Genomic DNA, 57,671 nt, shown 5'->3' with positions numbered 1-57,671 from the left:
ATTAAGTATCCTTTTAAAGGATTAAAAAGAAGTGTAGAAAAAAATGATAATAAATATGTATCTATAGGTCCAATAAAGGAGTGAGGATATGTGTCAAATGAGAGTGCGCTAGATAAAAATATTGCTAGGTATATAAATGAAACAACTATGTTGCACAAACCGTACAATGAATTGTATAAGAAAAATACGATCGTTACAGTAAAGGTAGAAAATGTAGTGAAATATGGTGTTTTTGTACAGATCCAGGATGAAAACAAGGGTAGAGGTTTATTGCATATAAAAAAGTTGCAAAACATGTTTGTTAAACGTATTGAGGATTTTTTGCAAATTGGAGATATAATTGAAGACGTTAAAATAATTGATGTTACTCATGAAAGTCTGTCATTCTCAACCCTACATTTAAAATTAGAACGAAAATACTCAGAAGAAATACACGATAAAACAGATATACAAGAGATTAAAGATAGAATTGCACAAAGAGTTGGTATTATTTCAAAGGATACTGAGAAGAGAATTGAAAACTTTATTAAGGAGCAGGGAATTGTACCATTTGTAATGGCCATGAGTAAGGTTATAGATGATTTTAATTATGACCTATCAATTAAATTGGTTGAGGAAATTGAAAGAAAGGCGCGTGATTACCTTTAACACAAAAATAAAAATAATTATTACGGATCATGCAAGTGATACTTTTAATAATCGTAATGAAGAAGAATGTATAGAAGCTTCTGTTTATAATGCAAAAATCATATTAAAAAACAAGAATCATATTTACATGAAGAATAATTCTTTAAAGTATCCATGTTTGATAGTAGGTCAAGATTTAATTGTTAAGTCGACCATTAAAGAAAATATGAAAATGATACCTTATGTTTTTATAGTCTTGAATATAAGTTTCCCATTATTTTTTTAATAGGTGTCTTTTCATAAAAAAACCTTCACATGTAGTATGTAAGGAGATTATCTCATGGGTTATTTACAAATAGTAGGTGGGGAATATTTGACGCTTAAAAAGCTAGCAAAATGCTAGCTTTTTGTATTTCTAATATTTGTATCATTTTTAATACGACGTGACATAATACCAATTTTTCTCGATTTTTGTGATTTCTTTATATTCGCTATTAAAATCATTTTTGTTTGGTTTTATATCATTTGGTGTGTAAATAAACCCTGAAAAGTTATCTAATATACCACGATAAGTAAAAAAGAAAACTAAGGTACCATTTTTATTATGCTGTATAAGTACATCTCCACCGCCTTTTGAAGTAGCTGCAAATCGTTCAGGTAAATGAATTTGTCTACTATCATGATTAATATTAGGAGTTAACTCTTTGCGATTTATAAGTTCTACAACTTCTTTACGGTTTTCTTTGTAGAATATAAAATCTAGTTTTAGATAGATTAGTGTAAATGGTGTACATAGCCAAATAACTATTATCGTTATTTGAATAATAAAAGGTTTCCAACTTTTATATTTGATAACATGTATAATCGTAAGGATTAACATTACGAAAAACCATCCGTGAATTGCTATCGATAAAAACGGCATAGCAAATGGCGTAAGAAATTCTACTAAATACCATTGAAAAAAATGATAGAGAATAAGAATGAGACCACTTGTTATTGTAATTTTTGTTAAGTTTTTATTCATATTCTGTATGTCCTTTCCATCATGAAAAACATATCATTTTAGTGAAAATGTTCCGAATTGTTGTATTTTTATTATATTATAAATTAAATATGTGACAAAGGATAGATAAGGCATAAATGTTTTTGCCTTATCTATCCTTTTCTTGGTTTTATCCCGCATTAACGGACAGTAACACTCCCACCTCAAAATTCAACGCAAGCAAAGAAGTTAGGTGGGAGATGAACTGTCCGTAAAAGCCCGATTCGTTCAACTAATAATCAGTGGGGGATGAAGAAAACCCCCACTGATTAAAGTTTCACTTTATATAATGTGCAATATGTTAATTTACGAGTCTTTTTTGAAAAGTTTTAAATTCTAAAAATATAAAAGGATAAATTCGATATTTATAGAACTTAAAATAATAACAAAATAAGGAGGGGTAGAATGGAAGTATTGAATTTGACAAGTAGAAAAAGGGAGATATATGACGTTCAAATCAAGTATTCATTACTGTTTGAATGTGTACTCGGGATTGCGGCAATTACTCATAAGAGACTTATTGATACGTTAGAAAAATCTCAAAGTGAGTGGGAGGAGATAAGACAATCATTATCAGCGGAAATGATAGAGCAGTTACATTTCGTGGAGAAACATAACACGTGGAAAGCGTTGTTACAACTATTATACCAAGAAGATTTTACGAATTTACCTGAGTTTATCCAGTATGTAACCACGCTATCAGAAGAAGATTTAAAGTATATATGCATTCCATTTATCGGCTATACATACCAAGAAAAAAGAAAGAAGGCAGCAAATGGGGAGATGAAGGCAGTACAGGAATTAAAAGAGATAACAAGTAGCAATCCATTTTTCCCTGCTTATATTGATTTCATCTGTAAAGCGGATATAAAAATGCTTAAAGAGCATTTCATTGCAGTGATGACAGGCTGGTATGAAGCTATTATTGAACCGGAAGCAGAAAAGCTATCACTTATACTAAAACAAGACTATGAAACGAAATGTAAAATGAACGAAAAGATGAAGGCCGAAGAATTTGTTGAATGGGCAACAGGCGGTGTTACCTATTCTCCAGAGCCAAGTGTACATCATGTCCTTCTTATCCCGCAATACACGTATCGACCTTGGAATATCGAAGCAGATATAGAAGATACAAAAATATTTCATTATCCAATCGCAAATGAAAGTATACATCCAGAAGATCCATATCAGCCAAGTTATTTTTTAGTTCATAAACATAAGGCTTTAGGTGATGAAGCAAGATTGAGAATTGTAAAATTGTTATTTGAAAAAGATCGTACATTGCAGGAGATAACGGAACAATTAAATCTTGGGAAGTCAACAATTCATCATCATTTGAAAATTTTAAGATCTGCGAAGTTAGTTGATATTCAAGATGCAAAGTATATTTTGAAAAAGAAAGCATTAGAGACTATATCGAAAGAGTTGGAATTCTATTTAAATCATTAATTATGAATTTGTACATCCAAAGGTAAAAGATAAAATAATTTTACTTTTATAGAATATGCACAATAGGAGGAGAACTAAAAAGAAAAGTTGGTGCAAAATGGGGAGAAATATTTTAAAAAATCGATCGTTTTTCTTTATGTGGATTGGTAGCGCGATTTCTGAATTAGGCGGTGCATTTGGTACCCTATGTAATTCCATTCTTATTTATCAATTAACGGGCTCGAAAATGGCCTTAGGAAGTATGTGGCTACTTTACTTTATCCCATCGCTTCTTTTACAGCTTGTCATTGGTCCTTTCATTGATAAGTGGAGCCGGAAATGGATTATGATTGTATCTCAGTGGACACGTGGGCTAGCTTTTTTACTCCCTCTATGTATGATAATCATTGGAAATATAGAAACATGGCATATTTTTGTTGTACAAATAATTGTAGGCTTAATCACTCCATTTTACGTACCAGCCAATCAAGCGATTACACCGACAATTGTATCTAAGGAAGAACTACAAACAGCGAATGCTTATATCGATGGAATGGTTCGTCTTATGATGTTTTTAGCCCCTGTATTAGGGGGAATTGTTATTGAGTTTATAGGAGTAAAGCTAACATTGTTTTTCGTTTGTTTATTTCTATTTATAAGTGGTACTTTACTATTATTTATACAGGAACATAGAGTAGCTCAAACAATTCGTAAAAGTTGGCTAAAACAATCTATTGAGGGATTCACCTATTATTTTAAACAACCCATTATCGTTTGGTTAGGTGTTTTTCTCACATTTGTTCAATTTGGAGTCGGTGTGACGATGGTTATTAATCTTCCATATATAATAGATGAACTCTCAGCAAGTTATGCTGATTATGGATATTTTATGGCAGGTTTTCCCCTTGGGTATGTAATTGGCTCTATACTTGTTGGGAAAGTGCAGTACCATAGTCGGCGTCTTCTCATGCTTGGGGCGCTATTGATAGGAGGAATCACATATATTTCACTAAGCCTAAATCATAGCATCATTTTAGCAGTTATGATTGAAGTTGTAGCGGGCGTATGTATGGCATTTTTTAATGTCCATAACACGACAATATGTCAACAAATTGTACCAAATGATAGGATGGGGAAAGTATTTTCGATACGCTTATTTTTAATAAGAGGTGCGATGCCACTAGGTGTTTTAGTTGGAGGAGTATTGAGTGAGATATGGGGAGTGAGGGCGTTATATGTACTAATTGGATCTATCATATGTGTAACTTCTTTAGCTGGAATGCTACTCCCGTATTTTAAATTTCTCGATGAATCTATTCGAGAAAAATCAGCTTAATAGCCTTGTTGTATAATTTAAATGAAATGTTTTAATTGAAAATAATTATCATAATCAATTATAATAAAGGAATACGAGTGTTATTTGCAAATAAAGGGAGTGGGATATATGTTTATCGAAACGAAAACAATTACAGTTAAAGAAGGAACTTCAGATCTTGTTGTTCAGCGTTTTTCTGGGGAAGGTATTATTGAAAAATTTGAAGGGTTTATCGACTTAAGTGTTCTTGTTAAAAAGGTGAGAAGAGGGGACGAAGAAGTCGTTGTAATGATTCGTTGGGAATCTGAAGATGCATGGAAAAACTGGGAGACAAGTGAAGAGCATCTAGCTGGACATAGAGAAAGTCGCGGGAAACCAAAACCAGATCATATTTTGAAATCTGAGCATGCGGTTTATTATGTGAAATCATCAAAATCAGCTTATCAGCAATCTTAATCAAAAAAGGAAATACATTTTGTAAAATATAAGACATGGAAGTGTCATAAAGTTTTTTTATATCAATGTCTTGTTTATAATATATGAAAAAAGTACATCACACGATATGTAGTGGTGTACTTTTTTATTTAATTGGTATGTGTAAATGCTTAAACAAACACGAATAATATTAAACATGTAAACAACATGAGAGAAAGTCCTTTGGAGACTCAATCTTATCTTGCTGGTGATAGGTATCGCCAGTATTTTTGAAAAGTAAGGTTAAGCTAAATAGACATGAAATGATAATTCTATCCACATATAGGGTGAATGTACATATTTCCAAATGATACAACTTGTTGCACGTCAATGGTAGATTCTATACAAGGAATTGGATATGTGAGCACTTGAAAAAGAGAAGCAATTCGTATGTCAAATGTTAAAAGATTGCATACAAGTATCTTGGAATTTCGGTGATAGAACTCTTAAGTATGATTTTTAATAGAAAATGGAACAAAAGAAACTTTTGTCTTGTCTATATAAAGGAGTCAAATATAAAACATGAGGAAAGGTGTTTATGCTTATGCAAATAAGCTTGAGGTGTTGAGATGGAACATAAGGTTATTGAAAATTGCAATCATGATGAAATTGATAATGTTATAAGAGAACATTGGCAAGACGTATGGAATTATTCATTCATTATTACAAAAGATACCCATTTATCAGATGATATAACGCAAGAGGTGTTTATAAAAGTATTTAAAAAATGGAGCTCATTTCGAAATGAGTCCTCTGTTAAAACGTGGTTATTAAAAATTACAAGGAATACAGCTTTAAATTATTTGAAGTCCTCCTATTTTAAGAGGATTTCTTTAGTAAGTTTCTTTCGAAATGATAAGGAATATCCGTCAGCAGAAAAACAATTTTTACAAAAAGAAACTATGAATGAAGTTTGGGACATCGTATTAAATTTGCCCCAAAAACATCGTGAAGTATTAATACTAGATGCAAAATATGAATTATCTTATGATGAAATTGCTGAAACATTAGGCGTGTCTATTGGAACTGTGAAATCTAGGCTACATCGCGCTCGTGCACGAGTTTCAAAAATATTATCGGAGGATGAATTATGAACAATGATAGAAAGCCGGATTGGTATAAAGAATTAAAAGGTGGGCCTATGAAACAGCCTCAAGACGAAGAGGAATTGATTTATAAGATAAAACAATCCATATACCAAAATAGGGAGGAAGGTTCTCCTAAAATTAGAAGGCCATTTCGTATAAAGACATTCACTGTTGCAGCTGTTCTAGTTTTTACGGCTGTGCTGTTTAACTTTCAACAATTCTGGTTTGGAAAAAATGAACCGCCTGTGCAAAGTAGCACTCAAATTGAAGTTAAGATGAAAGATGAATCTAATCAAGATCAATTACTAAAACAATTTATGGATGAATTAAATCAAAACACAAGCTTAAAAAATAAGAACGATTTATATAGAGTATTGGATGAAGAATTTATTTTTAAGGGAGAAAAGTATAGTAAAAATGAATGGAAGTTTGATGATGATATTTTTCATGATTTACAGGTAGCTCTTGCAATGGGGGGAGAATTTGTGAATGATACGAAAACATTATATAAAATACCTAGTGGATTGGCAGAAAGTAACCAAACGAAGCAGGAACGTTATTTATATGCTACTGTTGTTGGGGAAGAAACAAAAATTTTAACTCAACCAAAACCTGATTCACGCGTTTTATATCGGGTATCTAACGAAACTGTAAAAGCATGGATTCCGGAGAAAGTGAATAATGATGGATATATAAAAATAACTACAATGAATGGTTATACCGGTTATGTAAAAGAAGACCATGTCTCAATAGATATCCAGTATTCTTTCATTTTTGAAAAACAAAATGATGGTATGTGGAAAATAAAGAGTATAGATTCTATATGGTAAAAGAAAAAGGTTCACTTTATTGAACCTTTTTCTTTATTTTTTATTCTCTTTTTGAAGAGTATCCCAAGCCTTTAAAATTTCCGCTGCAACAAGAGCTGCACTATTTGTTTCAGAATTACCACCAGGAATAATGACAGAAATAGCAATATGCGGATTTTTAGTCGGAGCATATGAAATAAACAGAGAATGGTTTATAACTTTTTTTTGTTCGTTTGGCGAACCTGTTATTCCAGTTTTACCAGCAACGTCAAAGGGTAAATTTTTAATTTCTTGTATGAGTAGTGTGCACTTCATTTGCGCCCCAAGAAGCATTCAATAAAGCAGAAATCCCACTTTCAAAATTACTAGATGCATGTAACTTATATTGTCCTTTTTCTTCAAAGGGTAAATCAACTCCAGTTTTCGAGCGAAGACCGAATTGTTTTAAATAATTCGTCCACAAGGTTGCTACTTTTTCTAAATTTCCATTATTTTTATTGAATAATGGAATTGCTACTTTTGCTGTCATAAATGTATTTGATGAATTAATGATAGCTTGACTCGGTGTAATTTCACCAGTTGGAGTTCCAGCGGCATTGGTGATGTTATTTTGATTATTATACTGAAGGCGACCCTTATCTAAATACGTATCTTCAGGCTGAAAAAGCTTTTCGTTTAACCCAATTAATATAGTAAGCGGTTTTATAGTTGATGCCATATTTATATAGGAATCACCATACTTTAATTTTTGGATTGTTTTATTTTGAGCAAGTAATTGGATGTTTTCTTTTTCAGACAATGATAAAGGTGTATTGAATACATTTGGATCAAAAACTGGCGAGTTAGCCATAGTTAATATTTCTCCTGTTTTAACATCTATCACTACAGCATAACCAGCAGTAGCATCAGGTGTTTTCAGAATTTGGGACCTAAGTGCTTCTTCTGTTTTTTGTTGAAGTTTATAGTCTAGTGCTAGCTGAATATCTTTTCCTCTTTGAGGACTTTGTATGTTCCATAAGAACTTTTTATTTTTTATTTTAAAAGTGAGAGTTTTTCCTGGTTTTCCTTTTAAATCGTTTTCATATTGAAGTTCAATTCCATTTTTACCAACAGGAACATAATGAGAATCTGAGTTGTGTTTTTCATAGTCAACATACCCAATTACTTGTGAAGCAATTTCATGATGTGGATAAACACGTATCAACTCATTTTTTACTATTACATTTTTGAAGTTATTTTCGTTTATAAATGCGGATTCTTTATMATTTAAGTTTGCATGTAATCGTATTTCATTTTTATCATGATGTTTACAAGATTTTTGTAATTGTGAATGTATGTGATTTACTGAAATTTTATGGTTAAACTTGGATGAAAACTGATTTAGAAAACTTGATATCTTCGCTACTTCTTGATCGGCTGGACAATCAATATTATAGACATAATACAAAGACTTTATTTGTTTATTTGTGGCTAGTATGACTCCGTTTTGGTCAATAATTTTTCCTCTTTCAGCTGMAGAAGTTGYGATAGTAAACGAAATAAACCTTGTTATGAATAAAACCATCAAAACAACTCCTAAAATGAAAAAAATCGTTAAAATTATCCACCTCTTCGATTTTTTATGTAACATAAAATCCTCCCTTATCCAGATTCTATTCTATATTAAAATTTATTATTTTTTTTGTAAATGTGGGAACAACTTTATCATTTGTATTGTCTATTAAGTGTAATAGCGCTTTTAGAGAAGTAAGCTGCTAGGAAAGGAGCAATAATAATGAAAAAGAAACTGATATTAAAAGTAGGTCTATGCGCAAGTATATTAGGGATTAGCCAATTTACCAGTTCAATATTTACAGTACAAGCTGCAGAAAAAGTAGAGCAAATAAAAAATAAAAATCAAGAGAAAGATGTATCCATTTCACAGTTGCGTCCAAAAGTCTGGATGCATACAAGCACTGGCGAGGTAAATGGAACACGTATTTCTGCAAATGGTTTAATTCTTGAAACGTCTAAAGGACTAGTACTGATTGATACACCTTGGAATGATGCTCTTACAGATCAACTACTTCAAATACTAAAAAAGCAATTTCCTACAAAAGAGGTCACAGAAACAATTGTGACACATGCTCATGACGATCGTATAGGAGGAATTAAAACGCTGACTAAAAAAGGTGCCAAGGTACACAGTACGGCTTTAACTGCTGATTTAGCAGAGAAACAAGGTTTTGATAAGCCTCTTGGAGACTTGAAGAAACGCGATAATATGCGATTTGGTGATATAAACGTGGAAACATTTTATCCAGGAAAAGGACATACACAAGATAACATAACAGTATGGTTACCAAAGTATAAAATCCTATTTGGAGGATGTTTAATAAAATCACTAGATACGCAAGAGATTGTACAAACTCCAGGTTCATATGTATCTAATTGGTCAAAGGCAATTAAAAAAGTAGAAAAGAAATACAGCGATATAAATATTATTGTACCAGGACATGGAGATCCCGGAGATAGTCGTTTATTTACTCATACGTTGAACTTGTTAAAAAATAATGAAAATTAATAGGGTATGACGGCCACGTAATATAGAAGAACAGCCTAATTTCTGTTTTAGATATATTAATAAAAAAATGAGGGGAACTGCTTATGATTGAATGCAGTTTCTCTTATTCTTTATCCCGCATTAACGGGTAGTAAGCCTCCACCTTAAGGGTCAGAGAGAAACGAGGAAGAGAGGTGGGGAATAACTGCCCGTAAAAGCCCGGTTGGTGAGGGCTAACTATCAGTAAGGGATGAAGAAAACGCCCACTGATGGAAGTTTCACTTTAAGTAAATAGAGGAACGATTCCATTTTTATCTATTCAATTCATTAATTGAATGAACCGCTACTTTTTAGTTTTCTTTGTATAAAGATTGAATAACACATATGCGTGAATTTGTATATAAAACTGTAATCCGAATGAAATTCATTAAAAAATGGAGGATATATGAAAAAGCAAACAGGAAAGAAGCAGAAGACATCGATATCTATCCGATTAAACATCTTATTTTTCTGCGTATTTATACTATTTTCGGCTATTATTTTTCAGCTAGGAAGAGTACAAATTGTTGATGGAGAGACCTATAAAAATCAAGTGGAAAAAAATGAAAATGCAACAACGAGTATACCAGTTCCCCGTGGGAAAATTTATGATCGAGAAGGGAAACCGGTTGTTGATAATAGAGCACTTCGTACGATTACGTATACAAGATTGAAGGGTGTAAGCTCTGAAGACATTTTAAAAACTGCAGAAGATATTGCAAATATACTTGAAATATCAGAAGAAGAAATAAACAAATTAACGGAAGTAGATAAAAAAGATTTTTGGATGCAATTAAATAAAAAGCGTGCTAAAGAAAAGATCACGAAGCAAGAAGAGGAAAAATTTAGAAAAAAGGGTATAGAAGGGAAAGAGTTAGACAAAAGAATCGAAGAGTTAAGACGAAAACGCATTACAGAAGAAGAATTAGGAGAGCTCACGCCACAAGACTTACAAGTGTTAGTTATTAAAAGTAAAATGAGTTCTGGTTATCAAATGACACCACAAATTATAAAAAAAGACGTGACAGAGCAAGAGTATACGAGGATAAGTGAAAATTTAGCAAAACTCCCAGGGATAGATGCGACAGTTGATTGGGAACGAAACTATGTAAATGGTGATTTATTCCGTTCGGTATTAGGGAATATAACAAGTGCTGAAGAAGGATTGCCAAAAGAACACTTAGATTCTTATTTGGTCCGCGGATATAATCGGAACGATCGCGTGGGGAAAAGTTATATTGAACAACGATATGAAGATGTATTACATGGAACAAAAAAAGAAGTTAAAAATAATATTGATAAAGCAGGAAATGTTATTCAAACGGAAACAGTCTCTAAAGGAAAAAGTGGTAACAATTTAACTTTAACAATTGATATGGAGTTACAAAAAAAGGTAGAAGAAAGTATAGAAAAAAATTTAAAAGCTTTTAAGAGTTCTGAACCATTAATGGATCGTGCTTTTGTTGTCATGATGGATCCGAAAACCGGACAACTATTATCYATGGCTGGTAAGAGATTGGTAGAAAAAGATGGGAAAGCAGAAGTAGAAGATTTTGCATTAGGCAACATGGTAACTTCTTATGAGTTAGGATCAGCTGTAAAAGGTGCTACTTTATTAACTGGATACCAAACCGGAGCTATACAAGCAGGGACTCAATTTTATGACACACCTATGAAGTTTAAAGGTACGAGAGTTAAAAAATCATGGAATGTATCCGGATTTGGAAATATTAATGATTTAAGGGCTTTACAAGTATCATCAAATGTATACATGTTTCATACCGCGTTACAAATAGCTGGAGTGAATTATGTACCAAATAGTTCATTGGATATTAAACAAGCAGCATTTGACACAATGCGTTATTATTTTAAACAATTTGGTTTAGGCGTCCCAACAGGAATTAATTTACCGAATGAAATAACTGGACAAACGAGGCAGAAAGATAGCCAACCGGGATTTTTATTAGATTTTTCTATTGGACAGTATGATACGTATACACCATTACAATTGGCACAATATATTTCAACCATTGCAAATGATGGATACCGAATCCAACCTCAAATTGTCCAAGAGATTCGAGAACAAACAACAAAAAAAGAAGAAATTGGAAAAGTTGTACAATCTATAGAACCTGTTGTGTTAAATCGAGTGGATGTAAAATCGGAATATATTGATCGAGTAAAAGAAGGGTTTAGATGGGTATTTCAAGAAGGCGATGGAACAGGTGTGAAATATTTCCAAAAGGCTCCATATAAACCAGCTGGGAAAACAGGAACAGCTCAGACAGTATATGGAGGAGATAGTAAAATTGGAAGGAATGAGAAGGGAGAACGTATTGAGTGTTACAATTTAACATTAGTTGGATATGCTCCATATGATAATCCAGAAATAGCATTTTCTGTAGTAGTCCCTTGGGTTCACAATGATAAAAGTGGTATTAATTCATTAATTGGAAAGGATATATTAGATATATACTTTGACTTGAAAAAGCAACGTATGAATGGTGAAGCTACTAATATAGTGAATCCTAATCAGTAACAGTAAAATTTAATTCTTTATCGGGAAGGTAATGATTACTAGGATCCAAGTTATCTTGTTTATTGCTATTCGCAGGCAGTAAGACTCTCACCTCAAAATTCGGCGAAAGTAAAGAAGTTAGGTGGGGAGCAACAGCCCGTAAAAACCTGGTTAGTATGGGCTATATAAGAGGCTTTTTGAATAAAAGAATGAAAGCAATTTTGTGGAATAGCAGCTAGTACAGTTGTTATTCTACATGATTTTAATAATAACTTTGTTACCAAGACATAGAACATTATTAAATCTCAGATTCATATAAGTCAGTAGAAAACGAGCGGATGTACACTATTTATAGCAAGTTACTCATGTAAAAAGGATTATAAGAATTATTTAAGCTATTTTGATTTATTTAAAGGAGAAGTTTGAATTGAAAAAAATATGGATACTACTTTTCTTTTGTTTCACATTTATATTGGTAGGATGCAATAAAGGTGAAACTTCAGAACAAGCATTTGAAACATATATAAAATTATGGAATGACAAAAAATTTGCAGATATGTATGATCAACTGTCAAAACACGCAAAAGAATCCATTTCAAAAAAAGAATTTACAGAGAAAAATGAAAAAATTTACGAAGGTATTGGAGTTGAGAATTTAAAAATTAAAAGAGAGAAAGTAAGTAAAGATAAAACGGAAAGTGAGGTCATTCTTTTTACCGTAAGTATGGATACAGCAGGAGGAGAAATTTCTTTTTCACATGAAGCAACACTTGTGCAAGAAAAAGATGGAGATAAGAAATCTTGGAAAATAAATTGGACCCCAGACTTTATCTTTCCAGGGATGAAAAAAAATTATAAAGTCCGTCTGCAGACAGAGCAAGGAAAACGCGGTGAAATATATGATCGAAATGGAAAAGGGCTTGTAGTGAATGGAAAGGCTACTGAGGTTGGAATTATTCCAGAAAAATTAGGAGATACTGCAACACAAACGAAAGAAACAATAGCGCAATTACTTAATATGTCTATCGAAGAAGTTGACCAGAAGCTTACAGCGAAATGGATCAAACCAGATTCCTATGTACCAATTGGTATTTTACCAGAAGGACGAACACAAAGTGATTATATTTCGTTGGAAGGTGTTTCGTCTCGTCCGGTAAAAGTTCGTACATATCCATTAGGAGAAGCGGCAGCACACTTAACGGGATATATAGGAGAAGTAAATGCAGAAGAGTTAAAAGCGATTCAGAAACAAGGATATCAAGCAGATGATTTAGTAGGTAAGACAGGATTAGAAAAAGTCTTAGAAAATAAATTGCGCGGTGAAAAGGGTGGACGCGTATTTATGGAAGATGAGAACGGAAAAGAGATTAAAAACTTAGCAAAAACAGAAGCAAGGGATGGAGAGAATGTTACATTAACAATTAATGCCTCAATTCAAGAAAAAATCTATAATGAAATGAAAAATGAAGCAGGATCTAGTGCAGCGATTAATCCAAAGACGGGTGAAACAATTGCCCTTGTAAGTAGTCCAGCTTATAATCCAAATATAATAGTTAGAGGGGCATCAAAAGCGCAACGTGAAGTATGGAATAATGATTTTAAAAATCCAATGATAAACCGTTTCACACAGGCAGTTGTACCAGGGTCTGTATTTAAAACAATTACAGGAGCAATTGGTCTGGAAGCAAAAGTTATAAATCCAACGGAAGAGTTTAAAATTGAAGGATTAAAGTGGACAAAAGACTCATCTTGGGGGAATTATTATGTAACACGTGTGAAAGATGCTAGTCCAATTGATTTCGATAAGGCAATGAAGTACTCTGACAATATTTATTTTGCACAAAAAGCTTTAAAAATAGGAAAAGATCAGTATGAAAGCATGCTTAAGAAGTTCGGATTTCATGAAAAATTGCCGATTGAATACGAATTTCCTATTTCAATCATTGCAAAAGATGGGATAAAAAACGATATTCAACTGGCAGATACAGGATACGGTCAAGGACAAGTATTAATGACACCTCTTCATTTAGCTTTAACATATGCACCGATTGTAAATGAAGGGAATATTCCGTCTCCACATCTGATACAAAAAGAAGTGAAGAATTGGAAAGAGAATGTGATTTCTAAAGAAAGTCAAAGAATATTAAAAAGTGCGTTAATAAAAGTAATTAATGATTCCGATGGTGCCGGGAAAATTGCTAGGATTGATGACATGACTCTTGCTGGTAAAACAGGTACGGCAGAACTAAAAGAATCAAAAGAAGAAGATGGAAAAGAACTCGGATGGTTTGCAGCTTTCGATGCAAATGCGCCGGATATGATTGTTACAATGATGATTGAAGATGTGAAAGGAAGAGGGGGTAGTAATGTTCCAGGTGAAAAAATAAAACATATTTTTCAGAAGTGATACTTAGATTTTATCATTAAAAAAGAACCCTTTTAATAAAGAGGGTTCTTTTTTTAGTAAAAACACATTATTTAATCAACTAATTTAATTTTTTACTTCATCATACAACTCTAGCCCTTCTTTCACATTCAAGCCATTTTTGACGATGCCATGAATCGCTTGAATCATCGCAGCTGGGTGTTCCGATTGCCAAATATTTCGGCCCATATCAACTCCAATTGCCCCTTCTTGCAATGCTTGGTATGTAATGGTTAAAGCATCTTCAATAGAATCTAATTTTGGTCCACCTGCAATGACGACTGGGGCAGGGCATGTGCTCGTAATTTTTTCAAATCCTTCGCAGTAATACGTTTTAATAATATCGGCACCCATCTCTACACATACACGTGATGCAAGTGCTAAAAAGCGAGCTTCTCGTTTTTGTAGTTCCTTTGCTACGGCTGTAATACCAAGCACGGGTAAGCCGTAATCATGTGCTTCAGAAACAACATTAGCTAGATTGGTAACGGTTTGTGTTTCATATTCTGAACCGACAAAAACAGATACACCAACTCCGGCCACATTTTGCCGCAGTGCTTCTTTGATTGATGTAACAATGGTCTCATTTGCTAAATCTTTACCAACTACAGTTGGACCACCTGAAACACGTAAAACCATTGGTGTTTTGCAGTCTTTAGGAATGCAGGAATTGAGTACACCCCTTGTTAAGAAGAGAGAATCTGTATAGGGAAGTAAATTTTTCACCGTTTCTAAAGGTTGCTCTAATCCATGAATAGGTCCTAAAAAGTAACCGTGATCAATTGCTAACATAACCGCTTTTCCATCAGGTAGAATCGTATTTAATCGATTTTGAAATCCCCAAGTCATTGTCAATCACTCCTTCGTTAAATTTGGATTTTCTGTTTGTACAGTATCTTTTTCTTGTAAATGTGGTGACTTAATAAAAACAGCTTTAAAGATTTGATCTGAGTGGTTAATAAGATAGTGAGATTCATGAGGGCGAACTTGCAAGACGTCACCTTGTTTTACAGGAACTCTTTCATTATCAATATAGAAATCAATTTCGCCTTCTAAGGCATAAAAAATTTCTTCACATATGGTGTGATAATGATTTTGAAATTCCTGCCCAGGTTGAATCACTACAACGCCAAGGTCAATGTTAGGGCCCTTTACTAAATATTTTGGACCATGGTTACCAAAGCGATAGGAAAAATCCTCTTCATTTACTTTGAGCATATTGTTCACTCCTTTATGAATGTGTTACAGTGCCCCCGGTGCAATCCACATATGTGATGTGAAGCCTTCATCCGCTAGAGGGAGTTGTTTTTCATAAACAGATTTCCACGTTTGATAGAAATTTTGATATAATTTATGATTTTCAGCATTCGGTTCATAGGTGCTTTCCCACTTTACAAATTCCTGAGAGATTGTTTCCATAGAGTCATATATTCCGGCACCAACTCCTGCCGCAATTGCTGTTCCTAAGGCGGCCGCTTCTTTTACAACTGGTACTTTAACAGAAATTCCGAGAACATCCGCAACAATTTGTGGCCATAGTTTTCCCTTTGCGGCACCCCCAGCAAATATCACTTCAGAAGGGAACTTTCCTGTTAATGATTCTATTAATTTTAAATTTCCAAGTGCTATAAATGCAGCATTTTCTTCGAGTGCACGGAACAGTTCTTTCTTTCCGCATTTATTAGCATCTAAGCTTAAATTAATGAAAGAAGGTGCGGCATGGCGCCATGAAATGTAGTTCATTACATTTGAAAATATAGGAATAATGCCATATGATCCGACTGGCACATGTTTTGCTTGTTCCTCTAATAATTCATAAGCATCTACACCTAGTTTAGTAGCAAGTTCTTTTTCTTCTTGGCAAAAAGCATCTCGAAACCATCTCATCACAAGCCCGGGGAAAAAAGCGATTGTTTCATATTGCCAAAGTGTAGGGATAGCGTGGCAATTGACGCGAATACGAGCATTTGAATCTGTTTTTGGACTTGTTATATTTACTTCTTGTTGCCAAAAGCTCCCTCCGCAAATAAATGTTTGTTCAGGATGTACGACTCCCGAACCGAGTGAAGCCATCTGGGCATCTCCGCCCCCAGCAACTACTGGTGTTCCTACTTGTAACCCTATCAGCTCTGCACTTTGTTTTGTTACTTGACCGATAACTGTACCAGCCTCATTTACAGTTGGAGAAAATGATAAAGAGAGCCCACATTGCTCAGCAATCAAATTATCCCAAGTTCTATTTTCTAAATCAAAAATACCCGATGTACATCCATTGGAAGGGTCTATTTGTAATACCCCGCACAATTTATATAAAATCCAATCGTTTAACATTGTAAAGGAATGGATTTTATCATATATATCAGGTTGATGTTTTTTAATCCAAAGCAATCTAGGTAATGCACCTAGCGCAAAAGTTTGCCCCGACTTCCCATATAAATCTTTTTCAAGATTTGAACGAATCTGTTTTAATTCACTTACTTCAGAAGAAGCACGGCCATCAACGTTCGCACATGCCCATATTTCTTGCCCACTTTTATCATATAAAACAAATCCTTCGCGCATACTTGTTGCACTAATTCCTTTAATAGAAGAAGGGGATATATTGCTTTTTTGAAGTACATCTTTTGTGCATTCTTGAACGAGTTTCCAATTCTCTATCACATCAAAATTCATAGAACCAGGATAACGAGAGTCGGGCTTATGAACCCACTCTTTTTGACTCACAGCAAGCTGATTTCCTTGTAAATCGAAAAGGACGGCCCTGATACTACCAGTACCTGCGTCGTAAGCTAATAGAGAAGACATTATGATTCACCTTCCTTTCTTAATAGGGAGAGTGCTGTGTCCTCATCGGTAATTAATGTATGAATGAATCTACCTTTTAAAGCCCCGTAAATTGCATCTAATTTTTCTTCACCGCCAGCTACACCGACTACGTGTTTCATCTTTTGAAGAATAGAAAGAGGTGTACCAATTAGGCGATCGTGATGTGGAAGTTCTAGTAATTCTCCATGTGTATTGAAAAATTGCCCTAAAATATCTCCGGCACCATTTTGACTTCGTATATAGGTCATTTCACGAAGCGTTAATTTTTCTTCTTTTACAATCGTTGCATCATGAGATAAACCACCAATACCAACTATTGCTGTATTAGCAAGTGAAGCGACATGTAGCATATCTTTGACTGCTGGTTCTGAGAGAATACTTTGTGCCATTTCGGTTGTGGATGCTAAAAATGGTGTGGGAATGATATGAAGTTCTCCTTGCATGTGATTTAAATAATTTTGCTTTTTAGGAAGATAGTGATTTACACCACCTGTAAGGGTAACAATTGAAAGTTGCATAGATGGTTCAAAATGAATGTTTTCTAGCATTTTTGATATTGTTTCTCCCCAGCCAATACCGAGTAAATCTCCTTGTTGTAAATGAGTTTCTACATATTGCGCTGCAGCTTTCCCTAAAGAATTAGGGCTATTTTCCATCGGAGTAGGAATAACAAAAGAATCTTTCAAGTGAAACCTTTTAATTAGTTCACGTTCAATGCTTAAGCAATGTAAACCCGTACCTTTTACATGAAATGTAACGACACCTTCAGCTCGAGCCTTATCTAATAACCGAACGACCTTATTTCGCGAAATGTGAAGCAAAGAAGCGATTTCCTGCTGCGTTAAATGATCTTTATAGTAATACCAGGCTACTTTTGTTAACAAATTTTCTTCAAAGTTCAACTGTGACATGCTCTTCATCCCTTTCAACAATTGACCGATGCTTAAACATATGTGCTTATTTTTTTGTTTATACCGATAGAAGTAGTAATTGTGTTCAAGAAAAATTTGTTCTAGATATGAAAAAAGGGATATACAATGCTACAAAACAAGTAGAACAAAAAATCATTTTCTCAAAAATTGTTCTGTATAAAGGCAGGTGACAAGATGTGGAGAATGCCCCCTTATTAAAAGTGAGGCAAATGAGTAAATCATTCTCAGAACAAAGGGTACTAAAAGAAGTGAATTTAGAATTAGACTATGGCGATGTTTATGCTTTAGTTGGCGGAAACGGTGCTGGGAAATCAACATTGATGAAAATATTAATAGGTTTATACTCTTATGATGCCGGGGAGATGTATGTAAAGGGAGTAGTGCAAAGTTTTTCTAATCCAGCGGAAGCACATTTAAATGGTATTTATTTAATTCCACAAGAACCGTTAATTTTTCCTCATATGACAATTGAAGAAAATATATGTATTGGAATAAAAGCAAAGAAGAAGGAACTTCGTACAAAGATAAAAGATTTGATAAAAAGTTTAGGGTGGAACATAGAACTGCGTGCAATTGGAAGTTCATTATCAATTGCACAGCAACAATTAGTAGAAATATTAAGAGGATTAATAAGAGAAGCAGAGATTCTTATTTTAGATGAGCCAACATCGACATTAACAACTCATGAAATAAAGAGTCTTTTTGTGCTGATAAAAGACTTAAAAGAAAAGGGAATCGGAATGATTTATATTACGCATCGTTTTCCGGAAATCTTTGAGATTGCAAATAAAGTAGCTATTTTGCGTGATGGAATGATAGTGAGTCAAGGGGATGTATCAGATTATACATACGACATGCTAATGGAGGGATTATTGCCTAAAGATTATAAACAAGAGGAGAAGAAAGAGGCACCTCAAGAAACGATGAAACTTTCTCAACAAGTATTAGAGGTAACAAATCTGTCGAGTTATGCATTTCAGAATATATCACTAAATGTACATGCTGGGGAGATTGTAGGGATTGCTGGTGTTGTTGGATCGGGTAGAACGGAATTAGCAGAAGTGTTATATGGGATAAGGCCCATACTGTCAGGGGATATTTTATTAGAAGGGGAGTCAATTGCAAAGTGTTCTACGAGTAAGCGATTAGATAAAGGGATGGTATATGTTCCGGAGGATAGGGCAGGGAGTGGTATTTTTTCAATTCGGTCTGTTAAAGAAAATATAACGGCAGCTTCTTTACACCGGATGAGCCCATTCTTTTTAAAACACAAAAAAGAAAGCGCTTTAATGGAATTGTATATGAATAAGTTTCGGATAGTTGTTTCCAATGTAGATGAAAAAATGACATCTTTATCAGGTGGAAACCAACAAAAAGTTGTATTAGCAAAATATCTTGCCTGTGAACCTAAATTAATTATTCTCGATGAACCAACGCGCGGGATTGATGCAAAAGCAAGATTAGAAGTATATGAGGCAATTCAAAGTTTAAAACAATCAGGGCTTGCGATTTTATTAATTTCCTCAGATGTAGAAGAAATTGTTCAATTAGCAAACCGGGTATATGTGATGAGGAATGGAAAACTTGTTTCTCATTTAGAGAAAGGAGAAGTTTGTATAGATGAAGTTACACGCCTTGCATATGTGGGAAGGGAAGGTGTAACGGAATGAAACGTTTTTCAAATATAGTTAAAATGCATGAAACATCCATTATTATTTTATTACTTATTTACATAGCCCTCGTAGGAATTATTAATCCTAGTTTTGTTCAGTTTAGTTCGCTTTCTTTAATTGTGAAATCAAGTCTTATTTTAGTCATACTAGCTATTGGTCAATCATTCGTATTATTTACTAAAAATATTGATGTTTCAGTCGGTTCTATTATGGGATTAAGCGCAGCAATTTGTGGGATGTTTTTGACAAATGGTAATAGCATCTTAATTTCAATCATTGTTGCAATCTTGCTTGGAGCTGTGATTGGAATGATAAACGGCGTTGGGGTTACGAAGTTTCGTGTACCGGCAATTATTATGACATTAGGAATGTTAGGGATTATTAGAGGAGCGATGTTGATATATACAGGCGGCAAATGGATTGAAGATATTCCTAAGTCTTATAAACAGATGTCTTCTGTCATGATACTAGGGCTTCCAGTTACAGTATGGATCATTTTGGCTATTTTACTATTATTATATATCTTTTTAACGAAAGCACCTTTTGGAAGATATTTTTATGCTGCCGGAGATAACGAAGACGGAGCACGCCTCATTGGAATACCGGTAGACAAGGTGAAAATATATGCATTTATTATTTCTGGGATGAGCGCAGGGGTTGCAGGATGCATATTTGTTATGAATATCGGCTTTGTGCCAAATCAAACTGGTACAGGAATTGAGTTACAAGTAATTGCTGCCGCTGTTCTCGGCGGAATTCATCTAAAAGGTGGAACAGGTTCTATATTTGGAGCAGCACTGGGAGCGATTTTTTTAGAAGTTATAAGTAGTTCATTAGTCTTTTTAAAAATACCTGCTTTTTGGAATAGTGCTATATCAGGATTCTTACTGTTACTTATTATTATATTAGACAGCATCTTAAAAAAATGGAAGGGAATAAGACAGTTGGAAGAAAGAAGGATGAATCTATGAAGTATGCACGTGGATTTTTAAGATGGGAAGGAGTTCTTATTGTATTACTTATTATAGAGTTCATTCTCTTTGGTTTGTTAAACAGTGATTTTTTAAATATTAGTAATTTACTTTTCAGTATGAATGACTTCGTTTTTATTACGATTGCCGCAATTCCAATGACTTTTGTAATTATAACAGGTGGAATCGATGTATCTGTAGGATCGATTATGGGGCTTACTTCAATTCTTATTGGTGTACTCTGGATGAATGGAATTCCGGTTATTTTAGCTGTAATTATTGCCTTGTTTATCAGTTGTCTAGCGGGTTGTATCAACGGGGTGATTATTAAAACGACAGAGGTAGAACCTCTTGTTGTTACACTTGGAACGATGTTTTTATATGCAGGAATTGCACTTGTTATCTCGGGTGGCTCAAATGCCAGTGGATATGAAGGGATAAGTGGTTTACCGGATTCTTACGTGCAACTTGCAAATGGAAGTTTTATAGGAATTCCTAATTTAGTATGGTTACTTTTCGTTTTGACTGTTTTGTTTACACTCTTACTTCATCGAACAAGGTACGGACGTTATGTCATATTGACAGGTGCGAGTGAAAAGGCAGCTAAATATTCGGGTATTCGAACAAAAAAAATAGTAACTATTGCCTATATTCTTTCTGGGTTAGGAGGTGGATTAGGAGGGGCTTTTTTAACAGCATATTTTGGCTCAGCTCGAGCTGATATTGGAAGCGAGACAATTCTGCCGGTTATTACGGCAGTTGTATTAGGTGGGACACTCATCACTGGGGGAAAAGGAAGTATTCTTGGAACAGTACTAGCAAGTATATTTATTGGAATGATGCAGTACGGTTTACAAATGACAGGTTTAACGAACGAACAGTCAAATGTAGTTATTGGTATTATACTTATCCTCTCTGTTATTATTAGGCATTTCAAGTTACAGCAACTCACTATGTGGAAAAGAAGGAAATTGCATAAGGGGGAAATGTCATGAAAAGAAAACTGGGGATTTTTATCATTACATGTGTTTGTATCATCGGTTTAATCGCATGTTCTAGCAAAACAGCAGACAAGAAAAAAGCAGATGATGTGAAATTTGCTTTCATTCCGAAATTGACAGGGGTTGGCTTCTTTACATCAGGTGGTGAAGGGGCAAAAGAAATGGGAGATAAATTAGGGGTACAAGTGAAATATGATGGGCCGTCAGAGGCTAGTGTATCAGGGCAAGTAAAATATATAAACAATTTTATTAATCAAAACTATGATGCATTGATGGTTTCATCTACATCGGTTGATGGACTTTCACAATCATTACAACGCGCTAAGAAAAAAGGAATGACGGTGTTGACATGGGATTCTGATGTAAATCCGAAAGACCGTTCATTTTATATAAGCCAAGGAACGCCGGAGCAACTGGCAAATTTATTAATTCAAATGACCTCATCACAAATTGGAGATAAAGGAAAAGTAGCATTCTTTTATTCAAGTCCGACTGTAACAGATCAAAATCAGTGGGTAACAAAAGCAAAAGAGATTATAAAAGAAAAATATCCAAATTGGGAAATTGTAACGACGCAGTACGGAGAGAATAATGCACAAAAATCATTATCGGTTGGAGAAAGCATTTTAAAAACGTATCCAGATATTAATGCAGTGATTTGTCCTGATGCAACAGCACTTCCAGCAATGGCACAAGCTGCTGAAAACTTAAAAATGGATAAAAAGGTAGTTGTGACAGGATTTTCAACTCCAAACGTAATGCGTGATTATGTAAAACGTGGAACTGTTCAGCAATTTGGGCTATGGGATGTAAAACAACAAGGCGCACTTGCCACTTATGTTGCAAATGAAATTGTGGTAAAAGGAAAGAAATTAAAAGTTGGCGATAGCTTTGAAGTTCCGAATATAGGTAAAGTAAAGGTGGAACCGAATTCTATTCAAGGTTATGACTATGAAGCAGATGGAAATGGAATCATTGTATTACCAGAAAGAGTTGTATTTACGAAGGATAATATTGATAAGTATAATTTTTAATGTTGAAATGAAAAACGTCCGGTATTTTTATCGGACGTTTTTATTATGCCAATCTTTTAGAATCTCTTCATCAATTTGTCCAACTACTTCTTGTGTACCATCACCTTTTTCAATTTTAACCTCAGCCCATTCTGTATTACTAACGACATACCAAAACCTTTTTGTTCCTTCAACAGTAATGATTTTTGCATTTTTGTTCCCGACATAAACTTTAGTAATAGCGTTATCACGAATTGTTCCAGCATAAATGTAAGGGATTTGATGCATGGAAGTCCATCTTACAGGGCTATTCCATTCAGTTCCTGTAGTTCTTATCCAATTCCACTTGTCACTTTCCTTTTCAAAATAAGCAATGAATATTTGTTCTCCTTGCTGATTTTGTTCTGTAAATATTGCTACGGCATCATTTTCTTGTGAAACATTCATTTCTGTATGAATGAGAGTGTAGGAATTGTTCTTTTGTCCAAAATGCATTTTTTGCATCTTTTCATGGAAGTACATATAAAAGGATTGCTCTTTTGAACAGCTAATAAGAAATGTGATTAATATGAGGAAAGTATAGGTTATATTTCTATTCAACTTGCTGCCTCCTTTTATCTTGAAGGATAAGTCTTTTTAGCAAAATAAGTACAAATATCCTAATAATTGTATTTATGTTAAAATTATTCTGAATATTAAATTATGCGATTGGAGGAGTCGATTTGCTTACACAAGAACAAATCTCCAACTTATTTAGAAATTTTTCTATAAAAGAATGTAAAGGATCGAGCGATTTATATGAACATTTATCATTAAAAATTTCAGAAGACGAGGAAATCCTTGCATTAGCGTCACACGCACAACTTGGTCAGCCAACTCCTAACTTATTACTTGGTGCTGTTCACTATTTATTACTGAAAGGGAGTAATCATGTATTAAAACAATACTATGGTAGCCTTGTTTCGGCTCCAGAAAAAAATCTAGAACATTCTTTTCAACATTTTAAAGATTTTTGTCAGATTCATAGGGAAGAGATAATCAATATTTTAAAAACAAAGCTAGTGCAGACAAACGAAGTAAGACGATGTACATATTTATATCCGAGTTTTTGTTATATATTTAATAAAGTGAACAAGCCTTTAGCGCTAATTGAAATTGGGACAAGTGCTGGTTTACAGCTGTTCTGGGATCAGTATAGCTATTCTTATGGAACAGGAGAGGTTTTTGGAAATAAAGACTCTAAAGTTCATTTGAAATCAGAAATAAAAGGGGAGAATCAGCCATTTTTCTTACAACAAAGTCCACCTGTCGTAGAAAGAATCGGACTTGATTTACATATAAATGATTTAAATAATGAGGAAGATTACTTATGGTTACGCTCACTTATTTGGTCTGAGCATAAAGAACGACTTGAAATGTTTGATCACGCAGCAGCTTGTTTAAAAGAACAATCTGTAAAATTAATAGAAGGGGATGGAGTAGCTCTTCTTTCAGAAATTGCAGAACAAATTCCAGAGGATTCGGTGATTTGTGTTTTCCATACACATGTAGCGAATCAAATACCAGAGAGTGTAAAACATAAATTAGTAGAAAAAGTTAAAGAAATTGGTGCGAAACGGGATGTTTTCCATCTTTATAACAATATGTGGGATAGAGATCTTCATCTTGATTGTTTTATGAATGGGAAAGAATACAATGAAACTGTTGGAGAAACGGATGGCCATGCGCGTTGGTTTAGTTGGAGGTTGGGCGATAAATCGCTTTGTTAGACTTATGAATAAACAAAAATGAAAGTAACTAGTTACTTTCATTTTTGTTTATGATAATATGTTAGTAATCACTTACTTACATATTGGATGGAGGAATTAGAATGGGAAAACCAACAGCGAGAGAAAAGGTTATGGAAGCAGCGACTTTATTATTTGGTGAAAAGGGATATACGGCCACGACAATTCGTGAAGTTGCAGAAAAAGCAGGGGTAAGCGAGTTGACAATTTTTCGTAATTTTAAAAACAAGGAAAATTTATTTCGGGAAAGTATTATTTTGCGAACAACCCCAGTTGCTTTATTAGAGGAATTAGAAGAACAGTTTACAGGTGATTTAAATAAAGACCTTACAAAGATTGCAGAAACATACATTCAGGTAAACTTACCAAAATTAAATTATATTTGGGCAGCATTACTAGAATCTAGACAAAATAGTGAAATGAAACGATTACTTCATGAATTAAATTCACATTTAGTTGACCATTTAGAAACATATTTACAGCTACTTGGAGAGAAGGGACATATTATTACATGTAACTATCGTTTAATAGCGAACATGTTTTATGGACAATTATTCTTATATATTATGAATGTGAGTATAACGGAAGAGGATATTCAATTAGAAGAGTACATAGAGACATGTGTAACTCTATTTATTAACGGGATTTCAAATAAGAAAAATTAAGAGAGAGGAAATGGAAACATGAGAAAATTATTTGCGCTATTTGCATTAGTTGCAGGATTCTTCATGGCAATTTTAGATTCAAATATTGTAAATATTGCATTGCCAGAAATGACAAAAACATTTCATACGTCTATTGATACAATTTCTTGGATTGCAAATGGATATAATGTCGCTTTTGTTACTTGTTTATTAATAGCAGCTCGTCTTGCGGATCAATTTGGCCGCAAGAAGCTGTATGTTATTGGGTTATTAGGGTTTTCTATCAGCTCACTTATGTGCGGAGTGGCAACATCTTTTCATACATTAGTAATTTTTCGGGTGTTACAAGGAATTTCTGCAGCCATAATTGTACCTGTTGCGATGCCGCTTGGACTTGAACTTGTGCCAAAAGAAAAACAAGGTATGATAGGTGGAGTTATGGGGGCTTTTGGTGGATTAGCTGCAGCGATTGGTCCATCACTTGGAGGTGTTTTAACAGATAAACTAAGTTGGAACTGGGTATTTTTTATTAATGTTCCAGTCGGTATTCTATCCTTAATCTTTGTCTTTCTTTTTATTAAAGAATCATATGATCATACAGCTAGTTCTAAAATAGATTGGGCAGGTATGGTTACTTCATCATGTGCATTGTTTTTACTTGTGTACGCTCTGATACAAGTAAATAAATCGAGTTTAAGTCCGCTAAGTATAAGTCTTCTCTTTGTTATTTCTTTTATAAGCTTCATATTGTTTATCTTTATTGAAAAGAAAAGTGAAAATCCGATGTTACCCCTATATTTATTCTCATATAAGGAGTTTTCGTTTTCAAATCTTTCATTATTTTTTGTAGGCATGGGTTTAATGAACTTTTTATTTGTTTTTGCATTTTACTTAGTTCAAGTAGATGGAATGAGCGAGCTTCAATCAGGGATGATTATTAGTACACTTGCGGTAGTATCAATGGTAGTTACCGCGATTATGACACCCATTGCTGCAAAACGTGGAAGTAGTGTTATCGGTAGTATAGGAATTATCGCATTTATAATCGCTTCGTATTTATTTGGTCATATGGAATCAGGCTTTTCAAATTGGGATTATATTTGGCGACTCGTGGTTGTAGGTTTTGGTGCAGGGTGTACGCTTGCTCCATTGACAACAACTGCCGTTTTAAGTGTTCCAACCGAAAAATCAGGTATTGCGTCAAGTATATCTAATATTTCTAGAACAGTAGGAAGTATAGTAGGTGTAGCGATATTAGTTGTGATTTTAAATCATCAATTATCTATCGAAAAAGAAGAAATAAAGCAACAAGTGAAAGCGATGATTCAAAAAGGCAATCAAACAGACTTTGAAAAACAAAAAATACTACACGTAATACAAACAAGTGATGAGAAGAAATATGTAAGCATGGAATCAGAGGAAGGAAATAAACTCTACGAACAAATTAAATGGAAATATAAATACGGGGTTATTCGTAGTTTTAATAAAACTTTTTTAATAGGAGCATTTATTTTCTTTTTGGCACTTATTTGTAGTGTAGTGGAAATATACATGAATAGAAAAAGGACAATAAATTAAGACATACAGGTTAAAATGAAGAGAGAATATAGCAACTTAATTTACATAATGTTATTATGGTTATTAGATCTGTATCGGCTATTACTTAATTGATAATCCTCATTTCAAGATATTAAGGAAGATAAAATATTTAAAGTGAAAGTTTAGTATAAAAGCACTTTAAAAAGAACGCTAGTTCGTATATACTTAATACAATTGAAGTTGAAGTAGAAGAAGGGAAGAAAAGATAATGATTCATAAAATCGGTCAAATTATGTTATATGTAAATAATCAAGATGAGGCTGTGCAATTTTGGACAGAAAAAGTAGGTTTCCACTTAGTTGCGGATGAAGATAACGGTCAAGGGTTTAGATGGATTGAAATCGCGCCAACAGAGACAGCAGAAACGAGTATTGTTCTACATAATAAAGAATTAATTGCGAAGATGCAGCCTGAATTAAATCTTAGTACACCCTCCATGTTGTTTTTCACTGAAGATATCGATAAATTATATAAAGAGTTTGTAGAGAAAGAAATTACAGTTGGAGAAATTGTAAATATGCCGTCTGGTAGAGCGTTTAATTTTGCTGATCATGAGAAGAATTACTTTGCAATTATGGAGAAAAATTAATTAAGAGTATAAATCGATTTGAAATATGAACACGATGTTTTAAAGTTTGTATAGATCCTGTTTTACAGGGTCTTTTTTTATCATTTTAACCGATTCATCCCCCTCCTCTAAACGAAGTGAAGGTGGGGGGAGTTCAATTGGCTCTGTTAAAGTATTATGTTGATAGTAATAAAAATAAAAGAACCAAACTTTGGTCCTTTTACTGTATGTATTGTTAATCAATCGCCTGTTTCGTTAACGAAATATTGGTATTAAAAAATTCTGAGTAGTCCTGTAAATGATAATCAGCTAAATCACTTTGACTTTGAAACATACATGTTGAAATTCCTAATTTTTTTGCGGGTAATAAATCTAATTCTCTGTCTCCAATAACTAAATTGATTCTGTGTTTTGTGTGCAAATGAATATATGCTAATGGATTGGGTTTTCGAGGAAAACCATCGTCAATCGTAACCATATCAACAAAGTATTTATCCCATCCGTAGTACTTTAATATGGCTGAAATTCCGTCCCTATGCTTATGGGTCATAATTACATTTTTATTTGCAAATTTTAAGATTTCTTCTACATTATCAAACGGTTTCATCTCTTTTGGAGATAGTTTCTTCGTTAGGTTTTTTATTTCTTCTTCTTTATTGCTGGAAATGTTATAGTAATCAATTGCATGAGAATACGAAATTTTTAACTTTTCATAGATTTCCTGTTTATCCACTGTATCTCCTAAAACCTGAGAGAGTATTTTTGTATACGCAGGATAAGTATCAAATAATGTTCCATCAAAATCCCACAAAATGTTCAATTAAACCACCCTTTTTATAATTATATCAGTATAAATTCGTCAAGCTAACGTAAACTCCTTCTTTTATTGAACTACCCGCATGGACGAACAGGGGATAATCCCAATTAAAACTCAAATGTAGATATTCTGTTAATGTAAGGGGGAAGGTTTTCACTATAATTACATCGAATTTATTAAATGAAACGCAGGATATTATTGTGATTTATCCCGCTATTCGCGTGCAGTAAAACCCCCGACTCAAAATTCAGCAGAAGCAAAGAAGTTGGGTGAAGATRGGGCTGCCCGTAAAAGCTTAATTGGTGAGGGCTGATAGTCAGTGGGGGTGAAGAAACCCCAAATGATTAAAGTTTCACTTTATCTTAAGGAGAGGGAATAATTGAACCTAGGTAATCCGATAGCTATTGGGAATACAGCAAAGATATATCTTTATGATAATAAAATTGTGAAAGTGTTTAAAAAGCACTTTCCAAATACAGAATCTTTATATGAGGCAAAGAAACAAGAATACGCTTATTCATGCGGGATTCAAGTCCCAAAGGTATTAGAAGTCACAGAAATAAAGGGTAGGCAAGCAATTATAATGGAATATGTAAAAGGGAAAACAGTAGGTGATCTCTTAATTCATAATATGGAACGAGCTGAGCATTACATAAGTATTTGTGTTAATGCACAACAAAAGGTGCATGCTGTTGTTGTTGATTCGGATTTACTTGAACCGATGTCAGAAAAACTATATCGCCAGATTAAATCAGCACATAATCTAGATGAGAAACAAAAGGGTAAATTGTTAAGAAAATTGGATTCAATGGTATTTGAACCTAGGCTATGTCATGGGGATTTTCATCCATTTAATTTGATTTTGAGTAATGATAATGTGAAAATTATTGATTGGGTGGATGCTAGCGCGGGAGATATTCGTGCCGATGTCTACCGAACATATTTGTTGTATGCCCAGGCTTCAGTAGAGTTGGCTGAAATGTATTTACGTATATATTGCAAAAATGCTGGTTTATCAAGGGATGAAGTTATAAAGTGGGCTCCTATTATTGCTGGGGCAAGATTGTCAGAAAAAGTATCTTCAGAAAACATAGAACATCTAAAGAGATTAGTAGACTAGTATTGTCATTAAGGAACACGATAGAACTAGCATTTCTGTAATAATCAAATTTTTTAATGCGACAGAATTAGATAATAAAACCGTTCAAAATTTTTGAACGGTTTTTGGTTGTTATATTATTTTTTAACTTATATATTGAAAAGTTATGCTAGATAGTTATTTCGATTTGATTTCCTTCTGGATCACTAATTACGCTCTCATAATAGCCATCTCCAGTGAAACGTGGTCCATTTAATACCGGATATCCAGCTTCTTTTAATGTTTTGGTTAGTTGATTCACATTTTCTTCACTACCAACAGAAAAAGCCAAGTGAGCATACCCGGTTATATTGGGATTAGGTTTATCTTCTATTCCTTTCTTTCGCATAATTTCAAGGCGTACTCCAGATTCAAAAGTAATAAAATAAGATTCGAAGTGTTTAGCTTTATTGTGATATAAAGAATTCGCCTCTCCATTAAAGTATTGTGTATAGAAAGTGCGCATTGTATCTAAATCATTCACCCAAATTGCTATATGTTCAATTTTCATTTATTTCACCAGTCCTGTTCTTACGTGAATTTATCCCGCATTAATAGACAGTAACATTCCCACCTCAAAATTTAGCGGAAGCAAAGAAGTTATGTGAGAGATGGAGAACTTCAAACTTCATAATGTTTTACTTTATGAAGTTTGAAATGATATGTCAAGAAATAAGAGTGGATGCTGAAAGAAATCGATTTTAAACATAGAAATGAAAAAGTTATTTAGCAAAGATTTATGTTAATTTTCTGATGTGGGAATACATAGGTTTTTTAATAGAATGAGTCTTTACATAGTAATTTAATATTTTTACGGTAATTACAAGTTAAGGAGGAGAATAATTTATGGGTCAATATGAACAAATGTTGCTCGTTGGAACAATTATGTCTATTATACTATCCATAATAATTTTGGGATCATTATATTATAATCCTCGTCTATGGTTAAATGACTATCCTAAGGATATTCAAAAATCTGTTCTGCCAAAAACAATTACTGAAAAAAGACAAACTTTATACTTTGGAATTGTATATAATGTAATTCTTTTTGGAACACCCTTCATTTCAACTTTTTTACTAAATCAACATAAGAAATTATTTTTTATAGATGCTTTCTTACATTCTTTTGGAATTTTAATGATTTTTAACTTAGTTGATTTACTCATTCTAGATTGGCTTATATTTTGCCGGATTACCCCGAGATTTGTTGTTATTCCTAGTACAGAAGGGATGAAGGGATATAAAGATTATAAGATGCATCTAAGAGGAGCAATGATTGGTACGCCTTTCCTCATAATTGTTAGTTTATTCATTGCTGGAATTGCTATAAATATTTAGTACGAGGAAAATATTGTATTTTATTTAGAGGAGATAAGGATGGACATTATAATTAGGAAACTAGAATTAGAGGATTTGAATGAATTTCCTGAAATTGATGACAGTTTTACGGTTGATTCTAAGTTAGTTCTTTCATTAGGAGCGAAGAATCAACGAATAGAATACACAGTACGGGAAATACCAAGCTATGAGAAAAATTATTCAGAAGATATATATAAAGAGGATCAAGAGAATGATTTAGATTATAGTGAATATGTTAATAATCCAGATAAGATAAATTATTTGGCGTTTATGAATCACCAAATAATTGGAATGATTATAGTAAAGAGAAACTGGAATGGTTTTGCTTACGTGGAAGATATAAAAGTAGATAAGCAGTTTAGACAGCTTGGAGTTGGTAGGAAATTAATTGAGCGGGCAAAGGATTGGGCACAAGTTTGTGAAATGCCAGGAATCATGCTGGAGACACAGAACAATAACGTTAAAGCGTGCAAGTTTTATGAAAGTTGTGGCTTTGTTATAGGAGGCTTTGATTTTCTTGTATATAAAGGGATAAATGAGCAAAATGATGAAGTTGCAATATATTGGTATTTGAGATTAAAAGATAGTCCGATATAACCTATAGTGCTTCACGCGAACAAAGAGTGTCTTTAGAGCTTTTCATGGCACTCTTTGTTCGTTATCATGCTAAAAAAATTCTAAAGATACAAGGAATAGGTTAGTTCACCGTATGTGAGAATTTCATCATCGGTAAACCCCTGATTAGAATAGAATTTTTGACCCGAATCATTTTCAGGATGCACAGTTAAGCGAATGCGATGGCAAGATGGATGAACGATTTTTAAATGGTTAATTAATTCGTTTATTGCCGCAGCTCCAAATCCTTTTCTTTGATGTCCTTTGTCGATAAAAAAATGAAACAGCCAAAAGCCCTTTTGACAATCTAGTTCGTAATGTAGATTAAAGAAACCAACCATTTTCTCGTTATGATAAATTCCAAAAGGTTCAATCATTCTATCATCCGGCCTAATATACGCTTTAGCAAGTGCAATAGCAACAGGTGGTGTAACTTCAGAAACAAACTTTTGTTGTTCAATATTTACAGAAAGCGTGAGAGCCTCTCGCCAGTTGTCAGAAGTTATTTTTTTCAGAGTTACTTGAGACATAAGTTGAAACCTCCAGTTTAAATAGGGGATATGGGAAGAGCTATTGAACAAGCGTATTTTGCCCAGCAGCAATTTTCCACGATTCTTTTTCTTTGACCATCACATAAACAGCAAGGCTTCCTTGCTCATCTTCTATTATTTTTCCTTCAGAGGTTGTTGGGTATTGTCTAATATGTGCGATAGCTACATCAGAACGAATAAAGTTAATACTTTCAACTGTATAACAAGCGTATGAGTCCCGAAGAGGTCCTGGTAAAAGAACTTTGTGTGTCTCATTGATTTGCTTCCAACCTGATAGCCGCTTGCCAAGCGCATTGACCCATGTGGCATTCAAAGTGAAGTGGCGATCTAATTCGTCTGCATCATGTGCATTAAATGCAATTTCTATTTCGGTAATCGTTTGCTGGATTGCATTTATTTCTTCTTGCTGATGTTCTTTGGAATTATAGCCTTTAGACATATGTATTCCTCCTATGTTGGTTCGGTATCTATAGATTACTAAAGTAAAGTTGTTATAACATCCGGCAATAGTAGTATTTTTTTAGAAAGAATTAATACGAATGTATGAAAACGAGACGGATTTGAATACATTTACTTATGTGGTTTGAGAAACTTATTGATTAAGGTTTAGTAAGAGGAGTTAATTCAATAAGTCTAGAATAATATAATGTTATGGATACGGAGGGGCAGTATACTATCTCAACAGGTAAACATGTCTATTAGGTATGAATCAGAATACAATGTCATAATACACCTTGAAAGAAGTGTTTAAAACATTAATTCAAGACTAGGAGAGGACAATGATAGTTAACCTAAATGATTACTTAAAAGATTTAATGGTGGGTATTCCTGAAGGAGAAATCAGCCTACGAGATTTTCGAAACGAACAAAAATGGATTAGTTCAAACTATAAATTTGGAATGCCGGGTAGTAGAAAAAATTTAAAGGAAGTTATTTGGAATGTTGAAATAAACCCATTTTATCTTGCCAAATATACGGTGACAGAAGAACTTTATGCGATTATTATGGGAAAGAAATCTTTAATAACAGCTGAGGCTCAAAAACCAGTTGTTAATGTTTCATGGATAGATGCAGTTAATTTTTGTAATTTACTGTCTGATGCGCTAGGTTATGACAAGTTTTATGATTTTGATAATGAAAGTAAAGCAGTTGTTTGCAATTATAGTACGAATGGTTTTCGTTTACCTACAGATGCTGAATGGCAATATGCATGTAAGGCGAAATCAAAAGGATATCGGTATGGTGAAATTGATGAAATTGCTTGGTATAAAGATAATTCTAACAAACGAGTGCACGAAGTTGGTGAGAAAAAGCCTAATGAATGGGGCTTGCATGATATGGTTGGGAATGTTTGGGAGTGGTGCTGGGACTTATACGATGCAGAGACCTTCGGTACTTACAGAATAATTCGCGGAGGAAGTTGGGCAGAAGAAGAACGTGGATGTGGAGCTACTTGTCGCCGCAAGAGTATGCCTAATTTTTATATAGATGATATCGGATTTAGAATTGCGAGATCAATCATTTGATAATTGTAAAATTTTTAAAAAGAAGGATGTCATTTAGATTGTGACATCCTTTTTTTTATTTTTTCTTATTTTTATCTTTATCTAAGATGTTTTGTTCTTCAGCAAATTCAGTTCCATACGCGAATCGGCCATTCATATTAATTCGTTCATTGTTATGTCGTTCATGCGTATGAGAAAAACGATGCACAAATACTTCAGATAATGTAAAGACAATAGCGGATAGAATACTACCCCATGCGATCTGCATATAATTGTCCAATAAAATATTACCGAAAATCCACACACTTAAATATGTTAACAAAAARTCAGCCATAATAGCGGCGGAATTTCCAATACGATTCAAAAGGATTTTATCAACAAACATATAAGAAACGATTGTTACAAACAGGCTAAAGGATATAACATCAACAATTGTTGCATCGAAAAATAAATCAAGTCCGATAGCAAACGCGATGATACACGATATAAATTTGATTAGCACAATTGTAAAATTACTCACATTGCACACCTCCCGTTTTTTACATAGTTTTGGTATAAAGCGAGAAGTTCATACATTTCTTATGTATGTACATGATTGTAAATAAAATTTTTCATGTTAAACATCTTGTCAAAATATTAAAAAAATAAGCGAAAAATGTTATAGTAAAATGAGAGTGTATGACATTTTTAGGTAAGGGGGATCCAAATGTGGATTACTTCAGAAGTAGAAATTCCAGATGAACTATTTGATAATCTTGAACAAGGAAGGCTTGTATTATTTGTCGGAGCAGGAGTTTCTATGAAAGGGAAATCAAACTTACCAAATTTCGATGATTTAGTTGATGAAATTGCGGAAGCTTTATATGTTGAAAAGCGTGAAAATACAGAACCGCATGATTATTATCTTGGAAAAGTTGCGAAGACGAAAGATGTACATCAAGTTGCACAAGATCTTGTTGATGTGAAAAATTCAAAACCGAATCCATTACACTATGCCATTCCACGGCTTTTTTCAGATGATATTGATGTTCGCATCGTTACTACAAATTTTGATCAGCATTTTACAAGTGTAATTCGGGAAATGAATCGAGATATCAATATATATTACGCACCTGCACTTCCAACAGGTAGAGCGTTTAAAGGTTTAGCATATATACACGGCAATGTAGAACAGGAAAAAGAAAATTTAATATTAACGGATGGCGATTTTGGAAGGGCTTACTTAACAGAGGGTTGGGCAAGAAGATTTTTAGTTGATTTATTTTCAAATTATACGGTGTTATTCATCGGATATAGTCATAATGATCCTGTCATGAAATATTTAGCAACAGGTTTACCACCGAGTACAAAACGTTATGCATTTGTTGCACAAGGAGATAATACATATCACTGGGAGCATTTGGGAGTAAGGCCCATTGTTTATCCAAATAAGGCGAACAATCATCAGGCACTTGTTCAAGCGGTGAAGCGCTGGGCTGAATTAATGGGAGATAATTATATTACAAAAAGAATGCGAATTCGTGATATCGTGACAGTTCCACCATCAGTTGAACAAGAGCAATTATCATATATAAAGCAATCAGTAAAAAAAATTGAAACACTCCGGTATTTTATAGAGTTTGCTCGCGATTATGGATGGGTAGAATGGTTAGAGGCAGARGGCAAAATCCAAAATTTATTTTTGCTTTCCACTATTCATAGTGAAGAGGATGAATTGTTGGCCGAGTGGCTCGTCAAACAATTTCTTTTTAGCCACCAAAAAGAATTATTTCAGCTTATTTATAAAAATCACTCAAAAATTTCTCCTTTGTTATGGCGAACGATTTGTACGTATTTAAACGAAACAAAAGAGCAAATTGAACCGCTATTATTCGCAAAATGGACATTGCTCTTACTGGAAACAGCAGAAAAAAATAGTAGCTCTATAGAATTGGTTTCATATTTGTTACATAAATGTTCCTTTCCTGATCATAAAGAAATTTTCGTCTTATTGTTGGCGTTTATTTTGGATGGGAAAATTAAATTAAAGCGTGTCAGAAGATGGGAACACGATATGCAAGATTCAATTGAATTAGAGGAGACAAGCCGTTTACCAGTTCCTGTATTTGCATTTGTACAAAGAATCTGGGATGAAAAAATGAAACCGCATATCGCATATTTTGCCGACCCAATTATGGTCATAGGGTTAGAAAAAATCCAAATGTTATTTTTAAGGCAGACTGCACTGCAGAAAAAGGACGGTGTGACATATAATACAGTCGAATTTTCAGAGCATGACTTACAGCCAAAAGATTTTACATTTTTAATTCGTATTGTAAAAGAATGTCTCGCCTATTTATGTGAAAATAATAAGAGAAAGGCAAACTACTATATCGCCCAAATGATAGAAACAGATAGTATATTACAAAAACGAATTGCAATAGCTGCGATGAGTAAAAATTCATTTGTAACTGACGATGAAAAAATCAAATGGCTACTAGAACAAAAGTTGCTTTTACATGTTACATATAGGCATGAAGTATTTAAATTTTTAAAGAAGCATTATCCATTTACTTCGGAACAAAGAAAGCAAGAAGTGTTACAAAAGGTTATGAAACACCTTGTTAATGAGAGGGCTTTTGATGCTTGCCTTATTATGGATTTACTTTATACATGTGATCCAAATAGTAATTGTACAGTACAAGCATATAAAAAAATGAAACAAAAACATCCTCATTTTTCCCCAGAACGTTACGGTGAAAAGCGAGTAGAGGATGCTGTACAAAGTATTACATGCAACGTAACGGCCGATGGATTATTGCAGTTGAAAGACCATGAAATGATGAAACAAGTTAGGCTTTTTTCTCATGACGGTATTTTTGAACAACGTCATTTTTTAGAAATGTTATCAAAGGCATGTAAATTGGATACAGAGTGGAGTATTTCGCTTGCGTATCAATTAGTAGGGGAAGGTAAGGTAAGTAATGAAGTATGGTTTGTCTGTATTCGGGCATGGAGGAATAATCGTAAGTTTACAAATCAACAAATACAAAAAATCATTCCACTCTTGCAACAATTTGTAAGAAATACATCTTTTCATTGGTTAATTAGCAGTTTTCTTTATGAAATCAGCAATCGATTAGAAGAATTCCAAGAGAATAGTATACGTGTGGTGAAACGCTTTGCCTTTTCTTTATTTCCTCAAGTAATGAAAGGTAATCTGAATTTCAAGATAGAGGAGCATGACTTTTATAATGAGTCTATTCAACATCCTGTTGGAAAGATGACATCAGTATTATTAAAGCTACTAGCATATGACCACTTATACGATCGGAATATTCACGAATACTTGTTTTTATTTGAAGAACAAATGAGAACATTTTCGCAGAGTACCAATTTCATGTTTGCACGATTAACAGCAGATGTAACATTTTTATATCATATTGAGAAACAGTGGTGTAGAAAAAAACTGTTACCTTATCTCGATTTAAAAAAACAAGAAAAAGCAATAAAATATGCATGGGCAGGACTCTGCTATACACAAATAAATTTACCGTTATTTACAGAGATAAAGCGATATATTAAATATGCAGTCGAGCATTTACATTTGTTACATCCACATACAAAAGAAGTGTTCTTAAAGTGGCTCAGCTTTGTCTTTATTAAATGTGTATTATATTGGGATCAACGAGCAGATTGGTTATATCCACTTTTTATACAGGAAACGGAAAATGAAAAAATTAAGTTTATGGAACATTTATGTTATTATGTGAATACATTAAGCGCGAGAGAACAACAAAAATTTTGGGAAGCTTGGTTAGCTGGATTTTTGAGTGAACGTCCAAAAATGAGTTCTATAACCGGTAGGGAATATGTCATGTTTTTACGTTTTGTATTATGTATGGATGGAGTTGCAGAAAAGGGATTACAAACAATTCTTACTTGTTTCTCGCCGCCATCAGAACGTTACGATCAAGCGGAAATGAAACAACTATTTTTGGCTATTTTGGAAAAGAAAAAGAACATGAAAGATCATGTAGAGGCTTATGGTGAGTTGTTTTTTTCTTTATTACAACACTTGCATGAGGCGAATTTTTTTGAAAATGAAATCATCGAGATTAAACAATTATTAACAGAGTATCAAGTGGAGCATGATTTACTAATATCTATTCAAAACGAAATGATTCGTATTGGACTTGTGATGACAAATTTACAAGATTAATAGTGGGTAAAAAGTGGAATTTCAAAAAAAAAATAAAAAGGTATTGACAGTATTTTAAAAAGCATTCTATAATACGAATCATAACTTATTCAATTTCAAAAACATTTGAATAAACAAAGTGCGATGAAGAGATCACAGTAGTGAGGATCTTACTGTAACAGAGAGCTGATGGTTGGTGTGAATCAGTACAGGGATAATCATGAATTACAGTCTTGGAGCATCTTTTTCGGATTAAAGATATATGTTCTTTATGAAGGAAAGGCGGTCAAATGATCGTTAACAGTGAAGAGAGGTAGACGAAATAAGTCTACAACTAGGGTGGTACCGCGATAAATATCGTCCCTACTGATTGGATCAGTAGGGACTTTTTGTATTTTTGTGGCCCAACTTGAAAATGGAATATTATATGCATTGAAAGGAAAAGGAGTAGTAGTTGTTTCCCTGTAACAGAGAGCTGGTGGTTGGTGTGAACCAGTACAAAAACAAGTGCGAATTACAGTCCTGGAGCATCTTTTTCGTAGTAAAGATAATCATCTTTATGAAGGGAAAGACGGTCAAATGATCGTTAACAGTGAAGAGAGGTAGACGAAACAAGTCTGCAACTAGGGTGGTACCGCGATAAATATCGTCCCTACTGAGTAAATCAGTAGGGATTTTTTGTACACAGAAAGACGGTATCGATCCCATAATGAGTTTTTGTAAAATATCAATTCAGAAAATAGGGAATTTTCATTCCTTTATTATAGTTTTAAACATTAAAAGGAGGATTTTAAAATGGCAAATCATGAGTTAGAACAATTACGTAAACAGGTGGATAAAATTAATTTGCAGTTACTGGAATTGTTGAATGAACGAGGTAAAGTTGTTCAAAAGATTGGGGAACAAAAACAAGTGCAAGGTACGAAACGTTTTGATCCAGTTCGTGAGCGTGAAGTACTTGATATGATCGCAGAACATAATGAAGGACCATTCGAAACTTCAACAGTTCAACACATTTTCAAAACAATTTTCAAAGCAAGTTTGGAATTACAAGAAGACGACAATCGTAAAGCATTACTTGTTTCACGTAAAAAGAAAAAAGAAAATACAATCGTGGATGTAAAAGGTGAATTATTAGGAAACGGAACACAAACATTCATCATGGGTCCTTGTGCAGTAGAAAGTTTAGAGCAAGTTCGCCAAGTGGGGCAAGCGATGAAAGAACAAGGATTAAAATTAATGCGCGGCGGTGCTTTCAAACCGAGAACGTCACCATACGACTTCCAAGGATTAGGGGTTGAAGGCTTACAAATTTTACGCCAAGTAGCCGATGAATTCGATTTAGCGATTATCAGTGAGATTTTAAATCCAAACGATGTAGAAATGGCTCTTGAGTACGTTGATGTCATTCAAGTTGGGGCACGAAACATGCAAAACTTCGATTTATTAAGAGCTGTGGGTAAAGTAAATAAACCTGTATTATTAAAACGTGGTTTAGCAGCGACAATTGATGAATTCATTAATGCAGCTGAATACATCATCGCACAAGGAAATGATCAAATTATACTATGTGAGCGCGGTATCCGCACATACGAAAGAGCAACGCGTAATACGTTAGATATTTCAGCAGTACCAATTTTAAAGAAAGAAACACATTTACCTGTTGTTGTGGACGTAACGCATTCTACGGGACGCAGAGATTTATTATTACCTACTGCAAAAGCAGCACTAGCAATTGGAGCAGATGCAGTCATGGCAGAAGTACATCCAGACCCAGCAGTTGCATTATCTGATTCTGCACAGCAAATGGATATTCCAGAGTTCCATAAATTCATGGAAGAGTTAAAGGGATTTAAAAATAAATTATCTTAATTTCATATTAAATATGCATTGAAAGGGAAACAGTAGTGCTTATCTCCCTGTTTATAGAGAGCTGATGGATGCTGAGAATCAGTACAAAGATAAGCATGAATTACAGCCCTAGAGCATCTTTTTCGTAGTAAAGATCATATCTTTATGAAGGGAAAGACGGTCTCATAGATCGTTAACAATGATAAGAGGTAGACAAAAAATAGTCTACAATTAGGGTGGTACCGCGATATTAATCGTCCCTACTGAGCGCTCAGTAGGGACTTTTTTGTACAAAAAAATAATAAAGGGGTAAGAGAAATGAGATATATTACAGCCGGAGAATCACATGGTCCGCAGTTAACTGTTATTTTAGAAGGTGTACCTGCAGGATTATCGTTACAAGCAGAACATATTAATAAGGAATTATTAAGAAGACAAAAAGGGCATGGTCGCGGGAGACGCATGCAAATTGAAACGGATACAGTAGAGATTGTAAGTGGTGTGCGCCACGGAATAACGCTTGGTTCACCAATTACATTAATCGTAAAAAATGATGATTTCAAACATTGGACGAAAGTAATGGGGGCTGAACCTATTTCGGAGCAAGAAAATAAAGAAATGAAACGTACAATTACAAAACCACGTCCAGGACATGCAGATTTAAATGGTGCAATTAAATATGGTCACCGTGATATACGAAATGTTTTGGAACGTTCTTCTGCAAGGGAGACAACTGTCAGAGTAGCTGCTGGTGCAGTTGCAAAACAAATTTTAAAAGAATTAGGTGTACAAATTGCAGGACATGTTCTTGAGATTGGYGGGATACAAGCAAATCGTGTAGGCCGATTACTAATAGAAGAAATTCAAACAATTACAGAAAATTCACCTGTGCGTTGCCTAGATAAAGAGGTAGAGCAAAAGATGATGGATGCTATCGATACTGCAAAAAGCAGTGGGGATTCAATAGGTGGAATTGTAGAAGTAATTGCGGAAGGGATGCCAATTGGTGTTGGTAGCTACGTACATTATGATCGTAAATTAGATGCAAAACTCGCGGGAGCAATTATGAGTATTAATGCTTTTAAAGGTGCTGAAATTGGGATTGGATTTGAGGCGGCAAGGCAGCCAGGAAGCTTAGTACACGATGAAATCCTATGGGATGAAGAAAAAGGCTATACAAGAAAAACAAATCATGCAGGTGGATTAGAAGGTGGTATGACTACAGGAATGCCAATTGTAGTAAGAGGTGTAATGAAGCCGATTCCTACATTATATAAGCCACTTGTGAGTGTAGATATTGATACGAAAGAAACATTCCAAGCAAGTATTGAACGATCTGATAGTTGTGCAGTACCAGCTGCAAGTGTTGTTGCAGAAGCTGTTGTTGCATGGGAGCTTGCGGATGCATTAGTTGAACAATTCGGAAAAGACCGCATGGAATTAATCAAGCAAAATATTACGCAGCATAACAAATATGCAAAAGAATTTTAAAAAGGATGGATGCCAGATGAAGGTAAAAGAGAAATTATCATCATTACAGCCATATAAACCAGGTAAATCAGCGCAGCAAATGAAAGAGATATATGGGGATCATTCATTTGTAAAATTAGCATCAAATGAAAATCCATTCGGTTGTTCACCACGTGTTATAGAAGAGTTGCAAAAAGCATGGCATGAACATGCCTTATATCCAGATGGAGGAGCTGTAGAACTTCGCCAAACAATTGCAGAAAAACTACAAGTTCAAAAGGAACAAATTATATGTGGAAGCGGACTTGATGAAGTCATTCAAATTATAAGCCGTGCGGTACTTTGTAAGGGAGATAATGTAGTAACAGCAGGAGAAACTTTCCCGCAGTATCGTCATCATGCAGTTATTGAAGGCTGTGAAGTGAAAGAAGTTCCACTGCAAAATGGCTCATACGACTTAGAGGGAATTGCAGAAGCAATAGATGAAAAAACAAAAATTATTTGGATTTGTAATCCGAATAATCCAACAGGCACATATATTGATGACCGAAAATTAAATGAATTTATAAATAGTGTGCATGACAGTGCGCTAATTGTAATCGATGAAGCGTACTATGAATATGTCACAGCGAAAGATTTTCCAGAAACAATACCATTATTGAAAAAACATAAAAACCTTCTTATATTACGAACATTTTCTAAAGCGTATGGTTTAGCATCATTTCGCGTTGGATATGCAATTGGACAAGAAGAATTGATTGAGAAATTGAATGTTGTGCGTTTGCCATTTAATGTATCTTTACCTGCGCAAAGAGCAGCAACAATCGCTTGTAATGATGAAGAATTTATAAAGGAAGTAGTTCGCATAAATCGAGAAGGACTAGAGCGATATGAGAGTTTTTGTAACGAGAATGAGATTTCGTTTTATCCATCTCAAACAAACTTTATCTTTTTACCAGTAGACGATGCTGGGGAAATATATGAACGATGTGCGCACGCAGGTTTTATTATTCGCCCGTTTCCAAATGGTGTCCGGATTACGATTGGAACGAGCGAACAGAATGAGGGAGTGATTTCAGTGTTAAAACAGCACTTTATAAATAGAAAAAATGAGTTTCGAGATGAGGCAAATGTGTAAAAAAGTTTTATTAATTGGTACAGGATTAATTGGTGGTTCTCTCGCGCTAGCGATTAAAAGAGAACATGAAGTGATGATTACAGGTTATGACATTCATAGCGAACAAGTGAAGCGCGCGAAAGAACTTCACGTAATTGATGAAATTGCAGAAGATTTACAAACTGCTTGTGAGGGGGCGGAATTAATTGTTTTTGCTTCCCCAGTTGAAGAAACAACAAAGTTATTACGTAAGCTCGCGGCATACGATTTACGTGAAGATGTAATTGTTACAGATGTAGGAAGTACAAAGGGAACGATTATGAATGAAGCAGAGTCTTTATTACCAGAAGAGGTCTCTTTTATTGGGGGACATCCGATGGCAGGTTCACACAAAACGGGAGTTGAAAGTGCGAAAGCACACTTGTTTGAAAATGCATTTTACATTTTAACACCAATGAGTCATGTATCAAATGATCGAGTGGAACAACTAAAAGAATGGTTAAAAGGAACAGGATCACATTTTCTCGTATTGAATACGGAAGAACACGATTATGTAACAGGGATTGTAAGTCATTTTCCTCATTTAATTGCGGCGGGCCTGGTGAAACAAGTTGAAAAGCATGCAGAGGAGAATCCATTAATTCATCAGCTTGCGGCAGGTGGATTTAAGGATATTACACGTATTGCATCAAGTAGTCCGAAAATGTGGAGTGATATTGTCAAACAAAATCGAAATCATTTACTGCAGCTACTAGAAGAGTGGATGTTGGAAATGAAAGAGTTACACAAAACAGTTGCTAATGGCGATGCGGATGAGTTGCAGAACTACTTTGCGAATGCGAAAGAATATCGTGATTCTTTACCAGTTCGTAAAAGCGGAGCGATTCCAGCTTATCATGACTTATATGTTGATGTTTTAGATAAAGTAGGGGCATTAGCTCATATTACGAGTATTTTAGCTCATGAAGAAATTAGTATTACAAATCTGCAAATTATAGAAGCGCGAGAAGGATTACTTGGTGTGCTTCGTATTAGCTTCCAAAGAGAAGAGGATCGCTTAAAAGCAGTGATCGTATTACAAAAAGAAGAATACCAAACATATGAAACAATGTAATAAGGAGAGGATGACACCGTGAAGGAGAAAACGATACAAAATGTAACAAGTGGATTGCGGGGAACGATTAGAATCCCCGGAGATAAATCTATCTCGCACCGTGCTGTCATGTTTGGAGCAATTGCGCAAGGGAAAACAACGATTAAAGGTTTTCTATCTGGTGCCGATTGTTTAAGTACCATTTCTTGTTTTAAAGAAATGGGAGTAAAAATCTCGCAAAATGGTGATGAAGTGATTGTCGTTGGAAAAGGATTAGAAGGGTTACAAGAACCTAAAAATGTTTTAGACGTTGGCAATTCAGGTACAACGATACGCTTAATGTCTGGGATACTTGCGAACACACCTTTTCATTCCTGTATTCAAGGGGATTCATCAATTGGGAAGAGACCAATGAAACGTGTAACGAATCCGCTTGGACTTATGGGAGTGAAAATTGATGGTAGAGAAGAAGGGACGTTTACTCCGCTTACAATACGAGGTGGAAGTTTAAAAGCAATCGACTATACTTCACCTGTAGCAAGCGCACAAGTGAAGTCGGCTATTTTACTTGCGGGACTGACTGCAGAAGGTGTAACAACTGTTACAGAACCTCATATTTCAAGAGACCATACAGAAAGAATGCTTGAGGCGTTTGGCGTTACGGTAACTCGTGAAGATAAAACTGTGAAAATTGCTGGTGGACAAAAATTAATAGGGACTGATATACAGGTGCCTGGTGATGTTTCTTCAGCGGCATTTTTCTTAGTTGCGGGAGCGGTTGTTCCAAATAGTAAACTTGTATTACAAAATGTTGGAATGAATCCGACTCGTACAGGAATTATAGATGTTCTTACTAAAATGGGTGCTAAGTTAGAAATACAGCCTATTAATAAGGATGCGTCAGAACCAGCTGCGAATATTACGATTGAAACATCTTCACTTCAAGGGATTGAAATTGAAGGGGATATTATCCCAAGACTGATCGATGAAATCCCAATCATTGCGCTTGCAGCAACGCAAGCAGAAGGAATTACAGTTATCAAGGATGCACATGAGTTGAAAGTAAAAGAAACAAATCGTATCGATACAGTTGTAGCTGAATTAACAAAACTAGGAGCACGTATTGAAGCAACGGATGATGGAATGATTATTTACGGTAAGTCTTCGTTAAAAGGCAATAAAGTAAATAGTCATGGTGACCACCGAATCGGTATGATGCTTGGGATTGCGGGCTCTATAGCAGAAGGTAAAACAGTACTCGGAGATGCGGAGGCTGTTGGAGTTTCGTACCCTACATTTTTTAAGGAACTGAGCAAACTACAAACTGAATTGGAAAAAGCATAAAGTTTTACTTTATGGCAACTCTGTATTTGGAAGATGATTTGTATTATATCGAGATATAATAATTATTGAAAGGTTGATGTATATTCCATCAACCTTTCTAATTTTTTAGATAGGATTTTATCTGTATGAGTACGAATGTAATAAAGGGAATAGGAGGAGAAAGTCATGAAAGTAATTGAATTAGCAGAGCGACAATATAGAGAAGCGATTGCTTTATCTGAATATGCCTTTCAATATAAGGTACCGGAAGATCAAATTGAAAGGCGTCTTACATTAATGAAAAAGCACCATCAACTGTTTGGAATTTTGGAAGGAAATCAACTTGCAGCCAAGTTGCATCTTCTTCCATTAGAAATAAATATTGGTGATGAAATGTTTAAAATGGGAGGAATTGCAGGAGTAGCGACATACCCAGAGTATAGGCGGAGTGGGCATGTAAAAGAATTACTGAAGTATGTGCTACAAAAAATGAAACAAGATGGATTTAGTGTATCAATGTTACATCCATTTGCAGTTTCATTTTACAGAAAGTATGGATGGGAACTATTCGCAAACCGTTTAATCTGTTCCATGACGAAGAATGATTTAGTGATGCAAAAGCAGGTGAAAGGAAATGTAAAACGGTTTAATAAAGATTGTCATCCAAGTGAAATTGAAGCGGTATATGCAACATTTGCGAAACGTTTTGCTGGGATGCTAATTCGAAGTAAAGATTGGTGGATTCATGCACTTTATCATGATTTAACAGTAGCTGTTTATTATAATGAAGAAAATGAAGCTATTGGTTACATGTTTTACAAAATCAATGATTCAAAAATGACAGTAGAAGAACTTGTTCCGCTAAATCATGAGGCTAGAATTGGGCTTTGGAATTTTATTTGCCAGCATGATTCGATGATAAAAGAACTTAAGATGATACTAAGTGAAACTGAACCATTACTTTATACTTTACAAGAGCCTCGAGTGAAGACTGAAATTACTCCTTATTTTATGGCTCGAATCGTAGATGTGGAGCAGTTTTTAAATCAATATCCATTTGTTTGGAGTAATCAACAAAATAATGTCATTTTACATATTTCAGATTCATTTGCCCCGTGGAATAATGTGACGGTTCAATTACAGAATAAAGAAATAGTAATTGTTAATAAAGAAGAAACCGAAAAACAAAATAGTAGCGGAATCCATTTAAATATAAATGCGTTATCAACAATGTTATTTGGGTATAAGCGTCCATTAGAGTTATACGAAATGGACCATATTTTAGGGAGTGAGGAAGAAGTAAAAACACTTGAACAGTTGATTCCATTACATAGACCATTTATTTATGATTTCTTTTAAAATTTCAAATGAAAAGCACGATTTGAAAAGTGCTTTTTATTTTGTTGAAATAGAAAGATGATTAGATATACCTTTGGATGCCTAAGTATGTTATAGTAAGTGAAGTATGTATATAAAAGTATCGAAATTGGAGGAAACACATGATTACAGTTAGTAACGTAGGATTGCGCTTTGCGGACAGAAAATTATTTGATGATGTTAACATAAAATTCACACCAGGTAACTGCTACGGTTTAATCGGAGCAAACGGTGCTGGTAAATCAACATTTCTAAAGATTTTATCTGGAGAAATTGATCCATCAACAGGTGATGTAAACATCACGCCAGGTGAGCGTTTAGCAGTATTAAAACAGAACCACTTCGAATACGAAGAGTTTCCTGTATTAGAAACAGTAATTATGGGTCACACACGCCTTTACAAAGTAATGCAAGAAAAAAATGCAATTTACATGAAAGAAGATTTCAGTGATGAAGACGGTATGCGTGCTGCAGAACTTGAAGGTGAGTTTGCTGAGCTAAACGGTTGGGAAGCTGAATCTGAAGCTGCAATTCTTTTAAAAGGTCTAGGCATTGGAGAAGAAGTTCATGACAAAAAATTGTCAGAGTTAACAGGGGCAGAGAAAGTAAAAGTATTACTTGCTCAAGCATTATTCGGTCAACCTGACATTCTATTATTAGATGAGCCTACCAACCACTTAGACTTAAAAGCGATTCAATGGTTAGAGAACTTCTTAATGAACTTTGAAAATACAGTTATCGTTGTATCCCATGACCGTCACTTCTTAAATAAAGTATGTACGCACATGGCGGATCTTGATTTCGGTAAAATTCAATTGTACGTTGGTAACTATGACTTCTGGTATGAATCAAGCCAATTAGCATTAAAACTAACACAAGATGCAAATAAGAAAAAAGAAGAGAAAGTAAAAGAGTTACAAAACTTCATTGCACGCTTTAGTTCAAACGCGTCTAAAGCGAAGCAAGCGACTTCTCGTAAAAAATTATTAGATAAAATTACATTAGATGATATTAAACCATCATCACGCCGTTATCCATTCGTTGGCTTCACACCAGAGCGTGAAGTAGGAAATGACTTATTAACTGTTGAAGGTATTTCAAAAACGATTGATGGGGAAAAAGTGTTAGATAATGTGTACTTCACTTTATCTAAAGGTGATAAAGTTGCATTTATCGGTCGTAATGATATTGCRATGACAACATTATTTAAAATTCTTATGGGTGAAATGGAGCCAGATAGCGGTTCATTTAAGTGGGGCGTTACAACATCTCAAGCTTACTTCCCAAGAGATAACTCTAAGTACTTCGAGAACAGTGAATATAACTTAGTTGAATGGTTACGTCAGTTCTCTCCACAAGATGAAACAGAAAGTTTCTTGCGTGGCTTCTTAGGTCGTATGCTATTCTCTGGTGAAGAAGTAAAGAAAAATGTTTCTGTATTGTCAGGTGGAGAAAAAGTTCGTTGTATGCTTTCTAAAATGATGTTAAGCGGAGCGAACGTATTAACACTTGATGATCCAACGAACCACTTAGATCTTGAGTCTATCACAGCATTAAACAACGGCTTAATCGCATTTAAAGGAACATTACTATTTACATCTCACGACCATCAGTTCGTACAAACAATTGCAAACCGTATTATCGAAGTGACGCCAAACGGTGTAATCGATAAAGAAGCAACATACGATGAGTTCTTAGAAAATGTAGAACTTCAAAAACAAGTAGATGCAATGTATCAAGGAAAATAATCTGTAAAACAAAACCCTCGCACTTAGAATAGAGCGAGGGTTTTGTTTTTTTACTATATGTACATCAATTAAAAAACCGACATAAAACCCCTCTTTTTAGGTGGGGGAGAGCATCTGGCCATGCATAGAAGCGGTCAGGGCCTTTTTCTGCCACATGCGAAGTAAAAACAGAAAGAGCAAACGAGTGTAAGTTACTTTTTATTCTGCATAGCAGGGATTTATATATCGAAAAATTAAAATGATTTTATATATAAAAAACGCGTACAATTTTGTCAATATTCATGAAACTATGTTGAAAAGAAGTTACATATAATGAAAAATTACATGTCTTTCCAAACGGAATCGGCCTGTTCAGATTAAATATATTCTTTTTCGTGCCACAAAGCTAATGTTAAATGAACAGGAGAAATAATGGAATTAAATGTTGTTTATAGAAATTAATCACAAAAAATTATGTATGTAAATTATAATTTTTTACATATAAAGGAGGCAGTAAGAAGAAATTTTCTCAGAATGAATAAATTAGCAGCAACAAATTCAATTGGTAATTCTGGAAATAAGAATGTTTGCGAAGTGAAGAATAAAAGTTTATAGTGGGGATTGTCCTAGTAACCGGACGGATTTTTAGAAAGTTAGATAGAAATAAAAAATGTTACAAATGCATTTTATTAAATATATATCAAGGTCAAAAATGTTTGGTAAGAAATAGTTGAATAAATATAGACTTCAACTTATAATTACTAATATTCTTCATATGGTTTAAGAAAAGAACGAGCTGTATGAAGAAGTAAACATAGAGATGGACTTATCAAAAAATAAGCCTTGGATGATTAAAAGAGGTGGAGAGATGAAACAATTATTATTAAAGAGCAAGCGTGTGTTAAGTAATCATTTTGGGTTCTTTATTTTTGCAGTTGTTTTATTCTGGTTAAAAACATATGCAGCATATGTTACAGAATTCGACTTAGGAATATCGAACACAATCCAAAAATTCTTGCTATTTTTTAACCCGCTAAGCTCAGCTGTCCTATTTTTAGGACTTGCATTATTTGCAAAAGGGAAACGATCTTATATTTGGTTAATTATTATTAATTTGTTACTGTCAGTTATCTTATACTCAAACGTAGTATATTATCGCTTTTTCAGCGATTTTATTACGTTCCCGACATTAACACAAACGAATAACTTTGGAGATTTAGGTGGTAGTATTTTAGCGTTATTACATCTATATGATCCATTATATTTCTTAGACACAATTATCTTGCTTGTGTTGGTAATAACAAAGTTTGCAGATCCAAAACCAATTCGTGTTGCAAAACATAAATTGTCACTTGTATTTATTACAGGAATTTTGATTTTTAGCATCAACTTAGGTTTAGCAGAATCTGATCGTCCTGAATTACTAACAAGAACGTTTGACCGCAACTACATTGTGAAATACTTAGGTGCGTACAACTATACAATTTATGATGGCATCCAAAGTATGAAAGCATCGACAGAACGTGCTTTAGCGGATGGAGATAGCATGACAGGTGTAAGAAACTATATTACATCGAACTATGCAAGCCCTAACCCAGAGTATTTTGGTAAGGGGAAAGGTATGAACGTTATCTATATTCATTTAGAGTCGTTCCAAAACTTTTTAATTAATTACAAGTTGAACGGACAAGAAGTTACACCGTTCTTAAATTCATTTACACATGATGCAAATACACTGTATTTTGATAACTTCTTCCATCAAACAGGACAAGGTAAAACATCTGATGCGGAGTTTATGTTAGAGAACTCACTATTCGGTTTACCACAAGGGTCTGTATTTACAAACAAAGCTCATAATACGTATCAAGCAGCACCAGCTATTTTAGGACAGCAGGGCTATACATCTGCGGTGTTCCATGGTAACTATAAAACATTCTGGAACCGTGATGATATTTATAAATCATTTGGATTTAATAAATTCTTTGATGCATCATATTATGATATGAATGAAAAAGATGTTGTAAACTATGGTCTGAAAGATAAACCATTCTTTAATGAGTCTATTCCAATGTTACAAACATTAAAACAACCGTTCTATGCGAAGTTTATTACGTTATCAAATCACTTCCCTTATCCAATTAATAAGGATGAAGCGACAATTGAACCAGCAAAAACTGGTGATTCATCTGTAGATACGTATTTCCAAACAGCACGTTATTTAGATGAATCTGTAAAAAGCTTTATGGATTACTTGAAGCAATCTGGTTTATATGACAATTCGATCATTGTAATGTATGGAGACCATTATGGTATTTCAGATAATCATAATGCAGCGATGTCACAAATCATGGGTAAAGAAATTAATTCATTTGAAAATGCACAATTACAACGTGTACCTTTAATCATTCATGTTCCAGGAATGAAGGGCGGAGTTCAACACCAATATGGCGGAGAAATCGATGTTCTTCCAACGCTGTTACATTTACTAGGTACCGATACAAAGAATTATATCCAATTTGGTACAGATTTATTATCACCAGAGCATCAACAAGTTGTTTCTTTCCGTAATGGTAACTATGTAAGTCCGGCCGTTACTGCGCTTAATGGAAAGTATTATGACACAACCACTGGAAAACCAGTAGAAGTAACGGATGAAATCAAACAAAATGAAAAAATGGTTCAACAGAAACTTAAATTCTCTGATGAAGTTGTAAACGGAGATTTATTACGATTCTACACACCAGAAGGATTTACACCAGTAGATCGTTCGAAATATAACTATAATCATCGTGATAAAAATAAGACGAAAGTAAAAACTACGCAAGAAGGTTAAACGTAATAAAATAAATCAACGTTAGTCTCCTTATAAGGATAAATATCCTTGTGAGGAGGCTTTTTTATTTTGGAGACATGTGGTAATTTCACATACCGTATTGATAAAGTATAATGAATGTATGAAAAGAGTACAATTATCGCACACTACAGAAACGATAATTTGGACTTAATTTTATGGGAGATACAAGATACTATATTAGTAGAAAATGATTGAAACAATCTAATTTTGCAAAGTTAGTATCTATACTTGTAAAATTAATAACTTCTATTTTCTAAACAAATAAAAATAAAAAAAGACTTGATTTTCCTATAAAGAAAATCAAGTCTTTTTTATTACATACGTTTATCATGCCAGAAGTTTAATGGGAAATGTTCATCTTCTTGATAACTTTCCAGTTCATAACCTTTTTCTTTTAGGCCTTTAATGATTCCAGGCACAGCTTTTACTGATTGTGGGTGAATATCATGCATTAACACGACCTCGATTGGATTTGTAGCACCAGCAAGAACATTTTGTACAATTTGCGCTGAGGCAGAATCTACTGGCACTTTATTATATTTCCAGTCTAAAGAGTCAATTGTCCAGTCCCAAACTTTAAAACCACCTTCAACAACTTTATTGCGGAGCGTTTCATTCAATCCTGGCATTGAGCCATATGGTGGACGTGTTAAGATAGGGGATTTTCCGATAATCCCAGCAATTAAACTTTGATCTTCTTTCATTTCATCCACATAATGTCCTTCAGTATATAGCTTTTTGTAGTTATGTGTCATACTGTGCATACCAACATAATGTCCTTCGGCTAATTCTTGTTTCACAAGATCTGGAAATGCTTTAACGTTTGCTCCAATTAGGAAAAATGTAGCTTTCGCATCTTCTTTTTTCAACATTTCTAATAGCTCAGCAGTGTACTTTCCAGGACCATCGTCAAATGTTAAGTAAGCAACTTTTCTAACTTGCCCGTTATATTGTTTTGGGGCTTCTTTCGGAGCTAGAGCAGTTTGAATTTCACTTACAAGTTGAACAGATTTTGTTTCATCTTCCGTACTTGCCCGAGCAATATGAGTTGGACCGTACATTGCTTCGTATAAAAATAATACCCCGACGCAAATAAACAATGCTCTCTTTACTAAGGTTGTCATTCGAATTCCATTGTGCATAATTTTCCTTCTCTCTATAATAGTTCTACTCTACTATATTAGCAATTTTAGGTAGGTAAATGCAAAAAAAGATTTTTACAAGTACAAAAAAGTTTGTAAAAAAGTATGCAAGATTTTGTTGTTTTTACTGTGATAAACATTCTTGTTTAGCAGGTTTTTTAAAATGAGAAGAGAAATGAATAAAAACAGCATATGGATTAAAAGAATCTAAAACCCCATAAATTCACATGTGTATTTTTAAAATAAAAAAGGTGTGATAAAAGTGAAAAAAATAGCTTGTTTACATGCCCATCATTCAAATATTGAATATATAGAAAGAGCATTTGAAGTATTGGAGATAGAATTAATTCATTTTGTGGATCCCATCTTGTCGAGGAGGATAGAAAGTGATAAGGGGTTTGGAAGGGCTCAAGCTCAAAATAAGTTGAAAAATCAGCTGAAATGGATAGCAGAAAGTAATATAGATGCAGTTTTAATTACATGTACCAGTTATATCACGCTAATACAGAAGGAAGAGTTTTCAATTACAAAACCTATAATAAAAATTGACGAACCATTCTTTGAAATGCTTTGTAATGTTCAAGGGCCGCAAACAATATTATTTACAAATCCTAGTACTGCCCCTGGGACTGTAGAACGTCTGAATCGATTTGCACAGCAAAAACAGAAATCTATAGATATTAAAGTATTGATAATAGAAGATACTTTTGAATTAATTATAAGTGATTCTTGTTTTTTAGGTTTATTTAATTTCACATACCGTATTTGAAAATAAAAACTAGGAAAATAATAAATAATGTCGAATATATCGTAAGTGTGTATTTAAGGCAAGGAGAAATAACATAAAAACGAGGTGCCCAAATGATATTAGAAGAAATCATGCATCAGCTTGAGGAATGTGGAACAGAACAAAATCGTAAAACATATAAAAACCATGGGGCAAAAGAGCCACTATTCGGTGTTAGTTTTGCAAACTTAAAACAATTAAAGAAGAAAATCAAAAAAGATCATGAATTAGCCATGTCATTATGGGAAACAAAAAATATGGATGCAATGACATTAGCTACAATGATTGTTGATCCAAAAAAATTCACGTCAGAGCAGTTGGATGAATGGGTACAAGAGGTTGATTATTATTGTTTGATGGATGTACTCATGTCAGCTGTAAGTTCGTCTCCAATTGCAATAGAGAAATTGAAAAAGTGGACAGCATCTCAAGATGAATGGATTGGTAGAGCGGGTTGGTCTTTACTCGCTAATGTTGCTATAAAGGATAAATCGTTAGAAGATGAATTTTTCCTACCATTTTTAAAAGAAATTAAGGTTCATATACATACTGAAAAAAATCGAAAAAAAGAAACAATGAATAGTGCACTTATTGCGATTGGAATTCGAAATGATGAGCTTGAGCAAAAAGCAATCACAATTGCACGTGAAATTGGAAAGGTTGATGTTGATCATGGTGCCACTTCATGTAAAACACCTGAAGCAGAGGCATATATTATAAAAGCACGGGATAGAGAAAGAAATAAAAAAAGAAAATGAAAGAAGGAGAACAGCATGAAAGCAATTGACGCTGCACAAAAAATTATTGAATCACACTTTCCACATTGTGACGTCGCTTTATTAGGAGGAAGTATTGCAAGGGGAGAAGCAACCAAAACATCTGACCTTGATATTGTAATATTTGATGGAAGTCTATCTAATTGTTATCGTGAATCTTTTTTTAGCAATGGTTGGCCAGTTGAAGTGTTTGTACATACTTTTGAAACATATAAAGAATATTTTAAAAGTGACTGCAAGCGTGGGAGACCTAGTTTACCACAATTAGTTTCGGAAGGGATTATTTTAAAAGGGGAGGAAGGAATTGTAACTAGCTTAAAACTGGAAGCACGACAATTATTAGATAAAGGTCCTGAAAAGTGGACAGAAGAACTTATCAGACAGAAGCGTTACTTTATTACGGATGCACTAGACGATTTTATTGGTGCGACAAAGAGGGAAGAAGAATTGTTTATTGCTAATCTTTTGGCTGATTTAGTTCATGAATTTGTACTTCGAGTAAATGGACAATGGGTTGGCAATTCTAAATGGTTTATTAGGGTGTTAAGGAAATATGATACATCATTTGCAGAAGAGTTTGTTGCAGCTTTTGATCAATTTTATAGAACTGGGGAGAAGAAGAAACTGATTGCCTTTGTCGAGGGCACTTTAGAAAACTATGGAGGCAGGTTGTTTGAAGGGTTTTCTATAGGGAAATAAAAGGGAGATGGAAAAATGAATGTACCAATTATTGTATTAAGAGAACTTTCATTAGACGATGTAGAAGATCGATATCAATGGTCATTAGATAAAGAAGTAACAAAACATTTAGTTGTACCTGATCAATATCCACCGTTTACACGTGATGAGACAAAAAGATGGATTGGGATGTGTCTGAATCGAGAAAATGGGTATGAACAACGAGCTATTGTTACTAGAGATGGTGTGCATATTGGCTGGGTCGATTTAAAAAACTTTGATACAACGAATAAAAATGCTGAATTAGGAATTGCAATTGGGAACAAAGAATATTGGGGGCGAAGATATGGTATTGCGGCGCTATACAGCATATTACAAATTGGATTTTATGAATTTGGTCTAGAGAAAGTGTGGCTACGTGTTGATGCGGATAACATAAAAGCGATAAAAAGTTATGAAAAGGCTGGGTTTGTTTGTGAAGGAATCATGAGAAATGATAGATTACGAGAAGGTGCATTTATTAATCGTTATCGTTTTAGTATGTTGAAAGAAGAATATGAAATTATTAATAAAAAAGTTTTGAACATATAATATTATTATGTAAACAAAAATGGATTAAGTTTAGAAATTTACTGATGAGAGGATGCATACAAATGATTCGAGTTTTATCAGACTTAGATGCAGTACAATATTGGAACTTACGCTTACAAGCACTACAAATGAATCCAGAAGCATTCGTGACAACTTATGAAGAAGCGATGCAAAAAGAAAACCCTGTTGAGGAAGTTGTTCGAAATTTAAATTCAAAAACTAGTTACACATTCGGTGCTTTTAATGAAGAGAATCAACTAATGGGTGTAGTAACGTTACTAACGGAACAAAAAGCAGCATATAAGCATAAGGGACATCTTGTTGCCATGTATGTAGATCATCAAAGTAGAGGGAAAGGCTTAGCAAAATGCTTAATTCGAGCGTTAATTGAAAAGGCAAGAGAACTAAAAATAGAGCAAATTAGTTTAGGGGTTGTTTCAGATAATGAAGCAGCAAAAAAATTGTATCAATCAATAGGTTTTACAACGTATGGGATAGAAAAAAGGGCACTAAAAATAAATGGCATATATCGCGATGACGAACATATGGTTTTATTTCTCTAAAAATATATCCAAAAGGAGTATCTGATGTTTAAAAACAAGAAGCGTATTGTTTTGTTTATTGCGTTAATTGTTTTTATTGCTAGTGTACTGTACCAAGCTATTTGTGTAAATAATTATACGGAAGTACCTGGTAAGATAATTGAAGTTAACAATCATGATATGCACATTTTCGCAACAGGAAAACGTGAAGATAAACCAGTATATGAAAATTGGGAGAAAACGCAGAATGAACTGTTAAAAATATCTTCAAGAACGGAACAGATTATATTTCCAAATACAAAGCATTATATTCATCATGAAAAGGCAAATGGGATCAATGAAAGRATTAAGAGTTGGAAAGGAGAATTGCAGTGAAAGATTTATATGTAGAAAGGGATATGAACCCTCACGTTGCAGTGTTATATGCTACTGTAAGTGATACATTCAAAAGATTAAGAGGATTAGTAAAGGATGTAGGTAAAGAAGAACTACATTACAAAGGTTCTTCTAATGATGAAAATAACATTGGGCAGATTCTACAACATCTAGCGGTTGTAGATTTACATTGGGTATATCGTTTGAAAGGTGCGCAAGTTCCACTATCATTACAAGAAAAATATGGTCCTATGCTTGATGAAAAAGGAGAATTACCTAATACAACAAAAGGTTCTTTACGAGAAATCATGCGAGATTATGAAGATGTTCAAAATATGTTTTATGACGAATGTATGAAGCTAACAGAAGCAGACTTAACACGAGAAGTATATTATGAAGATGGTGAAACTGCTACGATTAGGTGGGGAATCTGGCATATAGCTGATCATAATCGGTATCATCAAGCTCATATAAGTCGATTGCGGAAATTGTACCGATATGATTCTAGATAAATGTACAAAGATACCATTTGTAGTATGAAATTTATGAATTTTATTTCAAATTAACCGTGTTCTGTTATATAGTAGAAGAAAAAATGTATAAGGGGTTTTAGGATGAAAGCAATTGCAACGGGGGTATTGGCATCGTTTTTCTTTGCCTTTACATTTATTTTAAACCGTGCGATGGATTTACAAGGCGGAAGCTGGATTTGGAGTGCATCGTTACGATATTACTTTATGGTCCCGTTACTTGTCATTATTGTCATGTATAGAGGGAACTTAAAGCAACTCTTTCAATATATGAAAAGTAATCCGAAAGAGTGGTTGTTATGGAGTATTGTTGGCTTCGGTCTTTTTTACGCACCGCTTAGTTTTGCAGGTGCATTTGGACCAGGATGGCTCGTTGCCTCAACATGGCAAATTACAATGCTWGCAGGGATTTTATTAACTCCATTATTTGCAACAAATTCGCTACATATAAAAATTCCAATGAAAGAATTGATGATGTCTGCTGTCATATTATTAGGTGTGCTTTTTATGCAAGTAGAACATGCTTCTTCTTTAGGGATTCGTGAAACCGTTTTATGTGTGGTGCCCGTAATTGTAGCAGCATTTGCCTACCCGCTTGGAAATCGAAAAATGATGCAAGTATGTAAAGGAGAGTTAGATGTTTTTCAACGAGTTCTTGGAATGACACTCGCAAGTTTACCATTTTGGTTTTTGTTATCAGGCTATGAGGTTTCTACAAATGGATTACCAGCAAGTGACCAAGTTTTTCAATGCTTCATCGTAGCAATTAGTTCTGGTTTAATTGCGACTGTATTATTTTTCTTTGCAACAGATCTTGTAAAGGATGATCCGCAGAAATTGGCAACAGTAGAAGCAACGCAGTCAGGTGAAGTTTTATTTGCATTACTCGGAGAATTAGTCTGGCTATCTGCTCCATTTCCATCATCATTATCATGGATTGGAATGAGTTTAGTTGTTGTAGGAATGATTCTGCATAGTTATGTTGCAGTTGTTATGAAAAAGGAAGAAAAGATAACAGCATAAAAAGTGAAAGATAGAAAAGGAATGGATTCGTAATTATAAGGGTCTGTTCCTTTTTGTTTCGTTTAAAAAATATGAATTGATGGAAACTAAAATTATATATTTTATCCACGTATGAAACTATTTTGATAAAATTATAATATAGTTGTTAGTAAAGGARGCAGATTTTTAAGTTTTGGTCGATAAGAAGCAGTGACTTTACAAGCAATGGATTACTCTAAAGGGAGAGACATGAATGATGAATATGGAAAAAGATATGAACTTAACAGATAATAACAAGGATAATACCGTTACGTTATATATTACTAGACATGGAAAAACAATGTTAAACACTAGTGAACGTGTACAAGGCTGGGCAGATTCTCCATTAGTAGAGAAGGGCATTGAAATAGCGAAGGGTTTAGGGAATGGACTACAAGATATACCTTTTGTTGATGCGTATAGTAGTGATAGTGGTCGTGCAATTGAAACTGTTAACTTAGTATTAAAGTATAGTGGACAATCAAAGTTAAAATTTGAACAACGGAAAGATTTACGTGAATTGAATTTTGGGATTTTTGAAGGCGATAAGATTGAAAATATGTGGAAGGCTATGCAAGATACTGCTGGTGTTAAAGCAGTATCTGAATTAATGAAGTTCTCTATTAAAGAAATTACGAATTTCATTGCGGAAGCAGACGCTACGAAACAAGCTGAAAATTGGGAAGTATTTTCAATTCGTATAAAAAAAGAAATCGATAAAATTAGTGAAGACACCGCTAAAAGTGGAGGAGGTAACGTTTTAGTCGTATCTCATGGACTGATGATCACTGCATTAGTAGAAATGCTTGATAGTAGTAAAACAAAAATGGGAGTAGAAAATGCAAGTGTAACTAAAATTCTCTATAAAGATGGGGCATATAAAGTCGAGTCTGTTGGTGAGTCTGTTGGTG

51 protein-coding genes, 1 pseudogene and 3 other annotated features are annotated in these 57,671 nt (G+C 34.1%); of the genes and pseudogenes, 39 read left to right on the top strand and 13 right to left on the bottom strand.

Annotated features, from left to right (window positions below):
- Positions 1 to 90: 90 nt before the first annotated feature.
- Positions 91 to 648 (top strand): S1 RNA-binding domain-containing protein, encoded by a 558-nt coding sequence (locus tag AC1DIT_RS09630; RefSeq protein WP_016115253.1) that lies wholly within the window; start codon positions 91 to 93, stop codon positions 646 to 648.
- Positions 649 to 1,060: 412 nt separating this feature from the next.
- Here the strand turns inward: AC1DIT_RS09630 and AC1DIT_RS09625 are convergent, their stop codons facing one another.
- Positions 1,061 to 1,651 carry a hypothetical protein gene (locus AC1DIT_RS09625; RefSeq protein WP_016115252.1) on the bottom strand — a complete coding sequence of 197 codons (591 nt, stop codon included), beginning with the start codon at positions 1,649 to 1,651 and terminating at the stop codon, positions 1,061 to 1,063.
- Between the two features lie 423 nt (positions 1,652 to 2,074).
- Between AC1DIT_RS09625 and AC1DIT_RS09620 the strand changes: the two genes are divergently transcribed.
- The 5 genes from AC1DIT_RS09620 to AC1DIT_RS09600 all read left to right on the top strand — a co-directional run bounded on the left by AC1DIT_RS09620 (position 2,075) and on the right by AC1DIT_RS09600 (position 6,804).
- A complete protein-coding gene (locus AC1DIT_RS09620) occupies positions 2,075 to 3,118 on the top strand; it encodes an ArsR/SmtB family transcription factor (protein WP_016115251.1) in 1,044 nt (347 codons plus the stop codon).
- Between the two features lie 97 nt (positions 3,119 to 3,215).
- A complete protein-coding gene (locus tag AC1DIT_RS09615; protein ID WP_016115250.1) occupies positions 3,216 to 4,433 on the top strand; it encodes an MFS transporter in 1,218 nt (405 codons plus the stop codon).
- Positions 4,434 to 4,541: 108 nt separating this feature from the next.
- Positions 4,542 to 4,868: an antibiotic biosynthesis monooxygenase family protein gene (locus tag AC1DIT_RS09610; RefSeq protein WP_003207439.1), complete on the top strand. Its 327-nt coding sequence runs from the start codon at positions 4,542 to 4,544 to the stop codon at positions 4,866 to 4,868.
- A gap of 587 nt (positions 4,869 to 5,455) precedes the next feature.
- Positions 5,456 to 5,980: an RNA polymerase sigma factor gene (locus tag AC1DIT_RS09605; protein ID WP_016115249.1), complete on the top strand. Its 525-nt coding sequence runs from the start codon at positions 5,456 to 5,458 to the stop codon at positions 5,978 to 5,980.
- Positions 5,977 to 6,804 carry an SH3 domain-containing protein gene (locus tag AC1DIT_RS09600; protein ID WP_016115248.1) on the top strand — a complete coding sequence of 276 codons (828 nt, stop codon included), beginning with the start codon at positions 5,977 to 5,979 and terminating at the stop codon, positions 6,802 to 6,804. Before AC1DIT_RS09605 ends, AC1DIT_RS09600 begins: the two co-directional genes overlap by 4 nt.
- 11 nt (positions 6,805 to 6,815) lie before the next feature.
- Here AC1DIT_RS09600 and AC1DIT_RS09595 read toward each other — a convergent pair.
- Positions 6,816 to 8,413: pseudogene (locus AC1DIT_RS09595) on the bottom strand (peptidoglycan D,D-transpeptidase FtsI family protein).
- Positions 8,414 to 8,557: 144 nt separating this feature from the next.
- Here AC1DIT_RS09595 and bla point away from each other — a divergent pair.
- The 3 genes from bla (at position 8,558) to AC1DIT_RS09580 (ending at position 14,289) form a co-directional block, all read left to right on the top strand.
- Positions 8,558 to 9,346: a subclass B1 metallo-beta-lactamase gene (gene bla / locus AC1DIT_RS09590; protein WP_016132945.1), complete on the top strand. Its 789-nt coding sequence runs from the start codon at positions 8,558 to 8,560 to the stop codon at positions 9,344 to 9,346.
- 424 nt (positions 9,347 to 9,770) lie between these two features.
- Positions 9,771 to 11,903, top strand: a complete 2,133-nt coding sequence (locus tag AC1DIT_RS09585; RefSeq protein ID WP_016115245.1) for a peptidoglycan D,D-transpeptidase FtsI family protein — start codon at positions 9,771 to 9,773, stop codon at positions 11,901 to 11,903.
- A gap of 406 nt (positions 11,904 to 12,309) precedes the next feature.
- A complete protein-coding gene (locus AC1DIT_RS09580; protein WP_016115244.1) occupies positions 12,310 to 14,289 on the top strand; it encodes a penicillin-binding transpeptidase domain-containing protein in 1,980 nt (659 codons plus the stop codon).
- Positions 14,290 to 14,373: 84 nt separating this feature from the next.
- Here AC1DIT_RS09580 and lsrF read toward each other — a convergent pair whose 3' ends face one another.
- Genes lsrF through AC1DIT_RS09560 form a run of 4 tightly spaced genes read right to left on the bottom strand, consistent with a single transcriptional unit; the run spans position 14,374 to position 18,062 of the window.
- Positions 14,374 to 15,156: a 3-hydroxy-5-phosphonooxypentane-2,4-dione thiolase gene (lsrF, locus tag AC1DIT_RS09575; RefSeq protein ID WP_016115243.1), complete on the bottom strand. Its 783-nt coding sequence runs from the start codon at positions 15,154 to 15,156 to the stop codon at positions 14,374 to 14,376.
- A 6-nt stretch (positions 15,157 to 15,162) separates the two neighbouring features.
- Complete coding sequence (locus AC1DIT_RS09570; protein ID WP_016115242.1) at positions 15,163 to 15,525, bottom strand: cupin domain-containing protein; 363 nt, start codon at positions 15,523 to 15,525, stop codon at positions 15,163 to 15,165.
- A 24-nt stretch (positions 15,526 to 15,549) separates the two neighbouring features.
- Positions 15,550 to 17,112, bottom strand: coding sequence for an autoinducer-2 kinase (gene lsrK / locus AC1DIT_RS09565; RefSeq protein ID WP_016115241.1), 1,563 nt, complete (start codon positions 17,110 to 17,112; stop codon positions 15,550 to 15,552).
- Positions 17,112 to 18,062 carry a sugar-binding transcriptional regulator gene (locus tag AC1DIT_RS09560; RefSeq protein ID WP_170927943.1) on the bottom strand — a complete coding sequence of 317 codons (951 nt, stop codon included), beginning with the start codon at positions 18,060 to 18,062 and terminating at the stop codon, positions 17,112 to 17,114. Before AC1DIT_RS09560 ends, lsrK begins: the two co-directional genes overlap by 1 nt.
- A 179-nt stretch (positions 18,063 to 18,241) precedes the next feature.
- On the opposite strand from AC1DIT_RS09560, the gene AC1DIT_RS09555 reads away from it, so the two are divergent.
- The 4 genes from AC1DIT_RS09555 to lsrB are packed head-to-tail and all read left to right on the top strand — an operon-like array spanning position 18,242 to position 22,744.
- A complete protein-coding gene (locus tag AC1DIT_RS09555) occupies positions 18,242 to 19,735 on the top strand; it encodes a sugar ABC transporter ATP-binding protein (RefSeq protein WP_016115239.1) in 1,494 nt (497 codons plus the stop codon).
- Positions 19,732 to 20,709, top strand: a complete 978-nt coding sequence (locus AC1DIT_RS09550) for an ABC transporter permease subunit (protein WP_016115238.1) — start codon at positions 19,732 to 19,734, stop codon at positions 20,707 to 20,709. Before AC1DIT_RS09555 ends, AC1DIT_RS09550 begins: the two co-directional genes overlap by 4 nt.
- The gene (locus AC1DIT_RS09545; protein ID WP_016115237.1) at positions 20,706 to 21,704 is read left to right on the top strand and encodes an ABC transporter permease; all 999 of its coding nucleotides are present in this window, start codon (positions 20,706 to 20,708) and stop codon (positions 21,702 to 21,704) included. The genes AC1DIT_RS09550 and AC1DIT_RS09545 overlap by 4 nt, the downstream gene beginning before the upstream one ends.
- Entirely contained in the window at positions 21,701 to 22,744 is a 1,044-nt protein-coding gene (lsrB, locus tag AC1DIT_RS09540) for an autoinducer 2 ABC transporter substrate-binding protein LsrB (RefSeq protein ID WP_016115236.1), read from the top strand. Before AC1DIT_RS09545 ends, lsrB begins: the two co-directional genes overlap by 4 nt.
- Positions 22,745 to 22,771: 27 nt before the next feature.
- Here the strand turns inward: lsrB and AC1DIT_RS09535 are convergent, their stop codons facing one another.
- Positions 22,772 to 23,323 carry a hypothetical protein gene (locus tag AC1DIT_RS09535; RefSeq protein WP_016115235.1) on the bottom strand — a complete coding sequence of 184 codons (552 nt, stop codon included), beginning with the start codon at positions 23,321 to 23,323 and terminating at the stop codon, positions 22,772 to 22,774.
- A 122-nt stretch (positions 23,324 to 23,445) separates the two neighbouring features.
- Here AC1DIT_RS09535 and AC1DIT_RS09530 point away from each other — a divergent pair, with 122 nt between their 5' ends.
- The 4 genes from AC1DIT_RS09530 to AC1DIT_RS09515 all read left to right on the top strand — a co-directional run bounded on the left by AC1DIT_RS09530 (position 23,446) and on the right by AC1DIT_RS09515 (position 27,342).
- Entirely contained in the window at positions 23,446 to 24,492 is a 1,047-nt protein-coding gene (locus AC1DIT_RS09530) for a DUF2332 domain-containing protein (protein WP_016132944.1), read from the top strand.
- 101 nt (positions 24,493 to 24,593) lie between these two features.
- Positions 24,594 to 25,175 (top strand): TetR/AcrR family transcriptional regulator, encoded by a 582-nt coding sequence (locus AC1DIT_RS09525; RefSeq protein ID WP_016132943.1) that lies wholly within the window; start codon positions 24,594 to 24,596, stop codon positions 25,173 to 25,175.
- A gap of 18 nt (positions 25,176 to 25,193) precedes the next feature.
- Positions 25,194 to 26,732, top strand: a complete 1,539-nt coding sequence (locus AC1DIT_RS09520; RefSeq protein ID WP_016132942.1) for an MFS transporter — start codon at positions 25,194 to 25,196, stop codon at positions 26,730 to 26,732.
- Between the two features lie 229 nt (positions 26,733 to 26,961).
- Positions 26,962 to 27,342 (top strand): VOC family protein, encoded by a 381-nt coding sequence (locus tag AC1DIT_RS09515; protein ID WP_016115230.1) that lies wholly within the window; start codon positions 26,962 to 26,964, stop codon positions 27,340 to 27,342.
- A gap of 214 nt (positions 27,343 to 27,556) precedes the next feature.
- Here AC1DIT_RS09515 and AC1DIT_RS09510 read toward each other — a convergent pair whose 3' ends face one another.
- Positions 27,557 to 28,141 (bottom strand): HAD-IA family hydrolase, encoded by a 585-nt coding sequence (locus AC1DIT_RS09510; RefSeq protein ID WP_016115229.1) that lies wholly within the window; start codon positions 28,139 to 28,141, stop codon positions 27,557 to 27,559.
- 376 nt (positions 28,142 to 28,517) lie between these two features.
- On the opposite strand from AC1DIT_RS09510, the gene AC1DIT_RS09505 reads away from it, so the two are divergent.
- On the top strand, positions 28,518 to 29,258 hold the full coding sequence (locus AC1DIT_RS09505; RefSeq protein ID WP_016115228.1) for an aminoglycoside phosphotransferase family protein: 741 nt from the start codon (positions 28,518 to 28,520) through the stop codon (positions 29,256 to 29,258).
- 148 nt (positions 29,259 to 29,406) lie between these two features.
- Here the strand turns inward: AC1DIT_RS09505 and AC1DIT_RS09500 are convergent, their stop codons facing one another.
- Positions 29,407 to 29,787 carry a VOC family protein gene (locus AC1DIT_RS09500; RefSeq protein ID WP_016115227.1) on the bottom strand — a complete coding sequence of 127 codons (381 nt, stop codon included), beginning with the start codon at positions 29,785 to 29,787 and terminating at the stop codon, positions 29,407 to 29,409.
- A 335-nt stretch (positions 29,788 to 30,122) separates the two neighbouring features.
- Here AC1DIT_RS09500 and AC1DIT_RS09495 point away from each other — a divergent pair, with 335 nt between their 5' ends.
- Both AC1DIT_RS09495 and AC1DIT_RS09490 read left to right on the top strand, forming a co-directional pair.
- Positions 30,123 to 30,614, top strand: coding sequence for a hypothetical protein (locus AC1DIT_RS09495; RefSeq protein ID WP_016115226.1), 492 nt, complete (start codon positions 30,123 to 30,125; stop codon positions 30,612 to 30,614).
- A 39-nt stretch (positions 30,615 to 30,653) separates the two neighbouring features.
- Entirely contained in the window at positions 30,654 to 31,232 is a 579-nt protein-coding gene (locus tag AC1DIT_RS09490) for a GNAT family N-acetyltransferase (protein WP_016132941.1), read from the top strand.
- 80 nt (positions 31,233 to 31,312) lie between these two features.
- Here AC1DIT_RS09490 and AC1DIT_RS09485 read toward each other — a convergent pair whose 3' ends face one another.
- Both AC1DIT_RS09485 and AC1DIT_RS09480 read right to left on the bottom strand, forming a co-directional pair.
- Positions 31,313 to 31,780, bottom strand: coding sequence for a GNAT family N-acetyltransferase (locus AC1DIT_RS09485; RefSeq protein WP_016115224.1), 468 nt, complete (start codon positions 31,778 to 31,780; stop codon positions 31,313 to 31,315).
- A 40-nt stretch (positions 31,781 to 31,820) separates the two neighbouring features.
- Complete coding sequence (locus tag AC1DIT_RS09480; protein ID WP_016115223.1) at positions 31,821 to 32,240, bottom strand: SgcJ/EcaC family oxidoreductase; 420 nt, start codon at positions 32,238 to 32,240, stop codon at positions 31,821 to 31,823.
- Between the two features lie 340 nt (positions 32,241 to 32,580).
- Between AC1DIT_RS09480 and AC1DIT_RS09475 the strand changes: the two genes are divergently transcribed.
- Complete coding sequence (locus AC1DIT_RS09475) at positions 32,581 to 33,327, top strand: formylglycine-generating enzyme family protein (RefSeq protein ID WP_016132940.1); 747 nt, start codon at positions 32,581 to 32,583, stop codon at positions 33,325 to 33,327.
- Between the two features lie 55 nt (positions 33,328 to 33,382).
- On the opposite strand, the gene AC1DIT_RS09470 is transcribed toward AC1DIT_RS09475, so the two are convergent.
- Positions 33,383 to 33,826: a YndM family protein gene (locus AC1DIT_RS09470; RefSeq protein ID WP_016131515.1), complete on the bottom strand. Its 444-nt coding sequence runs from the start codon at positions 33,824 to 33,826 to the stop codon at positions 33,383 to 33,385.
- A 186-nt stretch (positions 33,827 to 34,012) separates the two neighbouring features.
- On the opposite strand from AC1DIT_RS09470, the gene AC1DIT_RS09465 reads away from it, so the two are divergent.
- The 9 genes from AC1DIT_RS09465 (at position 34,013) to ltaS (ending at position 50,277) form a co-directional block, all read left to right on the top strand.
- Positions 34,013 to 37,507, top strand: coding sequence for a DUF4020 domain-containing protein (locus AC1DIT_RS09465; RefSeq protein ID WP_016115220.1), 3,495 nt, complete (start codon positions 34,013 to 34,015; stop codon positions 37,505 to 37,507).
- Positions 37,508 to 37,621: 114 nt separating this feature from the next.
- Positions 37,622 to 37,854 (top strand) — a binding site (T-box leader).
- 55 nt (positions 37,855 to 37,909) lie between these two features.
- Positions 37,910 to 38,143, top strand: a binding site (T-box leader).
- Positions 38,144 to 38,281: 138 nt separating this feature from the next.
- Entirely contained in the window at positions 38,282 to 39,358 is a 1,077-nt protein-coding gene (locus AC1DIT_RS09460) for a bifunctional 3-deoxy-7-phosphoheptulonate synthase/chorismate mutase (protein ID WP_016115219.1), read from the top strand.
- A 9-nt stretch (positions 39,359 to 39,367) separates the two neighbouring features.
- Positions 39,368 to 39,602, top strand: a binding site (T-box leader).
- Between the two features lie 53 nt (positions 39,603 to 39,655).
- A complete protein-coding gene (gene aroC / locus AC1DIT_RS09455) occupies positions 39,656 to 40,828 on the top strand; it encodes a chorismate synthase (RefSeq protein WP_016132939.1) in 1,173 nt (390 codons plus the stop codon).
- Positions 40,829 to 40,844: 16 nt separating this feature from the next.
- Positions 40,845 to 41,945, top strand: a complete 1,101-nt coding sequence (gene hisC / locus AC1DIT_RS09450) for a histidinol-phosphate transaminase (RefSeq protein WP_016132938.1) — start codon at positions 40,845 to 40,847, stop codon at positions 41,943 to 41,945.
- Positions 41,938 to 43,038, top strand: coding sequence for a prephenate dehydrogenase (gene tyrA / locus AC1DIT_RS09445; RefSeq protein ID WP_033671241.1), 1,101 nt, complete (start codon positions 41,938 to 41,940; stop codon positions 43,036 to 43,038). Before hisC ends, tyrA begins: the two co-directional genes overlap by 8 nt.
- 18 nt (positions 43,039 to 43,056) lie before the next feature.
- Complete coding sequence (gene aroA / locus AC1DIT_RS09440; RefSeq protein ID WP_016115215.1) at positions 43,057 to 44,361, top strand: 3-phosphoshikimate 1-carboxyvinyltransferase; 1,305 nt, start codon at positions 43,057 to 43,059, stop codon at positions 44,359 to 44,361.
- Positions 44,362 to 44,526: 165 nt separating this feature from the next.
- Entirely contained in the window at positions 44,527 to 45,699 is a 1,173-nt protein-coding gene (locus tag AC1DIT_RS09435) for a GNAT family N-acetyltransferase (RefSeq protein ID WP_016115214.1), read from the top strand.
- Positions 45,700 to 45,839: 140 nt separating this feature from the next.
- Positions 45,840 to 47,465, top strand: a complete 1,626-nt coding sequence (locus tag AC1DIT_RS09430) for an ABC-F family ATP-binding cassette domain-containing protein (protein WP_016115213.1) — start codon at positions 45,840 to 45,842, stop codon at positions 47,463 to 47,465.
- 847 nt (positions 47,466 to 48,312) lie between these two features.
- On the top strand, positions 48,313 to 50,277 hold the full coding sequence (ltaS, locus tag AC1DIT_RS09425) for a lipoteichoic acid synthase (RefSeq protein WP_016115212.1): 1,965 nt from the start codon (positions 48,313 to 48,315) through the stop codon (positions 50,275 to 50,277).
- 335 nt (positions 50,278 to 50,612) lie between these two features.
- Here ltaS and AC1DIT_RS09420 read toward each other — a convergent pair whose 3' ends face one another.
- Positions 50,613 to 51,440, bottom strand: a complete 828-nt coding sequence (locus tag AC1DIT_RS09420; protein ID WP_016132937.1) for a peptidoglycan-N-acetylglucosamine deacetylase — start codon at positions 51,438 to 51,440, stop codon at positions 50,613 to 50,615.
- Between the two features lie 262 nt (positions 51,441 to 51,702).
- Between AC1DIT_RS09420 and AC1DIT_RS09415 the strand changes: the two genes are divergently transcribed.
- The 9 genes from AC1DIT_RS09415 to AC1DIT_RS09375 form a co-directional block, all read left to right on the top strand.
- Positions 51,703 to 52,209, top strand: a complete 507-nt coding sequence (locus AC1DIT_RS09415; RefSeq protein WP_016115210.1) for a hypothetical protein — start codon at positions 51,703 to 51,705, stop codon at positions 52,207 to 52,209.
- A gap of 92 nt (positions 52,210 to 52,301) precedes the next feature.
- Positions 52,302 to 52,985: a DNA alkylation repair protein gene (locus AC1DIT_RS09410; RefSeq protein ID WP_016115209.1), complete on the top strand. Its 684-nt coding sequence runs from the start codon at positions 52,302 to 52,304 to the stop codon at positions 52,983 to 52,985.
- A gap of 15 nt (positions 52,986 to 53,000) precedes the next feature.
- A complete protein-coding gene (locus AC1DIT_RS09405) occupies positions 53,001 to 53,702 on the top strand; it encodes a nucleotidyltransferase domain-containing protein (RefSeq protein WP_016115208.1) in 702 nt (233 codons plus the stop codon).
- A gap of 15 nt (positions 53,703 to 53,717) precedes the next feature.
- Positions 53,718 to 54,272, top strand: a complete 555-nt coding sequence (locus AC1DIT_RS09400; protein WP_016115207.1) for a GNAT family N-acetyltransferase — start codon at positions 53,718 to 53,720, stop codon at positions 54,270 to 54,272.
- A 62-nt stretch (positions 54,273 to 54,334) separates the two neighbouring features.
- A complete protein-coding gene (locus AC1DIT_RS09395; protein ID WP_016115206.1) occupies positions 54,335 to 54,835 on the top strand; it encodes a GNAT family N-acetyltransferase in 501 nt (166 codons plus the stop codon).
- Between the two features lie 24 nt (positions 54,836 to 54,859).
- A complete protein-coding gene (locus AC1DIT_RS09390) occupies positions 54,860 to 55,189 on the top strand; it encodes a hypothetical protein (RefSeq protein ID WP_016115205.1) in 330 nt (109 codons plus the stop codon).
- A complete protein-coding gene (locus AC1DIT_RS09385) occupies positions 55,186 to 55,701 on the top strand; it encodes a DinB family protein (protein ID WP_016115204.1) in 516 nt (171 codons plus the stop codon). The genes AC1DIT_RS09390 and AC1DIT_RS09385 overlap by 4 nt, the downstream gene beginning before the upstream one ends.
- Positions 55,702 to 55,803: 102 nt before the next feature.
- Positions 55,804 to 56,742, top strand: a complete 939-nt coding sequence (locus tag AC1DIT_RS09380; RefSeq protein WP_476998160.1) for a DMT family transporter — start codon at positions 55,804 to 55,806, stop codon at positions 56,740 to 56,742.
- 232 nt (positions 56,743 to 56,974) lie between these two features.
- Positions 56,975 to 57,671, top strand: a 697-nt coding sequence (locus tag AC1DIT_RS09375; RefSeq protein ID WP_476998159.1) for a histidine phosphatase family protein, incomplete at its 3' end; no start/stop codon positions are given.

The organism is Bacillus sp. 05T22 (assembly GCF_056396765.1).
Note: the sequence above shows the minus strand (reverse complement) of the source record. Positions and strands in the feature narration are given on the sequence as shown.

Bases quoted from the DNA above. Each gene is read 5' to 3' on its own strand.
- AC1DIT_RS09625 (WP_016115252.1), bottom strand. From the start codon at position 1,651: ATGAATAAAAACTTAACAAAAATTACAATAACAAGTGGTCTCATTCTT.
- AC1DIT_RS09620 (WP_016115251.1), top strand. From the start codon at position 2,075: ATGGAAGTATTGAATTTGACAAGTAGAAAAAGGGAGATATATGACGTT.
- AC1DIT_RS09615 (WP_016115250.1), top strand. From the start codon at position 3,216: ATGGGGAGAAATATTTTAAAAAATCGATCGTTTTTCTTTATGTGGATT.
- AC1DIT_RS09610 (WP_003207439.1), top strand. From the start codon at position 4,542: ATGTTTATCGAAACGAAAACAATTACAGTTAAAGAAGGAACTTCAGAT.
- AC1DIT_RS09605 (WP_016115249.1), top strand. From the start codon at position 5,456: ATGGAACATAAGGTTATTGAAAATTGCAATCATGATGAAATTGATAAT.
- AC1DIT_RS09600 (WP_016115248.1), top strand. From the start codon at position 5,977: ATGAACAATGATAGAAAGCCGGATTGGTATAAAGAATTAAAAGGTGGG.
- bla (WP_016132945.1), top strand. From the start codon at position 8,558: ATGAAAAAGAAACTGATATTAAAAGTAGGTCTATGCGCAAGTATATTA.
- lsrF (WP_016115243.1), bottom strand. From the start codon at position 15,156: ATGACTTGGGGATTTCAAAATCGATTAAATACGATTCTACCTGATGGA.
- AC1DIT_RS09570 (WP_016115242.1), bottom strand. From the start codon at position 15,525: ATGCTCAAAGTAAATGAAGAGGATTTTTCCTATCGCTTTGGTAACCAT.
- lsrK (WP_016115241.1), bottom strand. From the start codon at position 17,112: ATGTCTTCTCTATTAGCTTACGACGCAGGTACTGGTAGTATCAGGGCC.
- AC1DIT_RS09550 (WP_016115238.1), top strand. From the start codon at position 19,732: ATGAAACGTTTTTCAAATATAGTTAAAATGCATGAAACATCCATTATT.
- AC1DIT_RS09545 (WP_016115237.1), top strand. From the start codon at position 20,706: ATGAAGTATGCACGTGGATTTTTAAGATGGGAAGGAGTTCTTATTGTA.
- lsrB (WP_016115236.1), top strand. From the start codon at position 21,701: ATGAAAAGAAAACTGGGGATTTTTATCATTACATGTGTTTGTATCATC.
- AC1DIT_RS09525 (WP_016132943.1), top strand. From the start codon at position 24,594: ATGGGAAAACCAACAGCGAGAGAAAAGGTTATGGAAGCAGCGACTTTA.
- AC1DIT_RS09520 (WP_016132942.1), top strand. From the start codon at position 25,194: ATGAGAAAATTATTTGCGCTATTTGCATTAGTTGCAGGATTCTTCATG.
- AC1DIT_RS09515 (WP_016115230.1), top strand. From the start codon at position 26,962: ATGATTCATAAAATCGGTCAAATTATGTTATATGTAAATAATCAAGAT.
- AC1DIT_RS09500 (WP_016115227.1), bottom strand. From the start codon at position 29,787: ATGAAAATTGAACATATAGCAATTTGGGTGAATGATTTAGATACAATG.
- AC1DIT_RS09495 (WP_016115226.1), top strand. From the start codon at position 30,123: ATGGGTCAATATGAACAAATGTTGCTCGTTGGAACAATTATGTCTATT.
- AC1DIT_RS09490 (WP_016132941.1), top strand. From the start codon at position 30,654: ATGGACATTATAATTAGGAAACTAGAATTAGAGGATTTGAATGAATTT.
- AC1DIT_RS09485 (WP_016115224.1), bottom strand. From the start codon at position 31,780: ATGTCTCAAGTAACTCTGAAAAAAATAACTTCTGACAACTGGCGAGAG.
- AC1DIT_RS09480 (WP_016115223.1), bottom strand. From the start codon at position 32,240: ATGTCTAAAGGCTATAATTCCAAAGAACATCAGCAAGAAGAAATAAAT.
- AC1DIT_RS09475 (WP_016132940.1), top strand. From the start codon at position 32,581: ATGATAGTTAACCTAAATGATTACTTAAAAGATTTAATGGTGGGTATT.
- AC1DIT_RS09460 (WP_016115219.1), top strand. From the start codon at position 38,282: ATGGCAAATCATGAGTTAGAACAATTACGTAAACAGGTGGATAAAATT.
- hisC (WP_016132938.1), top strand. From the start codon at position 40,845: ATGAAGGTAAAAGAGAAATTATCATCATTACAGCCATATAAACCAGGT.
- tyrA (WP_033671241.1), top strand. From the start codon at position 41,938: ATGTGTAAAAAAGTTTTATTAATTGGTACAGGATTAATTGGTGGTTCT.
- AC1DIT_RS09435 (WP_016115214.1), top strand. From the start codon at position 44,527: ATGAAAGTAATTGAATTAGCAGAGCGACAATATAGAGAAGCGATTGCT.
- ltaS (WP_016115212.1), top strand. From the start codon at position 48,313: ATGAAACAATTATTATTAAAGAGCAAGCGTGTGTTAAGTAATCATTTT.
- AC1DIT_RS09420 (WP_016132937.1), bottom strand. From the start codon at position 51,440: ATGCACAATGGAATTCGAATGACAACCTTAGTAAAGAGAGCATTGTTT.
- AC1DIT_RS09410 (WP_016115209.1), top strand. From the start codon at position 52,302: ATGATATTAGAAGAAATCATGCATCAGCTTGAGGAATGTGGAACAGAA.
- AC1DIT_RS09405 (WP_016115208.1), top strand. From the start codon at position 53,001: ATGAAAGCAATTGACGCTGCACAAAAAATTATTGAATCACACTTTCCA.
- AC1DIT_RS09400 (WP_016115207.1), top strand. From the start codon at position 53,718: ATGAATGTACCAATTATTGTATTAAGAGAACTTTCATTAGACGATGTA.
- AC1DIT_RS09395 (WP_016115206.1), top strand. From the start codon at position 54,335: ATGATTCGAGTTTTATCAGACTTAGATGCAGTACAATATTGGAACTTA.